We start from the raw sequence: 53723 nt of genomic DNA, 5'->3' as shown, positions 1-53723 counted from the left end.
CATCGCCGTGACCGCCATCGCCGCCACCGTTGCCGTGACCGCCATCGCCGCCGCCGTTACCGTGACCGCCATTGCCGTGACCGCCATCGCCGCCACCGTTGCCGTGACCGCCATCGCCGCCGCCGTTCCCGTGACCGCCATCGCCGTGACCGCCATCGCCGCCACCGTTCCCGTGACCACCATTGCCGCCGCCATCGCCGCCGCCGTTACCGTGGCCGCCGTTACCGTGACCGCCGTTGCCGCCGCCATCGCCATCGCCGCCGCCGTGGCCACCATGTCCACCCGAGGTACCGCCGCCCGGGGTGCCGCCGCCCGAGGTGCCGCCGCCCGAGGTTCCACCGCCCGAGGTGCCGCCACCCGAGGTGCCACCACCCGAGGTACCGCCACCCGAGGTACCGCCACCCGAGGTACCGCCACCCGAGGTACCGCCGCCCGAGGTGCCGCCACCCGAAGTGCCGCCACCCGAGGTACCGCCACCCGAGGTACCGCCGCCCGAGGTGCCGCCGCCCGAGGTGCCACCACCCGAGGTGCCGCCGCCCGAGGTGCCACCACCCGAGGTGCCTCCACCCGAGGTGCCGCCGCCCGAGGTGCCTCCACCCGAGCTACCGCCACCCGAGCTACCGCCACCCGAAGTACCGTTACCCGAGGTACCACCACCTTTACCATCGTTGCCTGATGAACCGCCGCTGCGACCTGTTCCGCTCGTACCACCGGATGTCGCCCCGGTCGATCCACCGACGCCTGCAGGCCCGACGGCGCCGCTTCCACCGCTTCCGCCATTCCCGCTGCTACCCGGACTGCTGCCGCCAGAGGTGCTTCCGGCGCCGCTGCCCACGGCGCCTCGGCCGGCATATACGTGTACCGCGCAAGCAGCCGGACTGGCGGCACAGGACGCCGTGTCGTCGGCGAGCATCATGACGGGGTCTGCGCTGGCGGTCGGGTCGGACGCGACGCCGGGCATCGAATCCTGAGCAATCGCGTAGGAACAGCAGCACGCAAACGCGGCTGCGGCCAGCACGGTCGTGCGATAGCACCATCCCACCGTATGGGACAGTTGATTCGTTCTGCTCATTATTGATCTCCCCGATGCGCGCGATGCCTCGTCACGCGCGAACATCAACGTGTGACGCAGGGGACCAGCAACGATGCATTGTCGTATCGGCGGCCGATGCGTGTCGGACCGGCGTCAGAGGCCAGCCGGGAACACGAATCGGCACGCGGGCCCGCCGTGCGAACCCCTATCAGCGAGATTCGTGCCACCGGCCGGCCGCGCCCGTGGCGCAAGGCGCGCACGTATCGCGCGACAGCGCGTGATACGCCGTCGTGAGCTTTTTGTTTCCGAAATGAAACGTCTGACTACGTCTATCGCGCCGTCGTGTCGGCAGCACGCGGCCAGCGATGGCAAAGGATCGACGCGATCCAGGCGACGAGAAACAGCGCGACGATGCCGTAACCGATCGCGCCGAAGCGCGTGCCAAGTGCGTCGAGCGCCTCGCGTACCGGGCCCGTCAGCGACAGCTTGTCGGCGAGCAGGCCGGCGGCCTCGATCCCGCCGACCGCCAGTGCGACGGCCGCCGAGAGCAGCGTGATGCTCGCGTTATAGAGCAGCTTGCGCCGCGGGTCGTCCATCGCCCAGCCGTACGCATGAATCATCAGCACATTATCGGTAGAGTCGATCAGCGTCATGCCGGCCGCGAACAGCGCGGGAAACAGCATGACCGAATGGAGCGGTAGCGCGTGGCTTGCCTGCGCAGCCGCGATCGCGAGCAACGCGATTTCTGTTGCAGTATCGAAACCCAAGCCGAACAGCACGCCGACCGGATACATGTGCCAGCTTTTCGACACGAACCGGAACAGCGGGCGCAGCAGCCGCGACACGAGGCCGCCCGCGCGATGCGCGTGCGCGGCACCGTGAGCCGTGTCCGGCGCGCCGCGATAGCGCCGCCACACGTCGCGCAGGATCACCAGGTTCATGCACGCGAGGACGAGCAGGAAGGTTACGGATACCGCCGTGCCGATCGTGCCTCCGATTTCGCGGAATGCGTCGAAGCGGTCGCGCAGCGCGAACGCGCTCAGCGCGATGCCGAGCGTGGCGACGACCACGATCGTCGAGTGGCCGAGCGAGAAGAACAGGCCGACCGTCACCGGACGCTGGCCGTCCTGCATCAGCTTGCGCGTCGCGACGTCGATCGCGGCGATGTGATCGGCGTCGACCGCATGACGCAGCCCGAGCCCGTACGCGATCGCCGCGGTGCCGAGCAGCAGCGGACGGTCGTGCAGAACCGCGAGCGCCCACAGCCAGACGGCGACGTTCGCGGCGATCAGGCCGGCATACAGCATCAACAGGCGGCGCAGGGCAGGGGTGGGCGGCATCGGGGTGGTTCCATCGGACGAATCGCGATGCAATTGTGGCATGCGCAAAAATGTCCTGGCGTGCCGATCAAAAACGGCGTCGGGGCGTCGGCCACCGCCGTGCTGCGTTGGACGGACGAAAAAAAGCCCGTCCGGAACCGGACGGGCCTGAGGTCTGCGCGCAGCGGGGCGCGCCCCCCGCGCTTACTTCACTTTCGCGTTGATCACGCCTTCCGACACGTTCGCCGGCGTTTCCGCGTAATGCTTGAACTCCATCGTGTACGTCGCACGACCTTGCGTCGCCGAGCGCAGCGACGTCGAATAGCCGAACATCTCGGCGAGCGGCACTTCGGCGCGCACCAGCTTGCCGCCGCCGCCCGCGATGTCCTCCATCCCCTGCACGATGCCGCGCCGGCTCGACAGGTCGCCCATCACGTTGCCCATGAAGTCCTCCGGCGTCTCGACCTCGACCGCCATCATCGGCTCGAGCAGCACCGGCTTCGCGCGGCGCATCGCTTCCTTGAACGCCATCGAGCCGGCCATCCGGAACGCGTTTTCGTTCGAGTCGACGTCGTGGTACGAGCCGAACGTCAGGTGCACCTTCACGTCGACGACCGGGTAGCCCGCGAGCACGCCGCTCTTGAGCGTTTCGATGATGCCCTTGTCCACGGCCGGGATGAATTCGCGCGGAATCACGCCGCCCTTGATCTCGTCGAGGAACTCGTAGCCCTTGCCGGGGTTCGGCTCCAGCGTGATCACCGCATGCCCGTACTGGCCGCGCCCGCCCGACTGCTTGACGAACTTGCCTTCGACATCGGAGGCCGTCGTGCGCACCGTTTCGCGATACGCGACCTGCGGCTTGCCGACCGTCGCTTCGACGCCGAATTCGCGCTTCATCCGGTCGACCAGGATTTCGAGGTGCAGCTCGCCCATCCCCGAGATGATCGTCTGGCCGGATTCCTCGTCGGTCTGCACGCGGAACGACGGATCTTCCTGCGCGAGACGGTTCAGCGCGAGGCCCATCTTTTCCTGGTCGGCCTTCGTCTTCGGCTCGACGGCCTGCGAGATCACCGGCTCCGGGAATTCCATCTTCTCCAGGATGATCGGCTTGGCCGGATCGCACAGCGTGTCGCCCGTCGTCGCTTCCTTCAGGCCGACCGCCGCCGCGATGTCGCCCGCGCGCACTTCCTTGATTTCCTTGCGCTCGTTCGCGTGCATCTGCAGGATCCGGCCGAGCCGCTCCTTCTTGTCCTTCGTCGCGTTCAGCACGGTGTCGCCCGATTCGACGACGCCCGAATACACACGGAAGAAGATCAGCTGGCCGACGAACGGGTCGGTCATGATCTTGAACGCGAGCGACGAGAACGGCTCGTCGTCGCTCGGGTGACGTTCCGCCGGCTTCTCCGGATCGTGGAAGTCGTGACCGAGGATCGCGGGCACGTCGACCGGCGACGGCAGGTAGTCGATCACCGCGTCGAGCATCGCCTGCACGCCCTTGTTCTTGAACGCGCTGCCGCACAGCATCGGCACGATCTCGTTCGCGATCGTGCGCTGGCGCAGCGCGGCCTTGATCTCGTCCTCGGTCAGCGATTCATGGTCGTGCAGGTACTTCTCGAGCAGTTCCTCGCTGGCTTCCGCGGCGGCTTCGACCATCTTCTCGCGCCATTCGTGCGCAAGCTCGACGAGATTCGCCGGAATGTCCTCATACGTGAACTTCACGCCCTGGCTTTCGTCGTCCCACACGATCGCCTTCATCTTCACGAGATCGACGACACCCTGGAAATGATCTTCCGCGCCGATCGGAATCTGGATCGGCACGGCGACGCCCTTCAGGCGCTCGCCGATCTGGCGCTGCACGCGGAAGAAGTCCGCGCCGACGCGGTCCATCTTGTTGACGAACGCGATGCGCGGCACCTTGTACTTGTTCGCCTGGCGCCACACGGTTTCGGATTGCGGCTGCACGCCGCCGACCGAGTCGTAGACCATGCACGCACCGTCGAGCACGCGCATCGAGCGCTCGACCTCGATCGTGAAGTCGACGTGCCCGGGGGTGTCGATGATGTTGATCCGGTGTTCCGGATAGTTGCCGGCCATGCCCTTCCAGAAGGCCGTGGTCGCGGCCGACGTGATCGTGATGCCGCGTTCCTGCTCCTGCTCCATCCAGTCCATCGTGGCCGCGCCGTCGTGCACTTCACCGATCTTGTGGCTCACGCCGGTGTAAAACAGGATGCGCTCGGTCGTGGTGGTCTTGCCGGCATCGATGTGAGCGCTGATCCCGATATTGCGATAGCGCTCGATGGGGGTTTTGCGGGGCACGTGAACCTCCTGGTGGTTCGGATCGTAAGCGGACCGGCTGCACCGGCCCGGGTTGGAACAAGCGAGATTTAAAGCATAGCGCTTGTCCGAGGCTTTTGCAGATGCGGGCAGCATTGACCGAATCAAGGCGCGCGTCGCCGTCGGCCGGCGAAAAAAAACCGGCGCCCAACAACAAATGATGGGCGGCCGGCTTCGGTCGACGTGCGGCGGCGCCGCGGCAATGGCCGTTACTGGGCCTTGGGCAGGCCTTCGAGCTTCATGCCCGGCTTGATGCCCTTCGCCGCGAACCAGCCCTTGCTCATTTCGAGCGCATAGACGCCGTTGTTGCGCGGGCAGTGGTTGTCGGTCGTCTCGGCCTTCATCTCGTCGATGTCGGTGATCGTGCCGTCCGCGCGGATGAACGCGATCGACAGCGGGATCAACGTGTTCTTCATCCAGAAGCAGTGCACGGCGTTCTCGTTGAACACGAACAGCATGCCTTCGTTCGGGGCGAGCTGCGACCGGTACATCAGCCCTTGTTCGCGGTCGGCGTCGTTCGCGGCGACGGCCGCGTCGATCACGTACATGCCGGCGCGCAGCTTCGCGCGCGGGAACTCGCTCGGCTGCTTGGCGCCGGGCGGCATCTGCGCGTGGGCGGTCTGCATGCCGAGCGCGAGAACGGCGAGCGCGGCGGGAAACACGGCGGCGCGCGCAAGGCGGCCGAGCGACGAGCGCAGGGAGAATCGCACAGCAGGGCTCCTATCGGGAAAACGAGACCCGCATGGTACGCGAAGCGCGCCGGCGGGCACAAAAAGAAAAAGGCAGATCGCCTCGCGGTGATCTGCCTTTCAACGCCGTAAGAACGGCAAGACTGCGTGTTCTTGACTGCGTTATTACAGCTTGCTTAGTTCGAAGCAGCTGCCGGTGCTGCTGCGTCGCTTGCTGCAGCCTTCTTCGATGCCTTGTGGTGCTTCTTAGCTGCGTGGTGCTTCTTGGCAGCGTGCTTAGCCGGTGCCGAAGCAGCTTCAGCAGCAGCCGGAGCAGCTTCCGGAGCCGATGCTTGTGCGAAAGCAGCCGTTGCGAAGAGGCCAGCGACCAGAGCGGCGATCAGTTTGTTCATGTTTTGTTCCTCAGCTTTAGTTAATTAACCAAATGACCCGGCAATAGGAGTCATGTCGTCTAACGGTGCCATCCACCTTTCGGTTGACAGACGCTTCGAGAAATTTCTCATTGCGCTGCGGGCGCCGAATCGTATTCGATAAAAACGTCGCTTTCGTGACGCAAACACGACTTCGGCTGCCAATGCCGGATAGCTAAGGTTGGCATCTGCGTGGTTTAACGCGCGATCTTCGCAGGCGGTTGACGAAAAAGATGACGAAAAATTCGCGCGTCCGGAATGCGTCATTCGGCGCGTGCGAAACCGTCCCACGGAGCCCGCGGTGGCAGTGCAATTGTTTCGCCCGGTGCAATGCCGAGCGCGAATATGTCGAGCGCGCCGATGCCGACGCGCACGAGACGCAAAGTCGGGAAGCCGATCGCGGCAGTCATCCGCCGCACCTGCCGATTCTTGCCTTCGGTGATCGCCAGTTCGATCCACGTGGTCGGGATCGCGGCGCGATAGCGGATCGGCGGATTGCGCGGCCACAGCGTGTCCGGCGGTTCGATGAATTCGGCGCGGCACGGGCGCGTCACGTAGTCGCCGAGATCGACGCCGCGCGCGAGCGCCTTCAGGTCGGCCGGACCCGGCGCACCGTCGACCTGCGCCCAGTAGCGCTTGACGAGCTTGTGGCGTGGCTCGGCGATGCGCGCCTGCAGCGCGCCGTCGTCGGTGAGCAGCAGCAGGCCCTCGCTGTCGGCGTCGAGCCGGCCGGCCGGGTAGACGCCGGGTGTTTTTACCCAGTCGCCGAGCGACGGCCGCGTCTCGTGCGCGGAAAACTGGCAAATCGTGCCGAACGGCTTGTTGAGGGCGATCAGGGTCATGGCGTGCGCCCGCCCGGCGTGCCGCGGCGGAAGCGGGACGGGCGGTCTATGGCAAATGGCGGAATCTTAATGCATAATACGGAACGGCAAGTCCTCTGTCTTATATAAGACATAAGGGAAGACTTGATACGCAGCGTCGCGCTTCGTGCCGCCGGCCCCGGTTGGGGCGCTAGAATAGCGCTCGCTGTTGCCGTCACGAGGGTGGCAGGGCCACCTCGCAGCGCGCGCAGTTTCGACCAGCATCACCTGCTCAGCCACGTCACTGGAGTCGATCATGCCGTATCAGCACATCAAGGTTCCGGAGGGCGGTGACAAGATCACCGTCAACAAGGACTTCTCGCTCAATGTTTCCGATCAGCCGATCATTCCCTATATCGAAGGCGACGGTACGGGCTTCGATATCACGCCGGTGATGATCAAGGTCGTCGATGCGGCGGTCGCGCATGCCTACAAGGGCAAGCGCAAGATCCACTGGATGGAGATCTTCGCGGGCGAGAAGGCGACGAAGGTGTACGGTCCGGACGTGTGGCTGCCGGACGAAACGCTGCAGGTGCTGAAGGAATACGTGGTGTCGATCAAGGGGCCGCTCACGACCCCGGTCGGCGGCGGCATCCGTTCGCTGAACGTCGCGCTGCGCCAGGAACTCGACCTCTACGTGTGCCTGCGCCCGGTCCAGTATTTCAAGGGCGTGCCGTCGCCGGTGCGCGAGCCGCAAAAGATCGACATGGTGATCTTCCGCGAGAACTCGGAAGACATCTACGCGGGCATCGAATGGGCCGCGGGCTCCGAGCAGGCGAAGAAGGTCATCAAGTTCCTGCAGGAAGAGATGGGCGTGAAGAAGATCCGCTTCCCGGAAACCTCGGGGATCGGCGTCAAGCCCGTGTCGACCGAAGGCACCGAGCGTCTCGTGCGCAAGGCGATCCAGTACGCGATCGACAACGATCGCAAGTCGGTCACGCTGGTGCACAAGGGCAACATCATGAAGTTCACGGAAGGCTTGTTCCGTGACGCCGGCTATGCGCTCGCGCAGAAGGAGTTCGGCGGCGAGCTGATCGACGGCGGCCCGTGGATGCGCGTGAAGAACCCGAAGACGGGCAACGAGATCGTCATCAAGGATTCGATCGCCGACGCGTTCCTGCAGCAGATCCTGCTGCGTCCGGCCGAATACGACGTGATCGCGACGCTGAACCTGAACGGCGACTACATCTCCGACGCGCTGGCCGCTCAGGTCGGCGGCATCGGGATCGCGCCGGGCGCGAACCTGTCCGATTCGGTCGCGATGTTCGAGGCGACCCACGGCACGGCACCGAAATACGCGGGCAAGGATTACGTGAACCCCGGTTCCGAGATCCTGTCGGCGGAAATGATGCTGCGCCACCTCGGCTGGACGGAAGCGGCCGACACGATCATCGCCGCGATGGAGAAGTCGATCCTGCAGAAGCGCGTCACGTACGACTTCGCGCGCCTGATGGAAGGCGCGACGCAGGTGTCGTGCTCCGGCTTCGGCGAAGTGCTGATCGAGAACATGTAAGTCCCCTTCCGGGGCAGGCCGGCGGACCGCCGGCAGCCCCGGCGCCTACTGCCGGCGCCGGGGCGTTTCATGAACGGCAGGTTTGTTGGCAGGGCGGTCCGGCATGCGGGCCGCGGCGCCGCGATGCGGCCCGCATGCCCTGCAAGGTAGAACATGACGGCCCTTGCAACACCACTGCCCGGCTAGCCGGCACGCTCCTTTCGCGATCGACCCGGTCGCTCCCCGCCGATTACCGTCGGCGCCCCTCAGTCCCAAATTTTCACGTAGCAACGCATCGACCATGTCCACTTCGCCCAAGATCATCTACACCCTCACCGACGAAGCGCCGGCGCTCGCGACCTATTCGCTGCTGCCGATCGTCAAGGCCTTCACGCGCTCGTCGGGCGTCGCCGTCGAAACGCGCGACATCTCGCTCGCCGGCCGCATCATCGCGGCGTTCGCCGACGTCCTGCCGCCGGAGCAGAAGGGTTCCGACGATCTGGCCGAACTGGGCCAGCTCACGCTGAAGCCGGAAGCGAACATCATCAAGCTGCCGAACATCAGCGCATCGGTGCCGCAGCTCAAGGCCGCGATCGCCGAACTGCAGGCGCAGGGCTACAAGCTGCCGGCGTACCCGGAAGAGCCGTCGACCGACGAAGAGAAGGCCGTCAAGGCCCGCTACGACAAGATCAAGGGCAGCGCGGTGAACCCGGTGCTGCGCGAAGGCAACTCCGACCGTCGCGCGCCGCTGTCGGTCAAGAACTACGCACGCAAGCACCCGCACAAGATGGGCGCATGGAAGGCCACGTCGAAGGCGCACGTCGCGCACATGAGCGAAGGCGACTTCTACGGCAGCGAGAAGTCGGCGCTGATCGCCGAGGCCGGCAGCGTGAAGATCGAACTCACGACGGCCGACGGCGTGAAGAAGGTGCTGAAGGAAAAGACGGCCGTGAAGGCCGGTGAAATCATCGATGCATCGGTGATGAGCCGCAAGGCGCTGCGCAGCTTCATCGAAGCGCAAATCGCCGACGCGAAGGCGCAGGACGTGCTGTTTTCGGTGCACCTGAAGGCGACCATGATGAAGGTCTCGGACCCGATCCTGTTCGGTCACTTCGTGTCGGTGTTCTACCGCGACGCGCTCGCGAAGCACGCGGAGGCGCTGGCGCAGGTCGGCTTCAACCCGAACAACGGCATCGGCGACCTGTACGCGCGCCTGAAGGACCTGCCGGCCGACACACGCGAAGCGATCGAAGCCGACGTCAAGGCCGAATACGCAGTGCGTCCGCGCCTCGCGATGGTCAACTCGGACAAGGGCATCACGAACCTGCACGTGCCGAGCGACGTAATCGTCGACGCATCGATGCCGGCGATGATCCGCGAGTCGGGCTGCATGTGGGGCCCGGACGGCGAACTGCGCGACGCGAAGGCCGTGATTCCGGACCGCTGCTACGCGGGTGTCTATCAGGCCGTGATCGAGGACTGCAAGCAGCACGGCGCATTCGACCCGGTCACGATGGGCAGCGTGCCGAACGTCGGCCTGATGGCGCAGGCGGCCGAGGAATACGGTTCGCATGACAAGACGTTCCAGATCCCGGCAGACGGCGTCGTGCGCGTCACGGACGAAGCCGGCAACGTGCTGCTCGAGCACGCGGTCGAGTCGGGCGACATCTGGCGCATGTGCCAGACGAAGGACGCTCCGGTGCAGGACTGGGTCAAGCTCGCGGTGAACCGCGCCCGCGCGACCGGCGCGCCGGCCGTGTTCTGGCTCGATCCGGCACGTGCGCACGACGCGCAGATCATCGCGAAGGTCGAACGCTATCTGAAGGATCACGACACGAACGGCCTCGACATCCGCATCATGACGCCGGAAGACGCGACGCGCTTCTCGCTCGAGCGCATCCGCGCGGGCAAGGACACGATCTCGGTCACGGGTAACGTGCTGCGCGACTACCTGACCGACCTGTTCCCGATCATGGAACTCGGCACCAGCGCGAAGATGCTGTCCATCGTGCCGCTGATGGCCGGCGGCGGGATGTTCGAAACGGGCGCGGGTGGCTCGGCACCGAAGCACGTGCAGCAGTTCGTCGAGGAAGGCTTCCTGCGCTGGGATTCGCTCGGCGAATTCCTCGCGCTGGCCGCGTCGCTCGAACACCTCGGCAACGCGTACCAGAACCCGAAGGCGCTCGTGCTCGCGAAGACGCTCGACCAGGCAACCGGCAAGTTCCTGGACGAGAACAAATCGCCGGCGCGCAAGGTCGGCGGCCTCGACAATCGTGGCAGCCACTTCTATCTGTGCCTTTACTGGGCGCAGGCGCTGGCCGAGCAGACCGAGGATGCCGCGCTGAAGGCGCAGTTCGAAGGCGTCGCGAAGTCGCTGTCCGACAGCGAAGCGCGCATCCTGGAAGAACTGTCGGCCGCGCAGGGCACCGCGCAGGCGATCGGCGGCTACTACCGTCCGAACGTCGAGCTGACGAGCCGGGCGATGCGCCCGAGCGCAACGCTGAACGGCATCGTCGACGCAGTCGCCTGACGCAGGGCGCGCTCCCGCGCGCGCCGCGGCAACGGCAGCGGCCGATGCGGCTCGCCGTTCCGCCGAACATGAAAACGCCCCGGTCACCCGGGGCGTTTTTCGTTGCCGGCGTGCCATTCAGACGTGAACGATTTCCCACTCGGCGATTTCGTGCGGCACTTCGAGCGTGGCCGTATCCAGTTCGGACAGTTGCTCGCAGTCGCCGCGGGAGATGTGGTCGGCCGCCACTTCCGGGCACGAGAACGCGCCGAGCAGGGCGTTGCCGAACGTCGCTTCCCAGCCGCCGTTACCCGGCAGGATATAGAACGACCCGAGCGCTGAACCAAAGCGAAATCCCTTCATTTCCGTTCTCCCTTTCTGATCACAAGCGATTCTGTTGTGCCGCCTGCCGGCTCGTCCGGCTGTGGCCCGACTGGCTGCTTGCGCCGGGGTCCCTATCGACCGTCGTGGCGAAGCGTCAGTGCATGGAACAAAGTCTACGTCCGGGGCAGCGCCCGATGGTGCGCGTAGAGCGCTTTCTCGAAACAAAAAATATCTAGCAAAAACAGTGACTTATTGCGCTCGTTTTGTATTGCGGAACGATTTTTGGCATCGCGAAACAGCCAATTTGTGCCATGCACCACGAATTTTTATAACGCAGGGACTTGTTCCGCATCGTGAAAAATTGGCGGGCTCATGCGTGGGTGGCGCGCGCATGCCGATCGCGGGATGTGCGGCAGGGGCGAATTGTCTCGACCGGGCGTGGCGAAAGCGGGCGGCGAAGGCCGGCGGTCGGCTCGAATTGCGATGAATGCGGTGAGGTGCGGCAGCACCCGGCGACGATCGAAAACACTCGATGATCGCAAGCCGGTCCGTTCGTCCGCCCGGCCGCCCTGCGTCGTATCGACGCTCGTCGGCTGTTGCCGCGTCTCAGCCGGGGGCTGCGGTTATGATGACGCGGGCATCAGGATTCGCGTTGCGCACGGGCGCTTCTCCGTGCCCGCCGGCGCGACGCAGCATGAATAACGAGGAACGATTGATGATACGGAGAACCTTCCTGTCGCACGCCATCGGCGTCGCGGCGGCATCGCTGTTTGCCCGCACCGCCTGGGCGCAGCATGCCGGTCATACGGGCATGGCAGGCATGGATCAGATGGACGACATGCCCGGCATGTCAGGGATGGCAGACCACGCGCAGCACGCGAAACCGGCGCCGGCTGCGCTCGCGGCGGCCGATGCGCTGCCGGCCGGCGCGCCGCTCGCGTCGCTGCGCACGCTTGCGAACGAAAGCCGCGAGCCGGGCACGTTCCGCGCGACGCTGGTCGCCCAGCCCGTCGCGCGTCCGATGCTGCACGGTGCGCGTCCGACGACGTTCTGGCAGTTCGGCGCGGGCACGCAGGGGCCGGTGGTCGGCCCGCTGATCGACGTGCGCGAGGGCGACATGGTCGAAATCCGCTTCGTGAACAAGCTGCCGCAGCCGTCGACGATCCACTGGCACGGCCTGCCGGTGCCGCCCGACCAGGACGGCAACCCGTCCGATCCCGTCGCGCCGGGTGCGTCGCGCGTGTATCGCTTCACGCTGCCGAAGGGGAGCGCCGGCACATACTGGTATCACCCGCATCCGCACATGATGACCGCCGAGCAGGTGTTTCGCGGGCTGGCCGGCCCGTTCGTCGTGCGTGCCGCCGACGATCCGCTCGCCGGCTGGCCCGAGCGCAACCTGTTCGTGTCCGACCTGAAGCTCGCGCGCGACGGCACGATTCCGCCGAACGACATGATGGACTGGATGAACGGCCGCGAAGGCCAGTTCGTGCTGGTCAACGGTGCGCGCCGGCCGCGGATCGACGTCGCGGGCGACGAGCGCTGGCGCGTGTGGAACGCGTGCAGCGCGCGCTACCTGCGCATTGCGTTCGACGACGGCCGCGCGTTCGAGCAGGTCGGCACCGACGGCGGGCTGTTCGATGCGCCGCGCCGCGTGACGTCGCTGCTGCTCGCGCCGGGCGAGCGCGCCGAATTGCTGGTGCGCGCCGGCGATCGCACGTCACGCGCGGTGCTGCAGGCGGCCGAATACGACCGCCGCAAGATGGCGATGTCGCACGACGGCGGCCACGGCAGCCTGCCGCCCGATCCGGCGCTGCCGCTCGCCGACGTCGCGTTCGCACCGGCCGCCGCCCGTGCGTTGCCGGCCACGCTGCGCGCGGTGCCCGCCCTCGGCGAACCGGTCGCGCACAAGGAAGTCGCGCTCGGCGAGGAGATGGACATGGACGCGATGATGAACAGCCCGGCGCATGGTCGCCCGGCCGGGATGCGCTTCACGATCAACGGCGCGACCTACGCGCCGCACCGTGCGACGCTGACCAGCCGCCGAGGCGACGTCGAACGCTGGGCGATTCACAACGCTACCGACATGGATCACCCGTTCCATTTGCACGGCACGCAATTCCAGGTGATCGAGCGCGCATCGGGCGGCACGCGCACGAGCGAACCGTTCCGCGCGTGGCGCGACACCGTGAACGTGCGCAGCGGCGAGACCGTGACGATACGCGTCATGCAGGACATGCCCGGCGAGCGCATGTTTCACTGCCATATTCTCGAACACGAGGATCTCGGCATGATGGGCACGCTGAAGGTCGTGTAACGAGTATTGAATATGTTTCACGCGGATGACGGCATTCGATCTGCGCGTGAAACAAGACAATGCGTGTTCAATTATCGGGATTGAACGAAAAGGCCAGCCAATCGAATTAACGAGTGGCTGGCCTGAAAAAAAAGAAACCCGGCGCAATGCCGGGTTTCTTCGTCTGATATCCGGTGCCTTTACGCGGCCTGGATGTTCGACGCTTGCTTGCCCTTCGGCCCTTGAACGACCTCGAAGCTCACCTTCTGGCCTTCCTTCAGGGTCTTGAAGCCCTGCATGTTGATGGCCGAGAAGTGCGCAAACAGATCTTCACCGCCCTCGTCGGGAGTGATGAAACCGAAGCCCTTCGCGTCGTTGAACCACTTAACGATACCAGTTGCCATTTTCCTACTTCCCCTGTCACACAGTCGCTGCTACTTACCACGAGCACGCTCGAAAAGCTAAACGACCGGAAAATACAGCCGTTCCCCCCTCACAAGCTCACCTTCGGACTCTTTCATTTCGCCAACCGACGAGTTGAAAAAAGTGCCAGCTTGATTGTTGGCGCTCTTTATTTGAGTGTCAAGCGGAATTTTTAGACGGTTAGAGGGCCGTTGTAAAGAACCCATTTTCAGGGTTTTTCCGGCTTTGCTTTGCAGCATGGCGCCAAGCGCGCGGACTTGAAAAGTCGCATAATCGGCTCATATACCAGGCTCGAGTGACACGCGATCGAGTCGTCCCGGCTTGTGGGATACTGGATGCGGATGCGACGGTCCGGTGCGGTTTCCCCCTGACGGTTCGTGTTCCGAGCCACGCGTGAAAGCCGGCACCGCAGCCGGCTTTCGTATGGCCCGAAGACGATCGCGAGTCGTCGGGAACCAGGGAGGGCGCCGACCGGTCGGTCGGGTAATGGCAGGATTGCGGGCCTGTCCGAGTTGTTTAGAATGGGTGTATGGCGATTATCCCGGACAAGCAGGACAGCACCGTCCTGGAACGCAAGCAGCAGAAGCTCAAGCCGCCTTCGATGTACAAGGTGGTGCTGCTGAACGACGACTTCACGCCGATGGAGTTCGTCGTGATGGTCGTACAGGAGTATTTCAAGAAGGATCGCGAGACGGCCACGCAGATCATGCTGAAGGTCCATCGTGAAGGGCGAGGGGTATGTGGGGTCTATACGCGGGACATCGCGTCGACCAAGGTTGAGCAAGTCGTTACCCATGCGCGGCAGGCCGGGCATCCGCTGCAGTGCGTGATGGAGGAAGCATGATTGCCCAGGAATTGGAAGTCAGCCTGCACATGGCGTTCATGGAAGCACGCCAGGCGCGCCATGAGTTCATTACGGTCGAGCATCTGTTGCTGGCCCTGCTGGATAATCCGACGGCAGCCGAGGTGTTGCGCGCGTGTGCGGCCAACATCGAGGATTTGCGTCAGAACCTGCGCAATTTCATCCACGACAACACACCTACCGTCCCGGGTACCGACGATGTCGATACCCAGCCGACGCTGGGTTTCCAGCGCGTGATCCAGCGCGCGATCATGCACGTCCAGTCGACGTCGAATGGCAAGAAGGAAGTCACCGGCGCGAACGTGCTGGTCGCGATCTTCGGCGAGAAGGACTCGCACGCCGTCTATTACCTGCAGCAGCAGGGCGTCACGCGCCTGGATGTCGTGAACTTCATTTCGCACGGTATCGCGAAGACGAACGGCGGCGAAGCCGCGAAGTCGGCCGACGCGAACGCGGAAAGCGAAGACGCGAACGCGCAGAAGGAAACCCCGCTCGCGCAGTTCACGCAGAACCTGAACCAGATGGCGAAGGACGGCCGCATCGATCCGCTGATCGGCCGCGAGCCGGAGGTCGAGCGCGTCGTGCAGGTGCTGTGCCGCCGCCGCAAGAACAATCCGCTGCTCGTCGGCGAAGCCGGCGTCGGCAAGACCGCGATCGCCGAAGGCCTCGCCTATCGCATCACGCGCGGCGAAGTGCCGGACATCCTCGCGAACGCGCAGGTGTATTCGCTCGACATGGGCGCGCTGCTCGCGGGCACCAAGTATCGCGGCGACTTCGAGCAGCGTCTGAAGACGGTGCTGAAGGAGCTGAAGGAACGGCCGCACGCGATCCTGTTCATCGACGAAATTCACACGCTGATCGGCGCGGGCGCCGCTTCGGGCGGCACGCTCGACGCATCGAACCTGCTGAAGCCGGCGCTTTCGTCGGGCACGCTCAAGTGCATCGGCGCGACCACGTTCACCGAATATCGCGGCATCTTCGAAAAGGACGCGGCGCTGTCGCGGCGCTTCCAGAAGGTCGACGTGACGGAGCCGACCGTCGAGCAGACGGTCGCGATCCTGCGCGGGCTGAAGTCGCGCTTCGAGGAGCATCACGGCGTCAAGTATTCGTCGGGTGCCCTGTCGGCCGCGGCCGAGCTGTCGGCACGCTTCATCACCGACCGTCACCTGCCGGACAAGGCAATTGACGTGATCGACGAAGCGGGCGCCGCGCAGCGCATCCTGCCGAAGTCGAAGCAGAAGAAGACGATCGGCAAGAGCGAGATCGAGGAAATCATCTCGAAGATCGCGCGCGTGCCGGCGCAGAGCGTGTCGCAGGACGATCGCAGCAAGCTGCAGACGCTCGATCGCGACCTCAAGAGTGTCGTGTTCGGCCAGGATCCGGCGATCGACGCGCTCGCGGCGTCGATCAAGATGGCGCGAGCCGGTCTCGGCAAGATGGACAAGCCGATCGGCGCGTTCCTGTTCTCCGGCCCGACGGGCGTCGGCAAGACCGAAGTGGCGCGCCAGCTTGCGTTCACGCTCGGCATCGAGCTGATCCGCTTCGACATGTCGGAATACATGGAGCGTCACGCGGTGAGCCGCCTGATCGGCGCGCCGCCGGGCTACGTCGGGTTCGACCAGGGTGGCCTGTTGACCGAAGCCGTCACGAAGAAGCCGCACTGCGTGCTGCTGCTCGACGAGATCGAGAAGGCGCATCCGGACATCTTCAACGTGCTGCTGCAGGTGATGGACCACGGCACGCTGACGGACAACAACGGCCGCAAGGCGGATTTCCGCAACGTCATCATCATCATGACGACGAACGCGGGCGCCGAGTCGATGCAGAAGGCGACGATCGGCTTCACGACGCGCCGTGAAACGGGCGACGAGATGACCGACATCAAGCGCCTGTTCACGCCGGAGTTCCGCAACCGCCTGGATGCGATCATCAGCTTCCGCTCGCTCGATGAGGAAATCATCATGCGCGTGGTCGACAAGTTCCTGATCCAGCTCGAGGAGCAACTGCACGAGAAGAAGGTCGACGCGCTCTTCACCGACGCGTTGCGCAAGCATCTCGCGAAGCACGGCTTCGACCCGCTGATGGGCGCGCGGCCGATGCAGCGGCTGATCCAGGACACGATCCGTCGCGCGCTGGCCGATGAACTGTTGTTCGGCAAGCTCGTCAATGGCGGTCACGTGACGGTCGACGTCGACGAAAGCGACAAGGTGCAGCTGTCGTTCGACAAGCTGGCGAATCCGCCGCACAAGCCGAACGAAGAGACGGTCGAAGTCGAGTAAGCGATAATTCGTTGTTCATGCGAACGGCGCGGGAAGTTTTCCGCGCCGTTTCGCTTTATCCGGCGCCGGTGGCGCAGTGGTGGTGCAGGGGAGTGGTAAGGCAGTGACACAACAACAACGGTCGTTCGACAACATCGTCGCGCGCGAACAAGGGTTGCGCCACGCGCTGACGTCGGGGCAGATGGCAATGATCGCGATCGGCGGCGCGATCGGCACGGGGCTGTTCCTCGGCAGCGGATTCGCGATCGGGCTTGCGGGCCCGAGCGTGCTGGTTTCATATGCGATCGGCGCGCTGATCGCGCTGCTGCTGATGGGCGCGCTCGCGGAAATGACGGTCGCGCATCCGACGGCCGGCTCGTTCGGTGCGTATGCCGAACACTACGTCGGGCCGCTCGCGGGCTTTCTCGTGCGCTATGCGTACTGGTTCGCGGTCGTGTTCGCGATCGGCACCGAAATCAGCGCGATCACCGTCTTCATGAAGTACTGGTTCCCGGCCGTGCCCGGCTGGTACTGGGTGATCGGCTTCTCCGCGCTGCTGATCGCCGTGAACCTCGCGAGCGTCACGCTGTACGGCTCGGTCGAATATGCGTTCTCGCTTCTGAAGATCGCGGCGATCGTCGTGTTCATCGTGCTCGGCGCGTATTTCGTGTGGTCGGCGCCGGCCGCATCGGGCATCGGCTTCGCGAACTACACCGCGCACGGCGGCTTCATGCCGAAAGGGCCGTGGGGCACCTGGGTCGCGGTGATCGTCGCGATCTTCAGCTACATGAGCATCGAGGCGGTCGCGATCGCGGCCGGCGAGGCGCGCGATCCGCAGCACGCGGTCACGCGCGCGTTCCGCTCGACGGTGTTCCGCCTCGTGCTGTTCTACCTGCTCACGCTGGCGCTGATGCTCGCGATCGTGCCGTGGACGCAGGCCGGCACCGACGAAAGCCCGTTCGTGAAGGTGATGGCCGCAACGCACGTGCCGTATGCGGCCGGCGTAATCAACTTCGTGCTGCTGATCGCGGCGCTGTCGGCGATGAACAGCCAGCTCTACGTGACGACGCGGATGATGTTCAGCCTGTCGCGCGCGCGGCTCGCGCCGGCCGTGTTCGGCCGGCTCGGCAACAACGGCGTGCCGCGTGCGGCGCTGTGGATCTCGACCAGCGGCGTCGCGGTCGCGACCGTGCTGGTCGCGCTGTCGCCGGATACCGCGTTCACCGTGATGATGGCGATCGCGATGTTCGGCGCGCTGTTCACGTGGTTGATGATCTTCGTCACGCACCTGCGTTTTCGCGCGCAATATCGCGGCCCGACGCTCGCGTTCCGGATGTGGGGGCACCCGTTCGGCAGCCTGCTCGGTGCCGGGCTCGTCGGCGCGATCCTGCTGACGACCGCGTTCACACGCGAATTCCGGATGACGATGATGGTCGGCGTCGTGTTCGTCGTGCTGCTGACGCTCGCGTATGCGCTGCACTACCGGCACGAACACGCACGCTGACGGTGCCCGCGCGGCCGCCCACGGCCGCGCTCGCCGGCCATGCCGTCATTCGCGTTCGCTAAGGTTTCGTTAAGCCGGCGGAGACTAACATTCGATCCTGTCTGCAACGCGGGCCGGCACGCGCTGGCTCGCCGCTTTCCTGCATAAAGGGGTTCGAATGAACAAACTTCCCGAAATCACGCTCGCGTTCTGGATCATGAAGATCTGCGCGACGACGCTTGGCGAGACCGGCGGCGACCTGCTGTCGATGACGCTGAACGTCGGCTATGCGGTGAGCTCGATCCTGCTGTTCGGTTTCTTTCTCGTGACGCTGGGCGCACAGCTCAGAGCGACGCAGTATCGCCCGGCGATCTACTGGGCCGTGATCGTCGCGACGAGCACCGCCGGCACGACGATGTCCGATTTCATGGACCGGACACTCGGCCTCGGCTATGCGGCCGGCTCGTCGATTCTCGTCGCGATCCTGCTGGCAATCTTCGCGGTGTGGCGCCTGAGCGGCGAATCGCTGTCGGTCGATCTGATCCGCACGCGCAAGGTCGAACTGCTGTACTGGATCGCGATCCTGTTCTCGAACACGCTCGGCACGGCGCTCGGCGATTTTCTCGCGGACAGTTCGGGCCTCGGCTTCGGCGGCGGCGCGCTGCTGATCGGCGGGCTGCTCACGCTGATCGTTCTGGCCCACTATTTCACGCGCATTTCAGGCGTGCTGCTGTTCTGGGCCGCATTCGTGCTCACGCGGCCGTTTGGGGCGACGGTCGGCGACCTGTTGACGAAACCGGTTGCCAAGGGCGGACTCGCGCTCGGCACGGTCGGATCGTCGGCGGTGCTGCTCGGCGTGCTCGTCGCGCTGGTGATCTACGCCAGCATCGCGCAGGCGCGGCGACGCGAGCTCGTGCCCGCGCGGATCGCCCAGACGGCCGATCGGTGAGCGGTAACGGAAAAAGAAAAGGGGCCGCGAGGCCCCTTTTTTTGCATGGTGTCGTTCAGTGTCGGCCGGTGCTGCCGAAGCCGCCTTCGCCGCGATCGCTTTGCGCGAAGTCGTCGACGATGTTGAATTGCGCCTGCACGACCGGCACGATCACGAGCTGCGCGAGCCGCTCGAACGGGTTCAGCACGAATTCGGTCTGGCCGCGATTCCACGTCGAGACCATCAACTGGCCCTGGTAGTCGGAATCGATCAGGCCGACGAGGTTGCCGAGCACGATCCCGTGCTTGTGGCCGAGGCCCGAGCGCGGCAGGATCAGCGCCGCATAGCCGGGATCCGCGAGGTGGATCGCGAGACCGGTCGGCACGAGCGTCGTTTCGCCCGGCTGCAGCGTGACGGGTGCGTCGAGACACGCGCGCAGGTCGAGGCCCGCGCTGCCGGTGGTGGCGTAGGCGGGCAGGTAATCGCGCATGCGCGCGTCGAGAATCTTCAGGTCGAGTTTCATGCGGTCGTCGAATCGGTCGGGAAGGGCGCGGCGGCGCGGGCCGCCGCGCGGGTGATCAGATCAGGCGGTTGTCCGGCAGGCGCTTCGCGATTTCCGCGACGAGCACGTGCGCGAGTTCGTCCTTCGGTGCGCGCGGCAGGCGCGTGAGGCCGGCCGCCTCGAACAGCACGACTTCGTTGTCGTCGCGGCCGAACGTCAGCGGGCCGAGATTGCCGACCAGGAGCGGCACGTTCTTGCGCTTGCGCTTCTCGTCGCCGTGCACGTCGAGGTCGCCGCTTTCGGCCGCGAACCCGACGCAATACGGCGGATCGGGCAGCGCCGCGACCGACGCGAGGATGTCCGGGTTCTCGACGAACGCGAGCGCCGGCATCTTGCGGTCGGCCGTCTTCTTCATCTTGTGCTCGGCCGGATGATCGACGCGCCAGTCGGCGACCGCGGCCACCGCGATGAAGATGTCGGCGTCGGACACCGCTTGCATCACCGCGTCGTACATCTGCTGTGCCGTCTGCACGTCCTGGCGGGACACGCCCCACGGCGTGTCGAGCGCGACCGGCCCCGCGACGAGATGCACGTCGGCGCCGGCCTGCTGCGCGGCGCGCGCGAGCGCGAAGCCCATCTTGCCGCTTGAGCGGTTCGTGAGGCCGCGCACCGGGTCGAGCGGCTCGAACGTCGGGCCGGCCGTGATCAGCACGCGACGGTGCGCGAGCACCTTCGGCGCGAAGTGCGCGACGATCGCTTCGTAAATCGCCTCGGGTTCGAGCATGCGGCCGTCGCCGACTTCGCCGCAGGCCTGAGCGCCCGAATCGGGGCCGAGCACCGACACGCCGTCCGCGCGCAACTGCGCGACGTTGCGCTGCGTGGCCGGGTTCTGCCACATCTGGCGGTTCATCGCGGGCACGACGAGCAGCGGGCAGTCGCGCGCGACGCACAGCGTCGACAGCAGGTCGTCCGCGAACCCGTGCGCGAGCTTCGCGAGGAAATCCGTCGACGCGGGTGCGATCACGATCGCGTCGGCTTCGCGCGACAGGTCGATGTGCGCCATGTTGTTGTCGATGCGTGCGTCCCACTGGTTCGTGTAGACGGGCCGGCCGGACAGCGCCTGCATCGTGACGGGCGTGATGAACTGCGTGGCGGCTTCGGTCATCGCGACCTGCACGGTCGCGCCTGCCTTCGTCAGCAGCCGGGTGAGCTCGGCGATCTTGTAGCAGGCGATGCCGCCCGTCAGGCCGAGAACGAGGTGTTTTCCTGCGAGTTCTGCGTGTGCCAACTCAGGCCTCCAAGGGTCAAACGGAACGGCCGGCGCGAAGCCGGCCGTCGACACCGAGTATGCGCGCTCAGCGCGAGCCGCGCACGCGACGCAGCTCGTCGTAGATCAGCAGCACCGCACCGATCGTGATCGCGGAATCGGCGAGGTTGAACGCCGGGAAGTGCCAGGCGCCGAGGTGGAAATCGAGAAAGTCGATCACGTGGCCGTAGATCAGCCGGTCGATCACGTTGCCGAGCGCGCCGCCGAGGATCAGCGCGAGCGACAGGCTGAACAGCCGCTGCTGGCCGTGACGGCGCAGCAGGAAGCAGATCACGAGCGTGGCGCCGATGCCGAGCGCGGTGAACGCCCAGCGCTGCCAGCCGCTCGCGGACGACAGGAAGCCGAACGCGGCGCCGCGGTTGTACACCAGCACGAGGTTGAAGAACGACGTCAGCGCATGCTGCGCGCCGTACGCGAACGTTTTCAGGATCGCGATCTTCGACAGCTGGTCGAACAGGATCACGATCAGCGAAATGCCGAGCCAGGGCGCGAGCGCGCCGCTGGCCGGTTTCGACACAGTCTTCGCCATATTCAAGCAGCGCTCCGGGTTTCGCCGTTTTCAAACAGGTTCGAGAAGCAGCGGCCGCACAGCGTCGGATGGTCGGCGTGCGCGCCGACGTCCTCGCGGTAGTGCCAGCAGCGTTCGCACTTCTGGTACTTCGACGCAGCCACGTCGACGCTTTCCTGCGCTTCGTCGTCGACCTTCACGACCGTTGCCGCCGACGTGATCAGCACGAACTTCAGGTCTTCGCCGAGGCTCGCGAGTGCGTCGTAACGCGCGCCGCCCGCGTGCACGGCCACTTCCGCCTGCAGCGACGAACCGATGCGGTTCGCGGTGCGTGCCTCCTCGAGCGCCTTCGTCACGTTGCCGCGTACGTCGCGCAGCAGCGCCCACTTCTCGATCAGCGCGGCCGCGCCGGCGACTTCCGGATACGCGTAGTAGGTTTCCGTGAAAATCGTGTCGCTGGCCGGCTGGAACACCTTCCACGCTTCTTCCGCGGTGAACGACAGGAACGGCGCGAGCACGCGCAGCAGGCCGTGCGTCAGGTGGTACAGCGCGGTCTGCGCGGAGCGGCGTGCGCGCGAATCGGCCGCGCTCGTGTACAGGCGATCCTTCAGCACGTCGAGGTAGAAGCCGCCGAGGTCTTCCGAGCAGTACGTCTGCAGCTTCGCGACGACCGGGTGGAACTCGTACTTCTCGTAGTGGCCGAGCAGTTCCGTCTGCAGTTGCGCGGAGAACGCGACCGCGTAGCGGTCGATCTCGAGCCATTCGTCGACCGGCACCGCGTGTTGCGCATAGTCGAAGTCCGACAGGTTCGCGAGCAGGAAGCGCAGCGTGTTGCGGATGCGGCGATAGCCTTCCGTCACGCGCTTCAGGATTTCCTCGGAGATCGCGAGCTCGCCCGAATAGTCGGTCGACGCGATCCACAGGCGGATGATTTCCGCGCCGAGACGGTTCGCGACTTCATGCGGGTCGATGCCGTTGCCGAGCGACTTGCTCATCTTGCGGCCTTCGCCGTCGACCGTGAAGCCGTGCGTGAGCAGGCCCTTGTACGGCGCGCGACCGTCGATCATCGACGCGGTCAGCAGCGACGAGTGGAACCAGCCGCGGTGCTGGTCGGAGCCTTCGAGGTACAGATCGGCCGGGAACTGCAGCTGATCCTTGTGCGAGCCGCGCAGCACGTGCCAGTGCGTCGTGCCCGAATCGAACCACACGTCGAGCGTGTCGCGGTTCTTTTCGTACAGGTTCGCGTCGTCGCCGATCAGCTCGCGCGGGTCGAGCGTCTGCCACGCCTCGATGCCCGACTGCTCGACACGCTTCGCGACTTCCTCGAGCAGCTCGAGCGTGCGCGGGTGCAGCTCGCCGGTTTCCTTGTGCACGAAGAACGCCATCGGCACGCCCCACTGGCGCTGGCGCGACAGCGTCCAATCGGGACGGTTCGCGATCATGCTGAACAGGCGCTGCTTGCCCCACGACGGGTAGAACGCGGTTGCCTCGATGCCTTCGAGCGCGGTTTCGCGCAGCGTCTTGCCGTCGTCGCGCGGGGTCACGTCCATGCCGGCGAACCACTGCGACGTCGCGCGGTAGATGATCGGCGTCTTGTGGCGCCAGCAGTGCATGTAGCTGTGCGTATACTTCTCGCTGCGCAGCAGCGAGCCTGCCGCGTTCAGCGCGTCGACGATCTTCGGGTTCGCGTCCCAGATCGACAGGCCGCCGAACAGCGGCAGCGATTCGATGTAGCGGCCGTCGCCCATCACCGGGTTGATGAAGTCCGAGTCGGTCATCCCGTGCGCCTTGCACGACTGGAAGTCCTCGATGCCGTATGCGGGCGCCGAGTGCACGACGCCGGTACCCGTGTCGGTCGTCACGTAGTCGCCGAGGTAGACGGGCGCGGTGCGCTTGTAGCCGGGGTGGGCCGATGCGAGCGGGTGGTGGAAGCGCAGGTTCGCGAGCTTCACGCCGAGGGTGGTCGCGACGACGCGGCCGGTCAGCTTGAACTCGGTCATGCAGGCTTCGACGCGTTCTTCCGCGATGATCAGCAGCCCGCGCTCGGTGTCGACCAGCGCATAGACGATTTCCGGATGGAGGTTCAGCGCCTGGTTGGCGGGGATCGTCCACGGCGTGGTGGTCCAGATCACGATACCGCCCTCGGCGCGCGGCAGTGCCGGCAGGCCGAACGCCTGCGCGGTCTTTTCCGGTTCCGCGAACGCGAACATCACGTCGATCGTCGGGTCGGTGCGGTCCTTGTACTCGACCTCCGCCTCGGCGAGTGCCGAGCCGCAGTCGAAGCACCAGTTCACCGGCTTCAGCCCGCGATACACATAGCCCTTCTCGATGATCTTGCCGAGCGCGCGGATCTCTTCCGCCTCGTTGACGAAGTTCATCGTCTTGTACGGATTCGCCCAGTCGCCGAGCACGCCGAGGCGCTTGAAGCCGACCTTCTGCTTCTCGATCTGCTCGGTCGCGTACGCGCGCGCCTTGCTCATCACTTCGGCCGCCGGCAGCGACTTGCCGAACTGCTTCTCGATCTGGATCTCGATCGGCATCCCGTGGCAATCCCAGCCCGGCACGTACGGCGCGTCGAAGCCGGCCATGTTGCGCGACTTGACGACGATGTCCTTCAGGATCTTGTTGACCGCGTGACCGAGGTGGATGTCGCCGTTCGCATACGGGGGGCCGTCGTGCAGGATGAACTTCGGCCGGCCCTGGCTGGCCGCGCGGATCTTCTCGTAGATGCCGCGCTCTTCCCATTCCTTGACCCACTGCGGCTCGCGCTTGGGCAGGTCGCCGCGCATCGGGAACGGCGTGTCGAGCAGGTTGACCGGATACTTGGCCTGCGGTTTCGAATCGGCTTTCTTGTTGCTCATGATGGGATCGCTATCTAAATCGGGGGACGCTCGGGCGTCGTGAATCGGGGGTGCGCGCGAGTGGGCGGCGCGAGGGTGCGGCGCCAGGCGCCGCCGTCCGGATCAGCTAATTCGGTCGGTCGCCGACGTCGAGAAGCCCGTGGCGCGGCTGCCCGGCGCACGGTCGCGCTCGATGAAGTACGCGCGTGCGTTCGCGACGTCCAGTGCGATCGCGCGCGACAGCGCTTCGAGATCGTCGTACTTCGCCTCGTCACGCAGCTTCTGCAGGAATTCAACGCGGATCAGCTTGCCGTACGCGTCGCCGTGCCAGTCGAGCAGGTGGACTTCGAGCAGCACGCGGCCGGAATCGTCGACGGTCGGGCGCAGCCCGAGGCTCGCGACGCCCGGCAGCGGGTCGGGGCCGAGGCCGTGCACCTGCACGACGAAGATGCCCGCGAGCGCCGGCCGCTTGTGCGCGATCGGCACGTTCAGCGTCGGGAAACCGAGGTCGCGGCCGAGCTTCAGCCCGTGCGCGACGTGGCCGCTGATCGCATAGCCGTGGCCCAGCGCCTGCGCGGCCGCGTCGAGATCGCCCGCGGCGAGCGCGGCGCGCACGCCCGAACTCGAGATGCGCGTGCCGTCGCTGCCGGCGACCGTGCCCATCTGCTCGACCTCGAAGCCGTACTGTTCGCCGGCCGCCTTCAGCGTGTCGAAGGTGCCCGCGCGCTTCGCGCCGTAGCAGAAATCGTCGCCGACCATCATCCAGCGCGTGTGCAGCCCGTTCACCAGCGTGCGTTCGACGAACGCCTGCGGCGACTGGCTCGCGAAGGTGTGGTTGAAGTGCTCGACGACGACGCGGTCGACACCGTGATCGCGCAGCGCCTCGAGCTTGTCGCGCAGCATCGCGATGCGCGGCGGCGCGCCGGCCGGATTGAAGAATTCGCGCGGGTGCGGCTCGAACGTCATCACGCACACGGGCAGGCCGCGCGCGTCCGCTGCCGCGCGCACGCGCGCGAGCAGGGCCTGGTGGCCGCGATGGACACCGTCGAAGTTGCCGATCGTCAGCGCGCACGGGGCACGGCTCTCGGCGTTGGGCAGGCCGCGGAAGACTTTCACGATAGCGGATGCAGCGGTCGGGGAATGGGCGGTGGGATGCCGCAAAGCAGAAGATTATAAACGTTCGGGCGGCCCGGCGGCCGAGAAGGGGGGAAACGCGGGGGCGAATGGTAAAATTCGCGGATGAAAAAACTCGTGATCCTGATTTCCGGTCGCGGCAGCAACATGGAGGCCATCGTCCGCGCGTGCGCGCAGGAACGCTGGCCGGCCGAGGTCGCTGCCGTGATCGCCAACCGGCCCGACGCGGCCGGCCTGGCTTTTGCCGCGTCGCACGGGGTGGCGACCGCGGTGGTCGACCATCGCTCGTTCGACGGCCGCGACAGCTTCGATGCGGCGCTCGCCGCCGAGATCGACCGTTTCGCGCCCGATCTCGTCGTGCTCGCCGGCTTCATGCGCATCCTCACGCCTGATTTCGTCAGACGATACGAGGGCCGGCTGCTGAACATCCATCCGTCGTTGCTGCCGAGCTTCAAGGGCATCCACACGCACCAGCAGGCGCTGGATGCCGGCGTCGCGCTGCATGGCGCGAGCGTGCATTTCGTGATTCCCGAGCTCGACAGCGGCGCGATCGTCGCGCAGGGCGCGGTGCCCGTGCGCGCGGGCGACGACGCGGCCGCGCTCGCGCAGCGCGTGTTGACGGTCGAGCACGTGCTGTATCCGCGTGCGGTGCGCTGGTTCGTCGAAGGGCGCCTGCGCCTCGAGAACGGCCGGGCAGTGGTGCCGCCGGATGAGGCGCGCTGGATTTTCGCGGATCAACCGCATACCGAAACGAGCGAGGGCGTATGAAGCTGCACGGATTCCTGATTGGCCAGACCGAGACCTTGCTGGCCGAGGTGCTGAAGTTCACCGGCCCGGCCGACGCGACCACGAGCCGGTTCTTCCGCGCGCACCCGAAGCTCGGCCACGCCGAGCGCGGCGTGATCGCCGAGGCGGTGTTCGCGGTGCTGCGCCGGAAGATGGAGTTTTCGCACCTGGCCGAGAGCGGCACGGGCAGCCCCGCGCGGCGCCTGACGCTGCTCGGCCTGATGCAGACGCTCGGCCGCAATGCGCTGAAGCCATTCGTGTCCGACACCGAGGCCGCGTGGCTCGAGCACGTGTCGAAGATCGATCCGGCGAGCCTGCCGGTGCGCGTGCGCACGAACCTGCCGGACTGGATCTACCAGGCGCTGTCGGCCCGTTTCGATGCCGAGGAACTCGCGCAGCTCGCCGCGGCGCTGAACTACCCGGCGCCGCTGGACCTGCGCGCCAACGCGCAGAAGGCGACGCGCGAGCAGGTGATCGACGCGCTGCGCGCGAACGGCATCGACGCGGGCGAGACGCCGTTCGCGCCGCACGGTGTGCGCGTCGTCGGCAAGCCGGCGCTCACGCGCCTGAAGCTGTTCGAGGAAGGTCAGATCGAGGTGCAGGACGAGGGCAGCCAGCTGCTGTGCTCGCTGGTCGCGCCGCGCCGCGGCGAGATGGTCGTCGATTTCTGTGCGGGCGCCGGCGGCAAGACGCTCGCGCTCGGCGCGATGATGCGCTCGACCGGGCGCCTGTATGCGTTCGACGTGTCGGAAAAGCGCCTCACGAAGCTGAAGCCGCGCCTGGCGCGCAGTGGGCTGTCGAACGTGAATCCGGTGCTGATCGACAGCGAGCACGACGCGAAGATCAAGCGGCTCGCCGGCAAGATCGACCGCGTGCTGGTCGACGCGCCGTGCAGCGGTCTCGGTACGCTGCGCCGCAACCCCGACCTCAAGTGGCGCCAGACGCGCACGTCGATCGAGGAACTCACGCCGAAGCAGGCGTCGATCCTCGCGAGCGCCGCGCGTCTCGTGAAGAAGGGCGGCCGGCTCGTATACGCGACCTGCAGCGTGCTCGACGCGGAGAACGAGGCGATCGTCGAGCAGTTCCTGGCCGATCATCCGGACTTCGTGCTGGTGCCCGCGCAGAAGGTGCTGGCCGACCAGCGCATCGCGCTCGAGACCGGCGACTACCTGTCGCTGTGGCCGCACCGCCATGCGACCGACGGCTTCTTCGCCGCGGTGCTCGAACGGCGCGCGCAGTAACGGCAGGACCGACGGATGATGCAGAACCGCCTGCTGTCGCACCGGCTCGCGTCGGTGATCCGCGACTTCAACCAGCCGGTGATGATCTGGCAGGCAGCGATCCTCGTCGGCGCGCTGTGTTTCGCGTGGGTCGCCGCGCGCTTCGTGCACGGCCGCATCGACGCACGCCGGCGCGCGGCCGGCCGGATGCCGGGTGCCGGTGCGCAAAGCCTGAAGCGCGCGCTGTTCCCGCTGTTCGGCGGCCTGTTCGTGCTGGCCGCGCAGCTTGGGTTCGACCCGTTCATGTCGACGTCGCTGCTGTCGCTCGCGCTCGTGCCGCTGTTCGGCATCGGGTTGATCTACGTGCTGTTCTTCTTCGCGCGGCGCGTGTTTGCCCGTGACGGCCACACGCATGCGTGGCTGTCGATCGTCGAGAAGATCGTGTCGGTGATCGTGTGGGCGGCGATGGTGCTCACGGTGCTGGGGATCCAGCGCGACGTGATCGCGTGGCTCGACAGCGTGCAGTTCCGCGTCGCGAATGCGCACCTGACGCTGCTGTCGGTGATTTCCGGCGCGCTGTGGGTGTGCGTGACGCTGATGGTCGCGATGTGGCTCGGCTCCGTGCTCGAGGAGCGTCTCGCGCGCGCCTCCACGCTCGACGCGAACCTGAAGGTCGTGCTGTCACGGGTCGGCCGCGCGCTGCTCGTGTTCGCGGCGATCCTGATCGGGCTGTCGCTCGTCGGCATCGACGTGACGGTGCTCGGCGTGTTCGGCGGCGCGGTTGGCGTCGGCCTCGGCTTCGGGCTGCAGAAGATCGCCAGCAATTACGTGTCGGGCTTCATCATCCTGCTCGACCGCTCGTTGCGGCTCGGCGACGCGATCAGCGTCGGCGGGCTGCAGGGCGTCGTCACGCAGATTCGCACGCGTTATACGGTCGTGCGCGGCCTCGACGGCAACGAGACGCTGATCCCGAACGAGAAACTGATCACCGACGTCGTGCAGAACCAGTCGTCGTACCTGACGCGCGGCTACGCGAAGGTCGCCGTGCAGGTTGCCTATACCAGCGACGTCGAGCAGGCGCTCTCGGTGCTCGCGGAAGCCGCGAAGGGCGTGCCGCGCGTGCTGGCGGAGCCGGCGCCGACCCCGTACCTGGTCAGCTTCGGCGCGGACGGGATCGATCTGGAGCTCGGTTTCTGGATTGAGGATTCGGCGAAAGGCACGTCGGGCGTGCGTTCGTCCGTGAACCGCAACATCTGGCGGCTTTTCGGCGAGCACGGAATCTCGATTCCGTTCCCGCAGCGCGAAGTGCGCGTGGTCGGCCTGCCCGACGGGTTTGCCGCGAACGGCATGGTGGCCGAGGGCGTGCCCGTGGCGGGGGGCAACGGCGCGGGGGACGGGCGGGCGTCGGCGGCCTAGGCGCGAATTGGGCAAACCCGGCAAACCCGGCGAACCGGGCGGCCAGAACCGGAGCGCGGGGCTTTCCCGGTCCGCCGATGGACTGTCCGCGTTGCGTCAAGGCAAGAAAATATTCATTTTTTACAAAGACTTGGAACGGTTGAAGTAAAATTCCGGTCTACACGCGGTATGCTTTCATTTTTATGACGCCGGCCTGCGCCGGCGTCGCTCTCACCACAGGTAACTGCCTTGTTGAATTCCCTGCTCGATTTTCTTTCCCACGGGCTCCTGCGTTTTTCGTGGTGGCAGGTCGCGCTGTTCGCGCTCGCCGTCACGCACGTCACGATCATCGGCGTGACGGTCTACCTGCACCGCTGCCAGGCGCACCGCGCGCTGGAGCTGCACCCGATCGCGAGCCATTTCTTCCGTCTCTGGTTGTGGATGACGACGGGCATGCTGACGGGCCAGTGGGCCGCGATCCATCGCAAGCACCACGCGAAATGCGAAACCGAGGAAGATCCGCACAGCCCGCAGACGCGCGGCATCTGGAAGGTGTTCCTCGAAGGCGCCGAGCTGTATCGCGCGGAAGCAAAGAACGAAGAAACGATGCGCAAGTTCAGCCACGGCACGCCGAATGACTGGATCGAGCGCAATCTGTATTCGAAGTACCCGATCCTTGGCGTGAGCCTGATGATGGTGATCGACATCGCGCTGTTCGGCGTGCTCGGCCTGACCGTGTGGGCCGTGCAGATGGTCTGGATTCCGTTCTGGGCCGCGGGTGTCGTGAACGGGTTCGGCCACTTCTGGGGCTACCGCAACTTCAACTCGGCCGACGCGAGCACGAACCTGTTCCCGTGGGGCATCGTGATCGGCGGCGAAGAGCTGCACAACAACCACCACACGTTCGCGACGTCGGCGAAGCTGTCGAACAAGTGGTACGAGTTCGACATCGGCTGGATGTACATCCGCATCATGTCGGCATTCGGTCTCGCGAAGGTGAAGAAGGTTGCCCCGACCCCGCGTCTGAACAAGCCGAAGACGGTGCTCGACCAGGAAACGTTGCAGGCCGTGCTGTCGAACCGCTACGAAGTGATGGCGCGCTACGGCAAGGCAGTGAAGCGTGCGTACCGCCAGGAGCTCGCGCACCTGAAGGAACTCGGTTCGAGCGAGAAGTACCAGCTGATGCGCGGCGCGCGCAAGTGGTTCCACAAGGATGCCGACGGCCTCGACGAGCCGCAGAAGAAGCTGCTGCCGGAGATTTTCGCGAACAGCCAGAAGCTGCATACGTACTTCCAGCTGCGCCAGGATCTGGCCGCGATCTGGGATCGTTCGACCGCCTCGCGCGAACAGCTGCTCGCGCAATTGCAGGATTGGTGCCATCGCGCGGAACAAAGCGGCATCAAGGCGCTGCAGGAATTCGCGACGCGCCTGCGTCGCTACGCCTGATTCGAAATCGATTAGAATCTCAGGACGTCACAAACCCCGCGTTGGCGGGGTTTTTTCATTTGGGCGGCCGGTTTTCGAAGGGCGACCGGAAGCGCCGGAATTCGTGTGAGGCTTGGGGCGCGGCGACGTGGCGCCCCAGGTGATAGCGTAGAGGATGGGGCTGGAGTGCGCGCTGAAGCGCTAACTCGGGCGGACTGCGAAGCATGGGGCTCGAGTAAGCGCTAAAGGACTGACTCGGGCCGACCGCGAAGCATGGGACCCGAGTAAGTGCTAAAGGACTGACTCGGGCCGACCGCGAAGCATGGGGCCCGAGTAAGTGCTAAAGGACTGACTCGGGCCGACCGCGAAGCATGGGGCCCGAGTAAGTGCTAAAGCACTAACTCGGGCCGACAGGAGATATGGAGATGCAATCGACGATCAAATCCGTCGAGTACGACCGGCCGGTCTCGGCAGGAACCGTCTGTGGCGTCGGGCAAGCGTGGGCCAAGGTGCCCGATGCACCATCCGCCGAAGAACGCGCCGCACTGAAGGCGCGCATCAAGGCGCTGCTCGCACGTGAAAAGGCCGTGCTCGTCGCTCACTATTACGTGGATGCCGAGCTGCAGGAGCTGGCTGACGAAACCGGCGGCTGCGTCGCCGATTCGCTTGAAATGGCCCGCTTCGGCCGCGACCACGACGCGCAGACGCTCGTCGTCGCCGGCGTGCGCTTCATGGGCGAAACCGCCAAGATCCTGAGCCCCGGGAAGCGCGTACTGATGCCCGATCTCGACGCGACCTGCTCGCTCGATCTCGGTTGCCCGGTCGACGAATTCTCCGCGTTCTGCGATGCGCATCCCGATCGCACCGTCGTCGTCTACGCAAATACCAGCGCCGCCGTGAAGGCGCGCGCCGACTGGATGGTCACGTCGTCGATCGGCCTCGAGATCGTCGCTGACCTGCACGCGCGGGGCGAGAAGATCATCTGGGCACCCGATCGCCATCTCGGCAGCTACATCCAGAAGAAAACCGGCGCGGACATGCTGTTGTGGCAGGGTTCGTGCCTCGTCCACGACGAATTCAAGGGCATCGAGCTCGACCTGCTGCGCGCCGAGTATCCGGATGCGAAGGTGCTCGTGCATCCCGAGTCGCCGGAAAACGTCGTCGCGCAGGCGGACGTCGTCGGCTCGACGACGCAGCTGATCGACGCAGCCGTGAAGTTCGACGCGACGCACTTCATCGTCGCAACCGACCTCGGCATCCTGCACAAGATGCAGCTCGCGGCGCCCGGCAAGACCTTCATCGCCGCGCCGACGGCCGGCAACAGCGCGACCTGCAAGAGCTGCGCCCATTGCCCGTGGATGGCGATGAACGGCCTCGCGAACCTCGCCGACGTGCTCGAGCGCGGTCACAACGAGATCTTCGTGGATCCCGCGATCGGCGCGCGCGCGCGTCTGCCGATCGACCGGATGCTCGATTTCGCAGCGGCGCACAAGAAGCGCGTGCAGGCGAGCGGCGATCTGCAGCGCGATCAGCAACTGTTCGCGAACGTGGGGGCTGCATGACCGGCGCAGTTTCTCCACTGTTCGAAGCCGTACGCGCACAATACGGCGCGGCATTCGACGAAGCGATCGCACGCAACGTTGCCGATGCGATCGCCGAAGACGTCGGCACCGGTGATCAGACCGGGCGGCTCGTGCCGGCCGGGGAGCGGCGCCGTGCGCGCATCATCGTGCGTGAGGAAGCGGTGTTGTGCGGCGTGCCGTGGTTCGAGGCCGTCATCTCGCGCATCGATCCGTCGATCGTCGTGCAATGGCGGTATCGCGAAGGCGACCGGATGGCGCCGGATTCGACGGTCTGCGAACTCGAAGGACCGGCGCGCGCGCTGTTGACGGCCGAGCGCAACGGGCTGAACTTCCTGCAACTGCTGTCGGGCGTCGCGACCGCAACGCGTCGTTACGTCGATCGCGTCGAAGGCACGCGCGCGAAGATCCTCGATACGCGCAAGACGCTGCCGGGCCTGCGGCTCGCGCAGAAGTACGCGGTGCGGGTTGGCGGCGGCGAGAACCAGCGTCTCGCGCTGTACGACGGCATCCTGATCAAGGAAAACCACATTGCGGCAGCCGGCGGCGTCGGCGAAGCGCTCGATGCGGCGTTCGCCCTCGATTCAGGCGTGCCGGTGCAGATCGAGGTCGAGACGCTCGCGCAGCTCGACACGGCGCTCGCGCATGGCGCGCAATCGGTGCTGCTCGACAACTTCACGCTCGACATGATGCGCGAAGCGGTGCGTGTCGCGACCGGCAAGGCCGTGCTCGAAGTGTCGGGCGGTGTCAATTTCGATACGGTGCGCACGTTCGCGGAGACGGGCGTCGACCGCATCTCGATCGGCGCGCTGACGAAGGACGTGCGCGCGACCGACTATTCGATGCGGATCGTCGACTGACCGCGCGATAGTCCGTCTGACGAAAAAAGCCGCTGGCGCGCAAACGCCAGCGGCTTTTTTCATGGGCCTCAGCCGGAAGGGCCTGCCGCTCAGCGGCGCGAGCGGGGCGTGAGCACGCTCGGCAGCGCCTTCGGCAGCGTGTGCGGCCAGTCGCGGCTGTAGTGCAGCCCGCGGCTTTCGCGGCGCGAGTACGCGCTCTTCACGATCAGTGTCGCGACGTCGACGAGATTGCGCAGTTCGAGCAGGTCGCGCGTCACGCGGAAGTTTGCGTAGTACTCGTGGATCTCGTCGCGCAGCAGCGATAACCGGTGCTTCGCGCGCTCGAGACGCTTGTCGGTGCGCACGATGCCGACGTAGTTCCACATCAGCCGGCGCAGTTCGTCCCAGTTGTGCGCGACGACGACTTCCTCGTCCGCATCCGACACGCGGCTTTCGTCCCATGCGGGCAGCGCGCCCGGCGTTTCGGCGTCGAAGCCGGCCGCCTCGATCGCCTCCGCCGCCGCGCGGCCGATCACGAGGCATTCGAGCAGCGAGTTGCTCGCAAGCCGGTTCGCGCCGTGCAGCCCCGTGTACGACGTCTCGCCGACCGCATACAGGCCCGCGAGATCGGTGCGTCCCGCGAGGTCGGTGACGACGCCGCCGCACGTGTAGTGCGCGGCCGGCACGACCGGAATCGGCTGCTTCGCGATGTCGATGCCGAATTCGAGGCAGCGCGCGTGGATCGTCGGGAAGTGTTCGCGCAGGAATGCTTCCGGCTGATGGCTGATGTCGAGATACACGCAGTCGATCCCGCGCTTCTTGATCTCGAAGTCGATCGCGCGCGCGACGATGTCGCGCGGCGCGAGTTCCGCGCGCGGATCGTGCGCGGGCATGAAGCGCGTGCCGTCCGGCAGCTTCAGCAGGCCGCCTTCGCCGCGCACGGCTTCCGAAATCAGGAACGATTTCGCGTACGGATGGAACAGGCAGGTCGGATGGAACTGGATGAATTCCATGTTCGACACGCGGCAGCCCGCGCGCCACGCCATCGCGATGCCGTCGCCGGTCGCGGTGTCGGGGTTCGTCGTGTACAGGTAGACCTTGCCGGCGCCGCCGGTCGCGAGGACCGTGTGCGGCGCCTCGATCGTGATGGTGCGATCGTTGTCGACGTCGAGCGCATACAGCCCGTGACAGCGGCGGCCCGGCAGCCCGAGCCGGTCCGACGTGATCAGGTCGATCGCATGGTGGTTTTCGAAGAACGTGATGTTCGGATGCTGGCGCGCGCGGTCGGACAGCGTCGCGAGCACCGCATGGCCGGTTGCGTCGGCCGCGTGGATGATTCGGCGGTGACTATGGCCGCCTTCGCGCGTCAGATGGAAACCGAGTTCGGCCGCATCGTCCTTCGTGAACGGCACGCCTTGCGAAATCAGCCATTCGATCGCTTCGCGGCCGTGCTCGACGATGTAGCGCGTCGCGCCTTCGTCGCACAGCCCGCCGCCGGCGACCAGCGTGTCGTCGACGTGGTTCTCGATGCTGTCCGCCGAATCGAGGACGGCCGCAATGCCGCCTTGCGCGTGATCGCTTGCCCCCTCCATCATCGAACGTTTAGCGATCAGCGCGACACGTCGCGTGCTGGCCAGGTTGAGTGCGACCGACAGCCCTGCGAGGCCGCTGCCGACGATCGCCACGTCGAATTTCATGCTGCATCTCCATCGTTACGCTTTAGCTCTTGTGCGTTCCGTCGGCCGTGGCCGAGGAAAGGGGAGAGCATACCGCGTCGGGCCCGCGCGTGCGCGCAAAACAAAAAGCCCCGCATGTGCGGGGCTTTTTGGTCGCCGTCAGGCTGGCAGAAACCAGAGATTACTTGATCTTGGTTTCTTTGTATTCCACATGCTTGCGGACGACGGGATCGAACTTCTTGATCGCCATCTTTTCCGGCATGTTGCGCTTGTTCTTCGTGGTCGTGTAGAAGTGACCCGTACCAGCGGTCGACTCAAGCTTGATCTTGTCGCGTGCGCCTTTTGCCATGATTGTGCTCCTTGGGCTTAGGCTTCGCCGCGTGCGCGCAGGTCAGCGAGCACGGAATCGATGCCGTTCTTGTCGATCAGGCGCAGGCCGGCGTTCGAGACGCGCAGGCGCACCCAGCGGTTTTCGCTCTCTACCCAGAACCGGCGGTTTTGCAGGTTCGGCAGGAAGCGGCGCTTCGTCTTGTTGTTGGCGTGGGAAACGTTGTTGCCGCTCATCGGCGCTTTCCCAGTTACTTGGCATACGCGTGCCATGAGAGCACTCCTAATACGCTAAATTCGGGGTTCGATCGCCGATGAAGGTTCCATCGTACCGCCACGTGATCCATGGCTGCACTCAGAACGCCGAAGCCCTTTACAGACAAGGCCCTTCGATGGCTAGAACTGGTTGGAAAAAAGACAGACGACGATTCTAGCAGAAAAAGTTCAGAAAAATCAAACCCAATTTCGCTTCGTCGTTGCGGAGACCCCGGGGCGGGTCGCCGGGCCACAGTCTACAGCCAACCGGCGCGTGCGAACGAAAATGTATCGTCGGTGCCGACGACGACGTGATCGAGCAGCTTCGCGTCGACGAGCGTGAGCGCTTCGTGCAGCATGCGCGTCAGGCGGCGATCTTCCGCGCTCGGCTGCACCGCGCCGGACGGGTGATTGTGCGCGATGATCAGCGCGGCGGCATTCAGCATGAGCGCGCGCCGCACGATCTCGCGCGGATAGACGACCATCCGCGTCAGCGAGCCGCGTGCGCTCTCTTCCACGTCGATGAGGCCGTGGCGGGCGTCCAGGTACAGCGTGACGAAAACTTCGTGCGGACGCGTGCCGATCCTGAGCCGCAGATAGTCCTCGACCGCGCGTGGCGAGCCGATCTGCATCCGCTCGCGGGCTTTCTCGGCCAGCGCGCGCTGAACGATCTCGGTCACCGCGATCAGCACCGCCGAGCGAGCGGGGCCGATGCCGGGGTGCATGGCGAACGCGCCGGGCTCCGCGTCGAGCATGTTGCGCAGCGAATCGCCGAAACGTGCGAGCAGCGTGCGGGCGCTGGCGAACACGTCGTGACCGCCGCCGCCCGTGCCGAGCAGCAGCGCGATCAGCTCCGCGTCGGTGAGCGCGGCCGGCCCGCGTTCCAGCAACCGCTCGCGCGGCAGATGGGGTTTCCAGTTTCGCGGGCGGCGCTTGCGCGGCGGCGTGGCTGCGTCGATGCGGCGGGCCGCAGCGACGGGCGCATCGGCGACGTCGCGACATTCGGTCGCCGGGGCGGCGAGACAGGTTGACGGCATGATCCAGACTCCATTGGCGGCGGGCGCGGGCGCGATGTCGTCGCACTTTCAGCCTTGCGCGCTCAGGTGACTTACAATATTGGCTTTGCGCCGGGCCTTTCGGCCAGTTCGGGCGCCGACGAACACGAGTCATTCATGAGCATCATCGACCTATCCGAAGTGAAGCCCGGTTCCCATGTCACGCTGCATTACCGGCTTGCATTGGCCGACGGCGCCGACATCGTCAACACCTTCTCCGACAAGCCCGCCACGCTGCTGCTCGGCGCGGGGCAACTGGCGCCCTCGCTGGAACAGATTCTGATCGGGCTCAGGGTGGGCGACCATTCGACTTATCAGCTAACGCCCGAGCAGGGGTTCGGTCCCCGCAATCCCGACATGCTCCAGCGCGTGACGCTGTCGACGCTGCGCGAGAACGGGATGGTCGGCGACGATTTCACGCCGGGCGACCTGATCGAGTTCAACGCGCCGGACGGCGGCCGCTATGCAGGGGTGCTGAAGGAAGTCAGCGCAACCTCGGCGCTGTTCGACTTCAATCATCCGCTCGCGGGCCAAGCGCTCACGTTCGAAGTGAAAATCATCGGAATCCTGTAACCATGAGCACCACCGATACGCTGTCCGGGCAGACCGTCGCCGCCGATGCCGAAATCCTGCTGGCCCAGCCGCGGGGCTTCTGCGCGGGCGTCGATCGTGCGATCGAGATCGTCGAGCGCGCGATCGCGATGCACGGTGCGCCGATCTACGTCCGTCACGAAATCGTCCACAACAAGTACGTGGTCGAGGATCTGAAGAAGAAAGGCGCGATCTTCGTCGAGGAGCTCGAGGAAGTGCCGGCCGGCAACACCGTGATCTTCAGCGCGCACGGCGTGTCGAAGGCCGTGCGCGACGAGGCGGACGTGCGCGGGTTGCGCATTTACGACGCAACGTGCCCGCTCGTCACGAAGGTGCACGTCGAAGTGGCGAAGATGCGCCAGGACGGTGTCGACATCGTGATGATCGGCCACAAGGGCCACCCGGAAGTCGAAGGCACGATGGGGCAGGTCGAGCGCGGCATGCATCTCGTCGAAAGCGTCGAGGACGTGCAGAAGCTCGAGCTCGCCGATCCCGAGCGCATCGCACTCGTCACGCAGACGACGCTGTCCGTCGACGACGCCGCCGAAATCATCGGCGCGCTGAAGGCGAAGTATCCGAAGATTCGCGAACCGAAGAAACAGGACATCTGCTACGCGACGCAGAACCGCCAGGATGCGGTGAAGTTCATGGCGCCGCAGTGCGACGTCGTGATCGTCGTCGGCAGCCCGAACAGCTCGAATTCGAGCCGGCTGCGCGAAGTGGCCGAGAAGCGTGGCGTGGCCGCGTACATGGTCGACGCACCGGACCAGATCGATCCGGCATGGGTCGCCGGCAAGCGCCGCATCGGCGTGACGGCCGGGGCATCGGCGCCAGAAGTGCTCGCCCAGGCCGTGATCGCGCGGCTGCGCGAGCTCGGCGTGCGCAACGTCCGCGCACTCGAGGGCATCGAGGAAAACGTGTCGTTTCCGCTGCCGCGCGGGCTGAACCTGCCGCCTGCCGCCTGATTGCCGCATTGCATCCGCGATACCCCGAAGCGCGCCGTTTGGCGCGCTTTTTTTTGCGTTGCGAAAACAAGATCGCAACCATTATTCACATCAATGGTGCAACCCGGTTGCTATCGCCGCGCTGAACCGCCTCTCAAAATTGGTTGCAATGCAGGAAAACCCCATCGAATCAGGATTATTGGCGTCCTATAAATGGAGTTACAATGCGCCCGTTTTCAGGCCGGAATGGCTTTGAAATCGGGTTTTGGCAAGGCGCGGGAGACCTACTCGATGCATGTGAAGTTGGCTTACGCCATGTCCGTCGCCGCACCGGTTGCAATGCTTGCCGGCTGCAGCAAAAAGAGCGACGACGAGGCGGGCAGGAACGCTGCGGCACGCGCAGCACTGGCAGCCAGCGACATGCGCGCTGCCGGAACCGGTCGTGCGGTGCCGTTGGTGTGCCGCATTGCGCAATCGGACAGTGACAAGGACAACGGGGCACGTTTGGCGATCGAGGAAATCAACGGGCAGGGCTCGACGATCGGCATGCATTCGGCACGGCGGGCAGCACGCGCCGGCGCCGCTGCCATCGACCGGGCGACGGGCATGCAGATTGTCCGACAACGAACCGCGCACCGTGATGCGGCAACAGCAGGGCGCGTCGAACGACGGACGCCCGGGTTTCGGGGCAATGCAGGCGACGTGCAGATGTCACGGGTCCCCTTTCATTTCGATTCGACGAAACAGCGTGTCGCCGCGACCCATCGCGTCGCGGCGGGCGGTCTGCTTCGTTTCACGGATTCCGACGCAGTCCTGACGAAAGTCGGGCGCCACCTTCGCGATGCCGGTTCGGGCGCCGCGGGGGCGGCGGCGGACGGCCCGCTTGCAGCGCAGGCGACGGCGTCCGGCATCGGAGCGCAAACCCTTGGCGGCAACGGCATGTGCGTCGCCAAGGTGGTCGAGCCCGCGGGCGACGCGGCGCGCAACCTGATCTGTCCGGAGGTCGGGTTCGCCCCGGCCCGGACGGAAAAAGGCATGGCGTTCGGGAAACCGGACGCCGGCCGTTGCGGCACGTGCCCTACGACTTCAAGGAGGCCAAGTACACCGTCCTCGATGTCGTGACGATTTAGCGACGGGACTCATGATGGCACCGAAACAGTGCGGTGCCGTTCTGTATCCGCTCCGGCGGCAGGTCCGGCCGTACAGGCCGGGCGGCGCGCGCCGGGACGATCCACCCTTACCGGTATCGACTAGTACCCGCAGTGTCGCCGAGAAGGCGCGATTCCTCGCTTACCCGCGGGGCGCAACGTCCTCCGGCAGCATGGGCCAAGGAGCTTTAAATGGATATTTTCATCCAGCAGATCCTCAACGGGCTGGTGCTCGGCAGTGTCTACGCCATCATCGCGTTGGGCTACACGATGGTGTACGGCATTCTCGGCATCATCAACTTCGCGCACGGCGACGTGCTGATGATCGGCGCGATGGTCGCCCTGTCGGCGATCACCGTGCTGCAGAACCACTTCCCCGGACTCGGCAACGTCGCGACGCTGACGATCGGCCTTGGCATCGCCGCGGTCGTCTGCGCGTGCGTGGGCTACACGATCGAGCGTGTCGCGTACCGGCCGCTGCGCCGTGCGCCGCGTCTCGCCCCGCTGATCACCGCGATCGGCGTGTCGATCCTGCTGCAGACGGCCGCGATGATCATCTGGTCGCGCAACCCGCTGCCGTTCCCGCAATTGCTGCCGACCGATCCGATCAACGTGATCAAGGCGACCGACACGACGCCCGGCGCCGTGATCTCGGTGACTGAAATCGTGATCATCGCGGTGGCGTTCATCGTGATGGCAGGTCTCCTGCTGCTCGTGCACAAGACCAAGCTCGGCCGCGCGATGCGTGCGATCGCCGAAAGCCCGAACACCGCGAGCCTGATGGGCGTGAACCCGAACTTCGTGATTTCGGCGACGTTCATGATCGGCTCCGCGCTCGCCGCGCTGGCCGGCGTGATGATCGCGTCCGAATACGGCAACGTGCACTTCTACATGGGCTTCATCCCCGGCATGAAGGCGTTCACGGCGGCGGTGCTCGGCGGGATCGGCAACCTCGGCGGCGCGATGGTCGGCGGCGTGGTGCTCGGCCTGATCGAGCAGCTCGGCGCGGGCTACATCGGCAACCTCACGGGTGGCGTATTCGGCAGTAACTATCAGGACGTGTTCGCATTCATCGTGCTGATCATCGTGCTGGTGTTCCGTCCGTCGGGCCTGCTGGGCGAACGTGTCGCGGACCGCGCGTAACGGAAGGGGAGCAAACAACATGACATCCATTCAACCGATCGAATCCTCGACGTCGCTCGTCGAAGAACGCAACACGACCAAGACCGTCATCATCGGCATCCTGACCGCGGCCCTCGTGATCGCCGCGCCGATCATCATCGGCTCGGCAGGCGGCAATTACTGGGTCCGCGTGCTCGACTTCGCGATGCTGTACGTGATGCTCGCGCTGGGGCTGAACGTGGTGGTCGGCTTCGCCGGCCTGCTCGACCTCGGCTACATCGCGTTCTACGCGGTGGGCGCATACACGGCGGCACTGCTGAGCTCGCCGCACCTGACCACGCAGTTCGAGTGGATCGCGGCGCTCGCGCCGAACGGCCTGCACATCCCGTTCCTGATCATCGTGCCGATCGCGATGGCGCTGGCGGCGACCTTCGGGATCCTGCTCGGCGCGCCGACGCTGCGCCTGCGCGGCGACTACCTGGCGATCGTCACGCTCGGCTTCGGTGAAATCGTCCGGATCTTCATGAACAACCTCGACCGTCCGGTGAACATCACCAACGGCCCGAAGGGGATCACGGGCATCGATCCGGTGCACGTCGGCGGCTTCAACCTGTCGCAGACGCACTCGCTGTTCGGCCTCCAGCTGCCGTCGGTATACATGTACTACTACCTGTTCGTGCTGTGCTCGCTGCTGGTGATCTGGACCTGTACGCGCCTGCAGCATTCGCGCATCGGCCGGGCATGGGCGGCAATCCGCGAGGACGAGATCGCCGCGAAGGCGATGGGCATCAACACCCGCAACGTGAAGCTGCTCGCGTTCGCGATGGGCGCGTCGTTCGGCGGCCTGTCGGGCGCGATGTTCGGTTCGTTCCAGGGCTTCGTGTCGCCGGAATCGTTCACGTTCTGGGAATCGATCGTCGTGCTGGCGTGCGTGGTGCTCGGCGGCATGGGCCACATCCCGGGCGTGATCCTGGGCGCGGTGCTGCTCGCGATCTTCCCGGAATTCCTGCGTTCGACGATGAGCCCGCTGCAGCATGCGCTGTTCGGTCACGACATCGTCGATACCGAAGTGATCCGTCAGGCGCTGTACGGCCTCGCGATGGTCATCATCATGCTGTACCGCTCGGAAGGCCTGTGGCCGGCGCCGAAGCATGAGGACAAGATCGCGAAACTGGCGAAGCGCAGCGCCAAGTCGGTGCGCGCCTAACCGACGGACAAGGGGATATCACACATGAGCGACAAACAAATCCGACTGTCCGTCAAGGGCGTGAACAAGCGCTTCGGCGGGCTGCAGGCGCTGTCCGACGTCGGCCTCGAGATCAAGGAAGGCGAGATCTACGGGCTTATCGGCCCGAACGGCGCCGGCAAGACGACGTTCTTCAACGTGATCACGGGCCTTTACACGCCGGACTCCGGCGAGTTCAAGCTCGACGGCACGGAATACAAGCCGACCGCGGTGCACCAGGTCGCGAAGACGGGCATTGCGCGCACGTTCCAGAACATTCGTCTGTTCGGCGGGATGACCGCACTCGAGAACGTGATGGTGGGCCGCCACGTGCGGACCAAGCACGGGCTGCTCGGCGCGGTGTTCCAGACGCCGGCCGAACGCCAGGAAGAGCGCGAGATCAAGGAACGCGCGATCGAGCTGCTCGAATACGTGGGCGTGCTGCAGTACGCGGACTACACGTCGCGCAACCTGTCGTACGGCCACCAGCGCCGGCTGGAAATCGCCCGCGCGCTGGCGACCGACCCGAAGCTGCTCGCGCTCGACGAGCCGGCGGCCGGGATGAACGCGACCGAGAAGGTCGAACTCACGCGCCTGCTCGACAAGATCCGCTCGGACGGCCGCACGATTCTCCTGATCGAGCACGACGTGAAGCTCGTGATGGGGCTGTGCAACCGGATGACGGTGCTCGATTACGGCAAGGTGATCGCCGAGGGTCTGCCGCAGGACGTGCAGAAGAATCCGAAGGTGATTGAGGCATATCTCGGCGCAGGGGTGCACTGATGGCAGCGGCAATGTTGAAAATCAAGGGCTTGCAGGTCAACTACGGCGGCATCCAGGCCGTCAAGGGCGTTGACATGGAAGTCCGTCAGGGCGAACTCGTGACGCTGATTGGCGCGAACGGTGCCGGCAAGACCACGACGATGAAGGCGATCACGGGTCTCAAGCCGTATTCGGCGGGCGACATCGAGTACGACGGCAAGTCGATCAAGGGCGTGCCGTCGCACGAGCTGCTCAAACGCGGGCTCGCGATGGTGCCGGAAGGCCGCGGGATCTTCGCGCGGATGTCGATCATCGAGAACATGCAGATGGGCGCGTACCTGCGCAACGACAAGGAGCAGATCAAGAAGGACGTCGACCGGATGTTCGGCTTCTTCCCGCGTCTGAAGGAGCGTGCGACGCAGCTCGCGGGCACGCTGTCGGGCGGCGAGCAGCAGATGCTGGCGATGTCGCGCGCGATCCTGAGCAAGCCGAAGCTGCTGCTGCTCGACGAGCCGTCGATGGGGCTGTCGCCGATCATGGTCGAGAAGATCTTCGAAGTGGTGCGCGAGATCTCGAAGGAGGGCATCACGGTGCTGCTGGTCGAGCAGAACGCGCGCCTCGCGCTGCAAGCGGCCGACCGCGGTTATGTGATGGACTCGGGCGTGGTCACGATGGAAGGCGACGCGAAGCAGATGCTCGACGATCCGAAGGTGCGGGCCGCGTATCTGGGCGAATGAGCGGGCCCGGTGCGGCGCGACGGCGGATGCCGGCGCGCCGCACGAGGGCTTTCGAAAAGCTGTCACGGGATGCCGTGGCAGCTTTTTTTTTCGTGCGGCGCGCTCGGCGACGAACTGTGCGTGCGGATGCGACTCCATTCATTCGGCGGTGACGCCGACCATGCGGCGCGGGACCCGGTAGCAGGCCCCCCGCAACCAGCCGTCCGCAACCGGCCGTCCGCAAACCGACACGCGGGCTGCGTAGCATGGACGATCCATCGGGACACGGAGAGCACGCATGAGTCTGGACTACGGTTTCGTGAAGGCGAAGGTGGCATCGGTGGCGCAGCTGAAGGGCTCGCCGCACGGCAGCGAGATCCAGTATCACATCCACCTGACGCTCGCATTGCCGACCGGCGACTGGGACGTCGCGATCAACGTCGGCACCAACGACTCGGACGACCTGCTGAACTACAAGCTCGTCTACGATTTCCATCATCCGGTCACGGCGACGCTCGCGGCCGCGGCCGAAGGCTACAACCATCTCACCGGACAAACCGCGCTGCCGGCGCTCGACTATCTGCGCAGCGACATCCTGAACGAGACCGGGGCATGGCGCGCCAGCGCCGTGATGGACGGCACCGAGAACGCGGAGCCGATCCCGTCTCTGCTGCGGCTCGTCAACGCCGCGCAGTCGCAGGGGCTCGACGTCGTCGTGTTCGGCCGCACGTATTCGGAAGGCAACGGCATCCACGACACGCACATGAACCAGGGGTCGACGGGCTCGCACTACCTGCACCGCGCGGGCGACGACCACAACGATCACAACGACGTGTGGCAGGACGGCGCGCTGATCGTGCGCGTGAGCGAAACGCAATGGGCCGCGTATTTCGCGGCGTTCGAGCAGCAGGCCGTGCCGACCGACGCGCTCGGCAATCCGCTGCCGGACGCGGGGCCGATCACGCGCTGATGGGGGCTGCCGGCGGCGTCAGGCGGCCGGCAGCGTCTTGCCGAACGAGATGCGCTCCTCGACGCGATAGCCGAGCGCCGCATAGAAGCGGCACGCATCGTCGTTGCCGGGCAGCACCTGCAGATTGATCTTCAGGCAGCCGCGCGCGGCGAGCGCGCGTTCCGCATGCGCGATCAGCGCGCGGCCGACGCCGAGTCGACGAGCATCGTTCGACACGCCGAACGAGTACAGCCAGCCGCGATGACCGTCGAAACCCGCCATCAGCGTGCCGACGACCCGCGCGCCGCTGGTCGCGACGAAGAACAGTTCCGGCTGCGTCGCGAGCTTCAGCTCGATCGATCGCAGCGGATCGCGGTGCGGCGGCGCGCCGGCTTCGTCGTATTGCGGGAACGCGTCGCGCCAAACCGCGAGCACGGCATCGGTGTCGGCGCGTTCGAACGGGCGGATAGCAACAGCCTCGGCGGCGGCATTCATCGCGGCGGTCTCCTCAGAGCGTGTCGAGGATCGACCGCAGCATCGCCATCATCTGGTCGATTTCCTCGGTCGTGACGTTCAGCGCGGGCATGAAGCGCAGCAGGTTCGGGCGCGCCGCGTTCAGCAGCAGGCCATCGGGCTGCATGTCGCGCGCCTTCTCGACGATCTGCGGGCCGATGTCCTTGCCGAGCAACAGCGCGCGCAGCAGGCCTTCGCCGCGTTCGCCCTCGAAACCGCGCTCCTCCGACAGCTCGAGCAGCTTGCGCTTCAGGTATTCGCCGCGCGCGCGCACGCCTTCGAGGAAGCCGGGTGCGACGAGCTGCGAGATCACCGAATGGCCGACCGCCGTCATCAGCGGGTTGCCGTTGTAGGTGCCGCCCTGGTCGCCGGCTTCGAACACCGCGACGTCGGCCTTCGACAGCAGCGCGCCGAGCGGTGCGCCGCCGCCGATGCCCTTCGCGAGCGTCATGATGTCCGGCTCGATGCCGGACAGCTCGTACGCGAACAGCGTGCCCGTGCGGCCGCAGCCGCTCTGCACTTCGTCGACGATCAGCAGCAGGTCGTGCTGCTTCGTCAGCGCGCGCAGCGCCTGCATGAATTCACGCGTCGCCGGAATCACGCCGCCTTCGCCCTGGATCGGCTCGAGCATCACCGCGACGGTCTTGTCGGTGATCAGCTTCTCGACCGAGTTGATGTCGTTCAGCTCGGCCTTCGGGAATCCCGGCACCTGCGGTGCGTAGATCGTGTCCCAGCCCGGCTTGCCGCTGGCCGACATCGTCGCGAGCGTGCGGCCGTGGAAGCTGTGGTCGAACGTGATGATCTCGTACGCGCCGTTCTTGAACTTGCGGCCCCACTTGCGCGCGAGCTTGATCGCGCCTTCGTTCGCTTCCGCGCCGCTGTTCGTGAAGAACACCTTGTCGAACACGCTGTGCTGCGTCAGCAGCCCCGCGAGCTTCGCCATCGGTTCGTTGTAGAACGCGGGCGACGGGTTCAGCAGCTTCTCCGCCTGCGTCTTCAGCGCTTCGACGATGCCGTCGTTGCAGTGGCCGAGGCTGTTGACGGCCCAGCCCTGAATGAAGTCCAGATAGCGCTTGCCCGTGTGATCGTAGAGCCACGAACCCTTGCCGTGCGTAAACACGATGTCGGGGCGGTTCGTGATGTACATCAGCGAGTCGATCGGGTAATCGTTCAGGGGCATGACAGCAGACTCCAGCGGACGTTGAAAGGGAAACGGGCAATAAAAAAGCCACGGGAGGCCGTGGCTGGTAGGTCGAACAGCTTGTGCGTAACCGGTGAAGCGGAGGAGGGTTACGCGCGAGTCCGTGACGAGCCGGCGGCATCCGGGCGGAGCGGCGAGCGGCGACGTCGGAGAGCGGACAGGAAGCGGTTCATGTGCTCAAGCATAAGGCATCCCGCGCCCCACTGTAAACCGCCGCGATGCCATGAATGTGTCACGGCGGCGCGCAGCAGGGGACGCGGGCGCGCCCGGTGCTCAGACCGGATGCGCGAGATCGGCGGCGCTCGTGAACGAGTCCGCGTAGAACTCGTCGGCCGGCAGCGCGTGGTGCTGGGTGAAGTCGCGCTGCGCGGATTCGACCATCACCGGCGCGCCGCACGCGTACACCTGGTGGCCCGACAGATCGGGCAGGTCCTCGATCACCGCGCGGTGGACGAAGCCGGTGCGGCCGGTCCACTGGTCGGCGTCGTCCGGCTCGGACAGCACCGGCACGTACTTGAAGTTCGGGATCTCGCGCGCCCATTGCTCGGCGAGCTCGCCGAGGTAGATGTCCTTCTTGCGGCGTGCGCCCCAATAGAGCGTCATCGGCCGCGTGATGCCCGAATGCCTGACGTGCTCGATGATCGCCTTGATCGGCGCGAAGCCGGTGCCCGACGCGAGCAGCACGATCGGCTTGTCGGAATCCTCGCGCAGGAAGAACGTGCCGAGCGGGCCTTCGAAGCGCAGGATGTCGCGCTCCTTCATCGCGCCGAACACGTGGTCGGTGAACTTGCCGCCCGGCATGTGGCGGATGTGCAGCTCGATCGGGCCTTCCTCGTGCGGCGCATTCGCCATCGAGTAGCTGCGGCGCGAGCCGTCCTTCAGGATGAACTCGACGTATTGGCCCGCGAGGTATTGCAGGCGCTCGTTGGCGGGCAACTGCAGCTTCACGATCATCACGTCGTCGGCGCGGCGCTCGAGCGCCGCGATCCGGCACGGCAGCTTCTTCACCTGCACGCCGTCGACGCCGGCGATTTCGCGCACGTCGATCTCGAGGTCGCATTGCGCCTTCGAACAGCAGAGCAGCGCGAGGCCGCGCGTGCGTTCGTCGTTGGACAGCGCCGACGCGGCATGCGGACCCTGTTCGATCTGGCCCGACACGATCTGGCCCTTGCAGGAGCCGCACGCGCCGTTCTTGCATCCGTACGGCAGATGGACGTTCTGGCGCAGCGCCGCCGCCAGCACGGTTTCGTCCGATTCGACCTGGAACTGCCGGCCGCTTTGCTTGAGAGTAACGTTGAATGCCATAGAACCAAATAGAACAAAATGTGGGGACCGTGCATGTCGGCACGGCAGCTACAATGCAAACCCGTTGCGCGTCGCGCAACGGTGGCTACTGATTTCGCAACCAACATGATCGCGACTCGAATCCTGCGCCGGCCGCGCGCACTGATCGTCGGCTGCGGCGACGTCGGCCTGCGCTGCGTCGCGCAATGGCGCGCCGCGCGCCCCAACCTGCGCATTGTCGCGCTGACGAGCCACCCGGGCCGCTGCGACGAATTGCGCGCAGCAGGCGCGACGCCGATCGTCGGCGACCTCGATCGCCGGGCTACGCTCGGACGTATCGCGGGGCTCGCCCGCACGATCCTGCATCTCGCGCCGCCGCAGTCCGACGGCCGCGACGATCGCCGCACCCGCGCACTGATCGCCGCATTGTCCGTGCCTGCACGGCGGCCATCCGCACCGCCGGTGTCGTCGGTCGGCCGGCTCCGCACGCTGCGTGCCGCGACCCGACAGGCCGGCACGCCGGTGCGGGCAGCGCGTATTGTACCCGACGCCCTTCGCGCGCCGACGCTCGTCTACGCCAGCACGACGGGCGTATACGGCGATTGCGGCGGGGCGCGAATCGACGAAACGCAGCCGCTGCGCCCCGCGAATCCGCGCGCGTTCCGGCGCGTGTCGGCCGAGCGCCAGTTGCGGGCGGCGACGGTGCGCGGCGTGCTGTCCGCGCGCATCGTGCGCATTCCCGGCATCTATGCGGCGAACCGGCTGCCGCTCGCGCGGCTCGAGCGCGGCACACCGGCGCTCGACGCGGCCGACGACGTCTACACGAACCATATCCACGCGGACGATCTCGCGGCGATCCTGCGGCGCGCGGCCGTGCGCGGCAAGCCGGCGCGCGCCGTGCACGCGTCGGACGACAGCGAACTGCGGATGGGGGAGTATTTCGACCGGGTCGCGCAGGCGTTCGGCCTGCCGCTGCCGCCGCGGATCAGTCGCGCGGACGCCGAGCATCAGCTCGAGCCGACGCTCCTGTCGTTCATGCGCGAGTCGCGGCGCCTGTCCAATGCGCGGCTCAAGGCCGAATTGTGCGTGACGTTGCGCTATCCGACCGTAGACGAATTCCTTCAAACGCTCGCGCCGCGCGGCGCGTCAGGTCAGCGCCGGTAACGCCTCGATCAGCAGGAAGCACAGCAACGCGCCGATCAGCGCGCCGATCAGGTTCGGATGGTACTTGTGCTTCATGTGCATCGTGGCCAGCAGCCCGCCGATCACGATGGCACCCACGATCGCGAACGCGATCGTCACGTACGACAATTCGAAAGAATGGTTGATGTTCATGATGTCTCCCCTGCATCGCTGCTCGTACAGCTTGTGATTTCAGTATAGCGGGGGATCGTGCGGCCGCGACGCGGCCGGACACCGAACGGTCGTGCGGATTTTCCCTTACAGGGTTTTGACGGAATGACGCAGGGCTGAAAGGTCGTCTTCCCCGAGCCAGCGCCACGCGCCGGGCGCCAGGTCGTCCGGCAGCGTGAAGCCGCCGATGCTTTCGCGGTGCAACGCCTCGACGCGGTTGCTGGCCGCGGCGACCATGCGCTTCACTTGATGATATTTGCCTTCGAGGACGGTCAGCGCGAGCGCGTGCGTGTCGCGCGCGTCGGCGGCGACCGCCGCGATCGGCTTCGGCTCGCCGTGGAGCTGCACGCCGGCGCGCAGCGCGTCCAGCTGGGCGTCGTCGAGCGGGTGGCGCACGGTCGCGACGTAGGTCTTCGGCACCTTGCGCTTCGGCGAGGTGTACGCGTGCACGAACTGGCCGTCGTCGGACAGCAGCAGCAGGCCCGTCGTGTCCTGGTCGAGGCGGCCGACGCACTGCACGCCGCGTGCGACGAGCGGCGCGGGCAGCAGGCTGAACACGCTCGCATGGTGTTGCGGCTCGCGCGAGCACTCGTAGCCGGCCGGCTTGTTGAGCGCGAGATACGCGCGGGCGTGGAACGGCCAGGCGGTGTCGTCGACCGTGAACACGAGGCCGTCGGTGTCGAACGACGCGTCGGGGTCGGTCGCGCTCGCGCCCGCGACGGTGACGCGGCCCGTTTCGATCAGTCCGCGGCACTGGCGGCGCGAGCCGAAGCCCTGCGTGTAGAGAATGCTTTCGAGATCCATAGCGCGCGCATTCTATCAAGCGGCGGGCCGGCGCCGGCACGAACCCGCCCGCGCTGGTAAGCTGCGGAGCGCCGCGCGCGACGCGGCGCACGTTCCTTCTTCACGGAAAGACGGTGTCAGCGTGAAGTAGCGCCAGGGCGGCGGCAGGTCCGTGCGAGGGCTGCCACCGTTCTCACCCGACACGGAGTTTGCCGCATGAATCCGACGACGCTCGATGCACTCGCCGATTTTCCCCGCCAGCTCGAAGCCCATTTCGCCGCCGTGCCGGACGGCTATGCACGCTGGACCCCCGACGACTGGAACGGCATCCCGAGCGAGCACTTCTCACCGCTTGGGCAACTCTGCCACGTGCGCGACATCGAGATCGACGGCTACCACGTGCGGTTGAGGCGGATGCTCGATGAGGATCATCCGCTGCTCGTGTCGGTTGACGGCGACGCGCTCGCGATCGAGCGCCGCTATGACGCCGCGTACGCATCCGACGTACTCGCGGCGATTCGCGACGCGCGGCGCGAGACGCTCGACCTCGTGTCGCGCCTGACTCCCGAGCAGCTTGCCCGCACCGGCGAGTTCGAAGGCTATGGCGCGCTGACCGTGCGCGGCCTCGTTCATTATCTGTGCAGCCACGACCAGCAGCATCTGGCCGGGATGCAGTGGCTGCTCGGCAAGATCGACGCGGCGCTTTACGCACGCTGACTCGCGCGTGGGCGGTGGCCGTGCGACGTGTCGCGTCGAGCAGATTTCGCCGCCCACGTCGGTGGGGCAGCCCACCATTCCCGATGCCTGATTGGATCGTTTTTCTGGATAATCCATCCAGCCATGCCCGGCTGACCGGCGCGTCGCGCGTGCCTACACTTCTGGCGTCATTCAACGCAAACAGGAGTCAACCGTGGCTACTCACACGCTCGCAGACAAGGTCATCCTGATCGCCGGCGGCGCCAAGAATCTCGGCGGCTTGATCGCCCGGGATCTGGCCGGCCACGGCGCGAAGGCGGTGGCGATTCACTACAACAGCGCGGCGTCGCAGGCGCAGGCCGAAGAGACGGCCGCCGCCGTGCGCGCGGCCGGCGCCGAGGCCGCGACGTTCCAGGCCGACCTGACGACGGCCGCCGCGGTCGAGAAGCTGTTCGGCGACGCGAAGCAGCGCTTCGGCAAGATCGACATCGCGATCAATACCGTCGGCAAGGTGCTGAAGAAGCCGATCACCGAAATCTCCGAGGCCGAATATGACGAGATGTTCGCGGTCAACAGCAAGTCCGCATTCTTCTTCATCAAGGAAGCGGGGCGGCACCTCGAGGATCACGGCAAGCTCGTCACGCTCGTGACGTCGCTGCTCGGCGCGTTCACGCCGTTCTATGCGGCCTACGAAGGATCGAAGGCGCCCGTCGAGCACTTCACGCGCGCGGCGTCGAAAGAATACGGTGCGCGCGGCATCTCGGTGACGGCGGTCGGGCCGGGCCCGATGGACACGCCGTTCTTCTACCCGGCCGAAGGCGCCGACGCGGTCGCGTATCACAAGACGGCGGCTGCGCTGTCGCCGTTCAGCAAGACGGGCCTCACCGATATCGAGGACGTCGTGCCGTTCATCCGCCATCTCGTGACCGACGGCTGGTGGATCACCGGCCAGACGATCCTGATCAACGGCGGCTATACGACCAAGTAACGGGCCGTGCCGGCGGTCGTCGCGTGCGCGCGGCGATCCGCAATGGACCGTTTGCATGGACAATGGGCGGGCGCGTGGGCACAAGGCCGCGCGCCCGTTTTTTTTGTGCCGCCGGGATCGGCCGCGACGCGCGGCGTTTGCCGGCGACGGTCGTCCGACCCCACGTTTTCCTCCCGCCGATGGACAAGCTGGACCAGGTCAGAATCTTCCTTCAGGTTGCCGAGATGGGCAGCTTCATCAAGGCCGCGCATGCGCTCGACGTGCCGCGCGCGACGGTGTCGGCCGCTGTCCAGCAGCTCGAGACCGCGCTCGGCACGCGCTTGTTGCACCGTACGACGCGGCAGGTGCAGCTGACGGCCGACGGCGCGCTGCTGCTGGAGCGCGGCCGGCGCCTGCTCGCGGAAGCCGATGAGCTCGACCGGCTGTTCCGGCGCCGCGAGCGCGACGTGATCGGGCGGTTGAACGTCGATGCGCCGAGCCGGATCGCGCGCCGCGTGATCGCGCCCGCGCTGCCGTCGCTGTTTCGCCGCTACCCGAAGCTGCAACTGTCGCTCGGCTCGACGGACCGCTCGATCGATCTCGTGCAGGAGGGCGTCGACTGCGCAATCCGGGTCGGGCGGCTCGCGGACAGCAGCCTCGTCGTGCGGCCGCTCGGGCAGTTCGCGCTGATCAACTGCGCGAGCCCCGACTACCTGCGCGAATGCGGCGTGCCCGAGCACCCCGATGCGCTCGCGCACGGGCACTGGGCGATCGGCTATGCGTCACCGATGACCGGCCGCGAGCTCCGCTGGGAATACTGTGCGGACGGCGGCCACCATACCCTGGCGCTGCCGAGCCGCGTGACCGTCAACAACGCCGAAACCTACATCGCGAGCTGCATCGCCGGGATGGGGCTGATCCAGATTCCGCGCTTCGACGTCGTGCATTTGCTCGACAGCGGGGCGTTGGTCGAGGTGATGCCCGGCCATCGGGCCGCGCCGATGGACGTGTCGGCCGTCTATCCGCATCGCCGGCACCGGTCGAGACGGCTCAACGCGTTCATCGAATGGTTCGCGGAGCTGATGGCGGATGCGTTGAACGACACGGGCGCGACCGCGACCGGCGACTGAAAAGGGCGCCGCGCCCGCCCGCGCCGACTGCGATCGACGGCGGCATTCGACATGTATTGCGGCCGGCGCGCGCCTTCAGCCCGGTCGGCTGGGGGAAGCCGTGGCCGAAACGCTGGCCGCGCGCGGCTACCGCGTGCTCGCCGCCGCGCTGCGCGGCTTCGCGCCGACCCGCCTTCGCGATCCCGCGGTTCTGCGAGCAGGGCTGAACGCGCGGCGCACGCGTTGGGTCAAGGTCGGTCGAGCCGGTCACTCGGTGCGGTGGGGAATGTTGTCCGGGAACGGGTAGGGCGCATGCGGCCCGGGCCAGTCGGGCACGGGTGGCTGGCGGAGCAGGTCGCATCCGCCCAGCATGATCGACAGCAGCGCGACGAGCATGCCTCGGCCAATCCGGCTCGAAAAGAAGACGCGCGTGGACATGGTGGGCCTCCGTGCTTGCGTGTCCTGATACTTGGACTGCCGGGGGAGGGCGCGCGTTGCGGTGTGCGATGCGCGTGGGGAAAAACGCGCGGGAAAAACAAAAAACCCGCGAAGCGACGAGCTTGCGCGGGTTTCGACAGGTGCAGCGCATGACGCTGCGAAATACTGGTGCCAGGGCCGGAATGAAATAATTCAAAGAGACCCATGCGGTACAAGGGCTTTGCTTGGCGTAGTTTGTGGAGTTGCCCGCAGAGTTGCCCCCGTATCGATGGGGCTGCCCACTGATAGCCCATGGCAAAGCCGCCCGAGTGGCGGCATTTGCGATTCGATCAAATTCGCTACAGCCGTAGGATGCCGTCAGTCGCGATTCTCGCTGATGACTTGCTCAAGGAGTGGCCACGGGTCATCGGCCGCTTCTTCCGCCCCTCTGAATGCGCATACTTCGATATGTCCGTCCCTGAACACATCGACTTCAACGCGCAACCCGACTGCCGTGATTGAAACCAACACCGTATCAGGGCGATTGCGACTCAGCATGTAATGAATCTTCGCGGCGTCGAGCCGGTCAAGCAGGTCAAAGAGTACGTTTTCAGCCATCGTCATCACCTATTTTTTAAACCGATTGTCGTTAAGAAGCTTGAGAGCCTTTCGGGCTTCCTTGACGCCGTCACCCGCATCGCTCTGAATTTTTCCAAGGGTCGAGTTCAGGTATTGCCCCGGAAACTCTCGCAATACCGACCCCTTACACTCCGCCCGTATGATGTCGCACGCCATCATGTCGGATCGATCCACACCGGCCAGTTGCTCCGCGTCCCCGGTGACATCTTCAGCATATTCGAACGGGTCGGCGTCGCCGAGCGGTCTGGTCGGACTATCGGGGGGATTTTCTAGTGCGGGAGTTTGAGTAGCCCATGGAGAGGTTCCCGCGTATTCCGTGGGCAATGTAATGCCGACCAACCGGGGGCCAGGAGTAACCACCATTGGCGTCACTGCGACGGCATCACTGCCTTGCCCGAAGTTGTGCACGCCAGTGTGCTGGCTGGCGATCATGGTAGGCGGTGGATTGCACAGGCACCGGCAGAGATCGTCTTCAAGGGCCTGCTCTTTGCCGTACATCGTCATCGTCAAGCGATGCCCGGCTGCTTCAATATGGCCGATCGATTTGCATACCGGACAGAAAACCTGCGCCCCGACGAAAGTAAGGGCCACCCCGTGATGTGCGGCGTTCTCGATGCCTTCGAGTACTTCGCCCCCTGCCGATGACGTGTCGCCCTTTCTGATCCAAGCTCGTTCAGACATAACCCTCCTGTTTGCTGGGTGGTTAGCGGCCACCCTAGACGCTCTGGCGGCTCATATTAGTGCAGGGCCACATTCCGAATGTCGGGTAACGTCAAACAATCCGAGCATCGTAAATCCAGCGATGTACCGGGCGGACGGCCGTTTTGGTGTTAGCGGCTTTAACAAAAGTGTGAAAAGGGGGAAATTTTCCGCGCGTGCGGGAGCGGTCGGTCTAGATGAAAAAGGGGCCGGAAGTTTTGACACCCCCGGCCCCTTTGGGGCATCCGCGCTGCCGTTCCGCTTAGACACCTTGGATACCGCGAGGGTTGATGCCAGCCATTGCCGCGTGAACAGTTTGATAGCGCGACAGTTACAGGTGAAGGCTTTGTCTGTGGATTTGTCTTCGGTTCCACTGGCGCCGTATCAACTGTAGTTGCGGTGCCCTTTGACTTGCCGGGGACGCAATGAGTCGTTCTTCCCTTGACCTGCGGCGGAATTTTGTAGCCAGTCAGGCAGTGAGTCTCGCGTCGATATTATCGGAATCCAGCCAGGCTCGAC

General features: G+C 65.7%; 49 protein-coding genes and 2 pseudogenes. 26 read left to right on the top strand and 25 right to left on the bottom strand.

Going from position 1 to position 53723, the window contains the following annotated elements; all coding sequences use genetic code 11:
* The 6 genes from WS75_RS33685 to WS75_RS19120 all read right to left on the bottom strand — a co-directional run.
* Positions 1–282, bottom strand: a 282-nt coding sequence (locus tag WS75_RS33685) for a hypothetical protein (RefSeq protein ID WP_179948930.1), incomplete at its 3' end; no start/stop codon positions are given.
* 1080 nt (positions 283–1362) lie between these two features.
* Positions 1363–2373, bottom strand: a complete 1011-nt coding sequence (locus WS75_RS19135) for a HoxN/HupN/NixA family nickel/cobalt transporter (protein WP_059682115.1) — start codon at positions 2371–2373, stop codon at positions 1363–1365.
* Between the two features lie 183 nt (positions 2374–2556).
* Positions 2557–4668, bottom strand: a complete 2112-nt coding sequence (fusA, locus tag WS75_RS19130; protein WP_059682114.1) for an elongation factor G — start codon at positions 4666–4668, stop codon at positions 2557–2559.
* Positions 4669–4895: 227 nt separating this feature from the next.
* Positions 4896–5396 carry a DUF192 domain-containing protein gene (locus WS75_RS19125; protein WP_059465624.1) on the bottom strand — a complete coding sequence of 167 codons (501 nt, stop codon included), beginning with the start codon at positions 5394–5396 and terminating at the stop codon, positions 4896–4898.
* Between the two features lie 155 nt (positions 5397–5551).
* Positions 5552–5767, bottom strand: coding sequence for a hypothetical protein (locus tag WS75_RS32455; protein ID WP_011352970.1), 216 nt, complete (start codon positions 5765–5767; stop codon positions 5552–5554).
* A gap of 281 nt (positions 5768–6048) precedes the next feature.
* Positions 6049–6627 (bottom strand): pseudouridine synthase, encoded by a 579-nt coding sequence (locus WS75_RS19120; RefSeq protein WP_059682112.1) that lies wholly within the window; start codon positions 6625–6627, stop codon positions 6049–6051.
* Positions 6628–6901: 274 nt separating this feature from the next.
* Here WS75_RS19120 and icd point away from each other — a divergent pair, with 274 nt between their 5' ends.
* Positions 6902–8158 (top strand): NADP-dependent isocitrate dehydrogenase, encoded by a 1257-nt coding sequence (gene icd / locus WS75_RS19110; protein WP_044845581.1) that lies wholly within the window; start codon positions 6902–6904, stop codon positions 8156–8158.
* A 280-nt stretch (positions 8159–8438) separates the two neighbouring features.
* A complete protein-coding gene (locus tag WS75_RS19105; protein WP_059682110.1) occupies positions 8439–10667 on the top strand; it encodes an NADP-dependent isocitrate dehydrogenase in 2229 nt (742 codons plus the stop codon).
* Positions 10668–10784: 117 nt separating this feature from the next.
* On the opposite strand, the gene WS75_RS19100 is transcribed toward WS75_RS19105, so the two are convergent.
* The gene (locus tag WS75_RS19100) at positions 10785–11009 is read right to left on the bottom strand and encodes a hypothetical protein (RefSeq protein ID WP_006490888.1); all 225 of its coding nucleotides are present in this window, start codon (positions 11007–11009) and stop codon (positions 10785–10787) included.
* 676 nt (positions 11010–11685) lie between these two features.
* Here WS75_RS19100 and WS75_RS19095 point away from each other — a divergent pair.
* Positions 11686–13284 (top strand): multicopper oxidase family protein, encoded by a 1599-nt coding sequence (locus WS75_RS19095; protein ID WP_059682124.1) that lies wholly within the window; start codon positions 11686–11688, stop codon positions 13282–13284.
* A gap of 179 nt (positions 13285–13463) precedes the next feature.
* On the opposite strand, the gene WS75_RS19090 is transcribed toward WS75_RS19095, so the two are convergent.
* A complete protein-coding gene (locus WS75_RS19090) occupies positions 13464–13667 on the bottom strand; it encodes a cold-shock protein (RefSeq protein WP_004196460.1) in 204 nt (67 codons plus the stop codon).
* Between the two features lie 548 nt (positions 13668–14215).
* Between WS75_RS19090 and clpS the strand changes: the two genes are divergently transcribed.
* The 4 genes from clpS to WS75_RS19070 all read left to right on the top strand — a co-directional run bounded on the left by clpS (position 14216) and on the right by WS75_RS19070 (position 19238).
* Complete coding sequence (gene clpS, locus WS75_RS19085) at positions 14216–14530, top strand: ATP-dependent Clp protease adapter ClpS (protein ID WP_006398529.1); 315 nt, start codon at positions 14216–14218, stop codon at positions 14528–14530.
* Positions 14527–16827: an ATP-dependent Clp protease ATP-binding subunit ClpA gene (clpA, locus tag WS75_RS19080; protein WP_059682108.1), complete on the top strand. Its 2301-nt coding sequence runs from the start codon at positions 14527–14529 to the stop codon at positions 16825–16827. Before clpS ends, clpA begins: the two co-directional genes overlap by 4 nt.
* Positions 16828–16930: 103 nt before the next feature.
* On the top strand, positions 16931–18310 hold the full coding sequence (locus WS75_RS19075) for an amino acid permease (RefSeq protein WP_059682119.1): 1380 nt from the start codon (positions 16931–16933) through the stop codon (positions 18308–18310).
* A 157-nt stretch (positions 18311–18467) separates the two neighbouring features.
* A complete protein-coding gene (locus WS75_RS19070) occupies positions 18468–19238 on the top strand; it encodes a COG4705 family protein (RefSeq protein WP_059682106.1) in 771 nt (256 codons plus the stop codon).
* A 55-nt stretch (positions 19239–19293) separates the two neighbouring features.
* Here the strand turns inward: WS75_RS19070 and dut are convergent, their stop codons facing one another.
* The 5 genes from dut to WS75_RS19045 all read right to left on the bottom strand — a co-directional run bounded on the left by dut (position 19294) and on the right by WS75_RS19045 (position 25510).
* On the bottom strand, positions 19294–19740 hold the full coding sequence (gene dut, locus WS75_RS19065; protein ID WP_057926079.1) for a dUTP diphosphatase: 447 nt from the start codon (positions 19738–19740) through the stop codon (positions 19294–19296).
* Positions 19741–19795: 55 nt separating this feature from the next.
* On the bottom strand, positions 19796–21007 hold the full coding sequence (coaBC, locus tag WS75_RS19060; RefSeq protein ID WP_059682104.1) for a bifunctional phosphopantothenoylcysteine decarboxylase/phosphopantothenate--cysteine ligase CoaBC: 1212 nt from the start codon (positions 21005–21007) through the stop codon (positions 19796–19798).
* Positions 21008–21074: 67 nt separating this feature from the next.
* Positions 21075–21575: a signal peptidase II gene (gene lspA, locus WS75_RS19055; RefSeq protein WP_059682102.1), complete on the bottom strand. Its 501-nt coding sequence runs from the start codon at positions 21573–21575 to the stop codon at positions 21075–21077.
* A 2-nt stretch (positions 21576–21577) separates the two neighbouring features.
* Positions 21578–24415, bottom strand: a complete 2838-nt coding sequence (gene ileS, locus WS75_RS19050; protein WP_059682100.1) for an isoleucine--tRNA ligase — start codon at positions 24413–24415, stop codon at positions 21578–21580.
* 102 nt (positions 24416–24517) lie between these two features.
* A complete protein-coding gene (locus tag WS75_RS19045; protein ID WP_059682098.1) occupies positions 24518–25510 on the bottom strand; it encodes a bifunctional riboflavin kinase/FAD synthetase in 993 nt (330 codons plus the stop codon).
* Positions 25511–25633: 123 nt separating this feature from the next.
* On the opposite strand from WS75_RS19045, the gene purN reads away from it, so the two are divergent.
* From purN to nadC, 6 genes are all read left to right on the top strand, one after another.
* Positions 25634–26296, top strand: coding sequence for a phosphoribosylglycinamide formyltransferase (purN, locus tag WS75_RS19040; protein WP_059603964.1), 663 nt, complete (start codon positions 25634–25636; stop codon positions 26294–26296).
* A complete protein-coding gene (locus tag WS75_RS19035; RefSeq protein ID WP_059603963.1) occupies positions 26293–27555 on the top strand; it encodes an RsmB/NOP family class I SAM-dependent RNA methyltransferase in 1263 nt (420 codons plus the stop codon). The genes purN and WS75_RS19035 overlap by 4 nt, the downstream gene beginning before the upstream one ends.
* Positions 27556–27570: 15 nt before the next feature.
* Positions 27571–28950 carry a mechanosensitive ion channel family protein gene (locus tag WS75_RS19030; protein WP_059682097.1) on the top strand — a complete coding sequence of 460 codons (1380 nt, stop codon included), beginning with the start codon at positions 27571–27573 and terminating at the stop codon, positions 28948–28950.
* A 228-nt stretch (positions 28951–29178) separates the two neighbouring features.
* Positions 29179–30375, top strand: coding sequence for a DesA family fatty acid desaturase (locus WS75_RS19025; RefSeq protein ID WP_059682095.1), 1197 nt, complete (start codon positions 29179–29181; stop codon positions 30373–30375).
* 404 nt (positions 30376–30779) lie between these two features.
* Positions 30780–31916, top strand: coding sequence for a quinolinate synthase NadA (gene nadA, locus WS75_RS19020; RefSeq protein WP_059511738.1), 1137 nt, complete (start codon positions 30780–30782; stop codon positions 31914–31916).
* The gene (nadC, locus tag WS75_RS19015; protein WP_059682092.1) at positions 31913–32794 is read left to right on the top strand and encodes a carboxylating nicotinate-nucleotide diphosphorylase; all 882 of its coding nucleotides are present in this window, start codon (positions 31913–31915) and stop codon (positions 32792–32794) included. The genes nadA and nadC overlap by 4 nt, the downstream gene beginning before the upstream one ends.
* Positions 32795–32883: 89 nt before the next feature.
* Here nadC and nadB read toward each other — a convergent pair whose 3' ends face one another.
* The 4 genes from nadB to radC all read right to left on the bottom strand — a co-directional run bounded on the left by nadB (position 32884) and on the right by radC (position 36068).
* A complete protein-coding gene (gene nadB, locus WS75_RS19010) occupies positions 32884–34470 on the bottom strand; it encodes an L-aspartate oxidase (RefSeq protein ID WP_059682090.1) in 1587 nt (528 codons plus the stop codon).
* Between the two features lie 160 nt (positions 34471–34630).
* A complete protein-coding gene (rpmG, locus tag WS75_RS19005; RefSeq protein ID WP_006478046.1) occupies positions 34631–34798 on the bottom strand; it encodes a 50S ribosomal protein L33 in 168 nt (55 codons plus the stop codon).
* A gap of 17 nt (positions 34799–34815) precedes the next feature.
* Positions 34816–35049 carry a 50S ribosomal protein L28 gene (rpmB, locus tag WS75_RS19000; protein WP_004186391.1) on the bottom strand — a complete coding sequence of 78 codons (234 nt, stop codon included), beginning with the start codon at positions 35047–35049 and terminating at the stop codon, positions 34816–34818.
* A 239-nt stretch (positions 35050–35288) separates the two neighbouring features.
* The gene (gene radC / locus WS75_RS18995; protein WP_059682088.1) at positions 35289–36068 is read right to left on the bottom strand and encodes a RadC family protein; all 780 of its coding nucleotides are present in this window, start codon (positions 36066–36068) and stop codon (positions 35289–35291) included.
* Positions 36069–36203: 135 nt separating this feature from the next.
* Here radC and WS75_RS18990 point away from each other — a divergent pair, with 135 nt between their 5' ends.
* The 8 genes and pseudogenes from WS75_RS18990 to WS75_RS18955 all read left to right on the top strand — a co-directional run bounded on the left by WS75_RS18990 (position 36204) and on the right by WS75_RS18955 (position 43564).
* Positions 36204–36659, top strand: coding sequence for an FKBP-type peptidyl-prolyl cis-trans isomerase (locus WS75_RS18990; protein ID WP_059682085.1), 456 nt, complete (start codon positions 36204–36206; stop codon positions 36657–36659).
* Between the two features lie 2 nt (positions 36660–36661).
* Positions 36662–37642, top strand: a complete 981-nt coding sequence (gene ispH / locus WS75_RS18985; RefSeq protein WP_059603948.1) for a 4-hydroxy-3-methylbut-2-enyl diphosphate reductase — start codon at positions 36662–36664, stop codon at positions 37640–37642.
* Between the two features lie 270 nt (positions 37643–37912).
* A pseudogene (locus WS75_RS18980) lies at positions 37913–38751 on the top strand (branched-chain amino acid ABC transporter).
* A gap of 210 nt (positions 38752–38961) precedes the next feature.
* Positions 38962–39912, top strand: a complete 951-nt coding sequence (locus WS75_RS18975; protein WP_059468282.1) for a branched-chain amino acid ABC transporter permease — start codon at positions 38962–38964, stop codon at positions 39910–39912.
* A 19-nt stretch (positions 39913–39931) separates the two neighbouring features.
* The gene (locus tag WS75_RS18970) at positions 39932–41098 is read left to right on the top strand and encodes an ABC transporter permease subunit (RefSeq protein ID WP_059682083.1); all 1167 of its coding nucleotides are present in this window, start codon (positions 39932–39934) and stop codon (positions 41096–41098) included.
* Positions 41099–41122: 24 nt separating this feature from the next.
* Positions 41123–41899, top strand: coding sequence for an ABC transporter ATP-binding protein (locus tag WS75_RS18965; protein WP_011352945.1), 777 nt, complete (start codon positions 41123–41125; stop codon positions 41897–41899).
* Complete coding sequence (locus tag WS75_RS18960; RefSeq protein WP_059603937.1) at positions 41899–42615, top strand: ABC transporter ATP-binding protein; 717 nt, start codon at positions 41899–41901, stop codon at positions 42613–42615. Before WS75_RS18965 ends, WS75_RS18960 begins: the two co-directional genes overlap by 1 nt.
* 277 nt (positions 42616–42892) lie before the next feature.
* Positions 42893–43564, top strand: coding sequence for a DUF2278 family protein (locus WS75_RS18955; protein WP_059682081.1), 672 nt, complete (start codon positions 42893–42895; stop codon positions 43562–43564).
* Positions 43565–43582: 18 nt separating this feature from the next.
* On the opposite strand, the gene WS75_RS18950 is transcribed toward WS75_RS18955, so the two are convergent.
* The 3 genes from WS75_RS18950 to WS75_RS18940 form a co-directional block, all read right to left on the bottom strand.
* Entirely contained in the window at positions 43583–44038 is a 456-nt protein-coding gene (locus tag WS75_RS18950; protein ID WP_059682079.1) for a GNAT family acetyltransferase, read from the bottom strand.
* Between the two features lie 13 nt (positions 44039–44051).
* Complete coding sequence (locus WS75_RS18945) at positions 44052–45236, bottom strand: acetylornithine transaminase (protein ID WP_059682077.1); 1185 nt, start codon at positions 45234–45236, stop codon at positions 44052–44054.
* A gap of 294 nt (positions 45237–45530) precedes the next feature.
* Positions 45531–46562 (bottom strand): CDP-6-deoxy-delta-3,4-glucoseen reductase, encoded by a 1032-nt coding sequence (locus WS75_RS18940; RefSeq protein ID WP_059682074.1) that lies wholly within the window; start codon positions 46560–46562, stop codon positions 45531–45533.
* A gap of 105 nt (positions 46563–46667) precedes the next feature.
* Here WS75_RS18940 and WS75_RS18935 point away from each other — a divergent pair, with 105 nt between their 5' ends.
* Positions 46668–47705, top strand: a complete 1038-nt coding sequence (locus WS75_RS18935) for an NAD-dependent epimerase/dehydratase family protein (protein ID WP_059682072.1) — start codon at positions 46668–46670, stop codon at positions 47703–47705.
* On the opposite strand, the gene WS75_RS18930 is transcribed toward WS75_RS18935, so the two are convergent.
* On the bottom strand, positions 47688–47876 hold the full coding sequence (locus tag WS75_RS18930; RefSeq protein WP_059682071.1) for a hypothetical protein: 189 nt from the start codon (positions 47874–47876) through the stop codon (positions 47688–47690). The genes WS75_RS18935 and WS75_RS18930 overlap by 18 nt on opposite strands.
* A 105-nt stretch (positions 47877–47981) precedes the next feature.
* Positions 47982–48698, bottom strand: coding sequence for a pseudouridine synthase (locus WS75_RS18925; protein ID WP_059682068.1), 717 nt, complete (start codon positions 48696–48698; stop codon positions 47982–47984).
* Between the two features lie 195 nt (positions 48699–48893).
* Between WS75_RS18925 and WS75_RS18920 the strand changes: the two genes are divergently transcribed.
* The 4 genes and pseudogenes from WS75_RS18920 to WS75_RS34645 form a co-directional block, all read left to right on the top strand.
* A complete protein-coding gene (locus WS75_RS18920) occupies positions 48894–49394 on the top strand; it encodes a DinB family protein (protein ID WP_059682066.1) in 501 nt (166 codons plus the stop codon).
* Between the two features lie 193 nt (positions 49395–49587).
* Positions 49588–50361, top strand: coding sequence for an SDR family oxidoreductase (locus WS75_RS18915; protein WP_059682063.1), 774 nt, complete (start codon positions 49588–49590; stop codon positions 50359–50361).
* A 179-nt stretch (positions 50362–50540) separates the two neighbouring features.
* Entirely contained in the window at positions 50541–51470 is a 930-nt protein-coding gene (locus WS75_RS18910) for a LysR family transcriptional regulator (protein WP_059682060.1), read from the top strand.
* A 77-nt stretch (positions 51471–51547) separates the two neighbouring features.
* A pseudogene (locus tag WS75_RS34645) lies at positions 51548–51672 on the top strand (alpha/beta fold hydrolase); the annotation flags it as partial.
* A 44-nt stretch (positions 51673–51716) separates the two neighbouring features.
* Here WS75_RS34645 and WS75_RS34200 read toward each other — a convergent pair.
* The 3 genes from WS75_RS34200 to WS75_RS32445 all read right to left on the bottom strand — a co-directional run bounded on the left by WS75_RS34200 (position 51717) and on the right by WS75_RS32445 (position 53186).
* The gene (locus WS75_RS34200) at positions 51717–51887 is read right to left on the bottom strand and encodes a hypothetical protein (RefSeq protein ID WP_179948929.1); all 171 of its coding nucleotides are present in this window, start codon (positions 51885–51887) and stop codon (positions 51717–51719) included.
* Between the two features lie 357 nt (positions 51888–52244).
* Positions 52245–52484, bottom strand: a complete 240-nt coding sequence (locus WS75_RS18905) for a hypothetical protein (RefSeq protein ID WP_059682117.1) — start codon at positions 52482–52484, stop codon at positions 52245–52247.
* Between the two features lie 9 nt (positions 52485–52493).
* Positions 52494–53186: a PAAR domain-containing protein gene (locus WS75_RS32445; RefSeq protein ID WP_082729655.1), complete on the bottom strand. Its 693-nt coding sequence runs from the start codon at positions 53184–53186 to the stop codon at positions 52494–52496.
* Positions 53187–53723: the final 537 nt, after the last annotated feature.

Origin of the sequence: Burkholderia sp. FL-7-2-10-S1-D7, assembly GCF_001524185.1 — a bacterium.
Taxonomy (GTDB): Bacteria; Pseudomonadota; Gammaproteobacteria; order Burkholderiales; family Burkholderiaceae; genus Burkholderia; species Burkholderia diffusa.
This window is presented reverse-complemented; position numbering and strand designations above follow the sequence as displayed.

What these genes read in the sequence shown, in the direction of transcription:
- WS75_RS19135 (WP_059682115.1), bottom strand. Translation starts at nt 2,373, where the DNA reads ATGCCGCCCACCCCTGCCCTGCGCCGCCTGTTGATGCTGTATGCCGGC.
- WS75_RS32455 (WP_011352970.1), bottom strand. Translation starts at nt 5,767, where the DNA reads ATGAACAAACTGATCGCCGCTCTGGTCGCTGGCCTCTTCGCAACGGCT.
- WS75_RS19120 (WP_059682112.1), bottom strand. Translation starts at nt 6,627, where the DNA reads ATGACCCTGATCGCCCTCAACAAGCCGTTCGGCACGATTTGCCAGTTT.
- icd (WP_044845581.1), top strand. Translation starts at nt 6,902, where the DNA reads ATGCCGTATCAGCACATCAAGGTTCCGGAGGGCGGTGACAAGATCACC.
- WS75_RS19105 (WP_059682110.1), top strand. Translation starts at nt 8,439, where the DNA reads ATGTCCACTTCGCCCAAGATCATCTACACCCTCACCGACGAAGCGCCG.
- WS75_RS19100 (WP_006490888.1), bottom strand. Translation starts at nt 11,009, where the DNA reads ATGAAGGGATTTCGCTTTGGTTCAGCGCTCGGGTCGTTCTATATCCTG.
- WS75_RS19095 (WP_059682124.1), top strand. Translation starts at nt 11,686, where the DNA reads ATGATACGGAGAACCTTCCTGTCGCACGCCATCGGCGTCGCGGCGGCA.
- WS75_RS19090 (WP_004196460.1), bottom strand. Translation starts at nt 13,667, where the DNA reads ATGGCAACTGGTATCGTTAAGTGGTTCAACGACGCGAAGGGCTTCGGT.
- clpS (WP_006398529.1), top strand. Translation starts at nt 14,216, where the DNA reads ATGGCGATTATCCCGGACAAGCAGGACAGCACCGTCCTGGAACGCAAG.
- clpA (WP_059682108.1), top strand. Translation starts at nt 14,527, where the DNA reads ATGATTGCCCAGGAATTGGAAGTCAGCCTGCACATGGCGTTCATGGAA.
- WS75_RS19070 (WP_059682106.1), top strand. Translation starts at nt 18,468, where the DNA reads ATGAACAAACTTCCCGAAATCACGCTCGCGTTCTGGATCATGAAGATC.
- dut (WP_057926079.1), bottom strand. Translation starts at nt 19,740, where the DNA reads ATGAAACTCGACCTGAAGATTCTCGACGCGCGCATGCGCGATTACCTG.
- lspA (WP_059682102.1), bottom strand. Translation starts at nt 21,575, where the DNA reads ATGGCGAAGACTGTGTCGAAACCGGCCAGCGGCGCGCTCGCGCCCTGG.
- ileS (WP_059682100.1), bottom strand. Translation starts at nt 24,415, where the DNA reads ATGAGCAACAAGAAAGCCGATTCGAAACCGCAGGCCAAGTATCCGGTC.
- purN (WP_059603964.1), top strand. Translation starts at nt 25,634, where the DNA reads ATGAAAAAACTCGTGATCCTGATTTCCGGTCGCGGCAGCAACATGGAG.
- WS75_RS19035 (WP_059603963.1), top strand. Translation starts at nt 26,293, where the DNA reads ATGAAGCTGCACGGATTCCTGATTGGCCAGACCGAGACCTTGCTGGCC.
- WS75_RS19030 (WP_059682097.1), top strand. Translation starts at nt 27,571, where the DNA reads ATGATGCAGAACCGCCTGCTGTCGCACCGGCTCGCGTCGGTGATCCGC.
- nadA (WP_059511738.1), top strand. Translation starts at nt 30,780, where the DNA reads ATGCAATCGACGATCAAATCCGTCGAGTACGACCGGCCGGTCTCGGCA.
- nadC (WP_059682092.1), top strand. Translation starts at nt 31,913, where the DNA reads ATGACCGGCGCAGTTTCTCCACTGTTCGAAGCCGTACGCGCACAATAC.
- nadB (WP_059682090.1), bottom strand. Translation starts at nt 34,470, where the DNA reads ATGAAATTCGACGTGGCGATCGTCGGCAGCGGCCTCGCAGGGCTGTCG.
- rpmG (WP_006478046.1), bottom strand. Translation starts at nt 34,798, where the DNA reads ATGGCAAAAGGCGCACGCGACAAGATCAAGCTTGAGTCGACCGCTGGT.
- rpmB (WP_004186391.1), bottom strand. Translation starts at nt 35,049, where the DNA reads ATGGCACGCGTATGCCAAGTAACTGGGAAAGCGCCGATGAGCGGCAAC.
- radC (WP_059682088.1), bottom strand. Translation starts at nt 36,068, where the DNA reads ATGCCGTCAACCTGTCTCGCCGCCCCGGCGACCGAATGTCGCGACGTC.
- WS75_RS18990 (WP_059682085.1), top strand. Translation starts at nt 36,204, where the DNA reads ATGAGCATCATCGACCTATCCGAAGTGAAGCCCGGTTCCCATGTCACG.
- ispH (WP_059603948.1), top strand. Translation starts at nt 36,662, where the DNA reads ATGAGCACCACCGATACGCTGTCCGGGCAGACCGTCGCCGCCGATGCC.
- WS75_RS18975 (WP_059468282.1), top strand. Translation starts at nt 38,962, where the DNA reads ATGGATATTTTCATCCAGCAGATCCTCAACGGGCTGGTGCTCGGCAGT.
- WS75_RS18970 (WP_059682083.1), top strand. Translation starts at nt 39,932, where the DNA reads ATGACATCCATTCAACCGATCGAATCCTCGACGTCGCTCGTCGAAGAA.
- WS75_RS18965 (WP_011352945.1), top strand. Translation starts at nt 41,123, where the DNA reads ATGAGCGACAAACAAATCCGACTGTCCGTCAAGGGCGTGAACAAGCGC.
- WS75_RS18960 (WP_059603937.1), top strand. Translation starts at nt 41,899, where the DNA reads ATGGCAGCGGCAATGTTGAAAATCAAGGGCTTGCAGGTCAACTACGGC.
- WS75_RS18955 (WP_059682081.1), top strand. Translation starts at nt 42,893, where the DNA reads ATGAGTCTGGACTACGGTTTCGTGAAGGCGAAGGTGGCATCGGTGGCG.
- WS75_RS18950 (WP_059682079.1), bottom strand. Translation starts at nt 44,038, where the DNA reads ATGAATGCCGCCGCCGAGGCTGTTGCTATCCGCCCGTTCGAACGCGCC.
- WS75_RS18945 (WP_059682077.1), bottom strand. Translation starts at nt 45,236, where the DNA reads ATGCCCCTGAACGATTACCCGATCGACTCGCTGATGTACATCACGAAC.
- WS75_RS18940 (WP_059682074.1), bottom strand. Translation starts at nt 46,562, where the DNA reads ATGGCATTCAACGTTACTCTCAAGCAAAGCGGCCGGCAGTTCCAGGTC.
- WS75_RS18935 (WP_059682072.1), top strand. Translation starts at nt 46,668, where the DNA reads ATGATCGCGACTCGAATCCTGCGCCGGCCGCGCGCACTGATCGTCGGC.
- WS75_RS18930 (WP_059682071.1), bottom strand. Translation starts at nt 47,876, where the DNA reads ATGAACATCAACCATTCTTTCGAATTGTCGTACGTGACGATCGCGTTC.
- WS75_RS18925 (WP_059682068.1), bottom strand. Translation starts at nt 48,698, where the DNA reads ATGGATCTCGAAAGCATTCTCTACACGCAGGGCTTCGGCTCGCGCCGC.
- WS75_RS18920 (WP_059682066.1), top strand. Translation starts at nt 48,894, where the DNA reads ATGAATCCGACGACGCTCGATGCACTCGCCGATTTTCCCCGCCAGCTC.
- WS75_RS18910 (WP_059682060.1), top strand. Translation starts at nt 50,541, where the DNA reads ATGGACAAGCTGGACCAGGTCAGAATCTTCCTTCAGGTTGCCGAGATG.
- WS75_RS34200 (WP_179948929.1), bottom strand. Translation starts at nt 51,887, where the DNA reads ATGTCCACGCGCGTCTTCTTTTCGAGCCGGATTGGCCGAGGCATGCTC.
- WS75_RS18905 (WP_059682117.1), bottom strand. Translation starts at nt 52,484, where the DNA reads ATGGCTGAAAACGTACTCTTTGACCTGCTTGACCGGCTCGACGCCGCG.
- WS75_RS32445 (WP_082729655.1), bottom strand. Translation starts at nt 53,186, where the DNA reads ATGTCTGAACGAGCTTGGATCAGAAAGGGCGACACGTCATCGGCAGGG.